Source organism: Nodosilinea sp. FACHB-131 (genome assembly GCF_014695395.1).
Taxonomy (GTDB): Bacteria; Cyanobacteriota; Cyanobacteriia; order Phormidesmidales; family Phormidesmidaceae; genus Nodosilinea.
The window spans coordinates 1-57,671 of sequence record NZ_JACJOF010000023.1 but is presented as its reverse complement, the minus strand read 5'-3'; the positions used below and the strand labels follow the sequence as shown (position 1 = coordinate 57,671).

Below are 57,671 nucleotides of genomic sequence, written 5' to 3'. Positions count from 1 at the left end.
CCCACCCTGACCCGGGTGATTTTGGTCTACAAAAACCGCATTGCCATGGCTTCCACGCTACAAGCGGTGCTGTCGGCGGTGTTTTTAGAGGAGCCTGAGCCAGCGACCCCAATTTTGCGTGAGCTAGGGGCAGAGCCTCCCGAAGCCGACCAGCCACTGCAACCGCTGCCGGGTATAGACACTCCCACCGGAGCCCCCGCTGAGGAGGGCCTGCTAGAGGAGGCTCCACCGGGGGGGTGACCGTCTAGGGGCGATCTAAAAACTGCGCCAGCAGCTCTTTGGCGGGCTCTACCATTGCCCAGGTGCCATCGGCTTGGCGGCGCAGGGTAGCAAAGGCCACGGTGTTGCCACTGCCGATGGGCTCGCCCTGGGACAGGTCGCCCAACTTCACCTGGCGCAGCCCGCAGAGGCGAAACAGGTAGGCGGGCACATCTGGACTCGACAAAATGATGCACTGGTTGGCGTTACCCTCGGCGGGCTGCACCTGACCATCAAACGGCATGAACACTCGATTGCCCTTGAGGTCGACCGTGATGTCGCCCAGGCCGCTCTGCACTGAATATCCCGCTAGGCGATCGCCGGGCTGCAGCGCCCACTTTTGGTGCAGGGTGATGTTGCGCGGGCCGGGGTCGGGGTTGGAACCGGAGCAGGCCGCAGACAGCAGCACGAGGGCCAGGGTCATCCCCTGCCACGGCCTCCACTCCAATTGATGGCCGCCGTCTATCCCCGTCCTTAGCTCTGTATTAGCGCCCATTGCTCGCCAGTCATAAATACACATGAACTTTAGTTCATTTATACTGAATATGCCATTGTTTTTTGGGTACAGGCCGGGGTGTAGCCCAATCGCGTCTAGAGCAGGCCAAGGCGCTAGGATATTAGGGCCGTTTGGAGGCCCACCGTGTTTTTCAGCGTTGTTACCCCTACCTACAATCGCCAGCCCATTCTGGAGAAGTGTCTGCGTGCCTTAGAAGAGCAGAGGTTTGACCCAGCGCTGATCACAGACTATGAGCTAGTCGTCGTAGATGATGGCTCCACCGATGGCACCATTGAGTGGCTGCAAGTCAATGCCGCCGAGTTTCCCCATGTGCGGCTGGTGGAGCGCCATCACCAGGGAGCGGCGGCCGCCCGCAACTACGGGGTACAGGTGGCCCAGGGGGACACCATTGTCTTTGTCGATAGCGATGTAGTTATGCCGCCGGGCAGTCTCCAGGCCCATGCCCAGGCCCTAACGGATGCTTACCAGCAATTGGGGAACGATCGCGTATTCACCGCCGGTCGCCTGGTGAACACCAGCAACTTTGAACAGCCCACTGCCGAACCCGTCAAGGTGACGGATTTCTCCAACGCCTTTTTTGATACGGCCAACCTGGCGATCGCCAGGCACTGGCTGCTGACTGCTGGTCTGTTCGACACCGAGTTTAGCCAGTACGGCTGGGAGGATTTAGAGCTGGGGGTGCGGCTCAAAAACCTGGGCGTCACCATGGTCAAAGTGCCTGAAGCCGTGGGCTACCACTACCACCCCCCCTTCTCCCTCGATCAAATTCCTAAGATGATCGACCAGGAAACTCAGCGGGGTCGCATGGGAGCAATCTTCTATAAAAAGCACCCCACCCGCGAAGTGCGCATGATGATCCAGATGACGCCCCTCCACCAGGTGCTCTGGGGTGTACTCACCGCTGGCGGCCGGTTGAATGAGCGCACCATGGCCCCCCTGTTGCGCTGGCTGATTGCCCAGGGCAAGCCTCGGGTGGCTCTGGAACTGGCGCGGGTGTTTCTCAACTGGTATACGGTGCAGGGGGTATATGCCGCCTATAGCGAACTTCAGCAGCAGGGATAGAGGGTGTACGGTTCAAGGTATAGGGTTTAGGGTCCGTATCTAGCCTCATGTCCTAAACCCTATACCCTAAATCTTTTACCCTCTACATCAACCACATTTCAGCAGCACTGGCGATCGCCATAGCCAGCATTCCAACCGCCAGGTATTGAAGCAGGGGCGGCCGAGTTTGTCGCTGACGCTCAGTGGAGCGCAGAGCACCGTAGATGTGGGGTGCTCCGATCAGAAAGAAGAACAGTTGGAGGATGTCGACCTTCCGCCGCTCCAGCGTGAAATTGGATTGGGGGTGCATCAAAAATTCTCCTTTGAGGTTGGCACTAAACGTTGGTCCGTCGTGACCAGCAAACAATGTAACACAACGTTAAAAAAACTTGTGTTGCGTCACAATGTGATCTTTTAAGCTTTCACCCTATGGGTAGGTCTTTACTAAAGGAGCGATCACAGAAGAGCGAAAAATGAAAAAAATTACCTTTTGGGCTTGAATTTTGGCGTTTTGGGCTGTTTAACCCAGATTTCACTGGCCATGTCAAAATTTTGTAGGCAGCTTTGAGCAGACTCGACGCTTCCTCACCACAGATCGGTCAGGGGCTCGTGGGTCGGAGGCAAGGATGGGTCGGGGGCGTAGCTCCAAAGTTCGAGCAGCAGCTTGGCTAGGGCTTGGCTCAACCAGTCATTGCCCTCGGGGCTGAGGTGAATGTGGTCGAAGTAGAGCGGTTCGTGGGCCGTCTGCCGAAACAAGGGCAGACCGTCGAGGTAGGGAATGCCCTCGCTCTGGGCAAAGGTGGTAAGGCGCTGGCGGGCCACCAATTCATAGTCGCGGGGGCCGTCGGGGTCAAGCTCTCGGCACAGGGGAGTCATAGCGATCGCCAACCGCCCGCCCGCAGCCTGCACCACCTGGTTGAGCTGGCGCAGGGCCTCTAAGTTGACCCCCACGCGATCGCCAGCCTGGTCATGCAGCGCTTGGAGCGCCGGGCTGGAAGTATAGCCGCGCCGACGCTGGGCCACCTCCCACAAGGCCAGGGGCGGACGGCGGGTGGGGTAGGCGGGGTTGCGACCCAGCTCGTAGCTGTTGGGGGCGATCGCAAACAGATCGTCAGTGTTGAGTACCACCAGCACCAGCTGGGCCTCAAAGGTGCCAAACCGCAGCAGGTAGCCCAGCTCGTTGCGCGGTCCCCAGGAGTTGGCCGAGGCGTTGAGCACCTCCACCGTTTCTACCCCTGGTGGATTGAGGTCGACTAACGCCTGCTGCACCTTGACCGACAGTAGCTGGCTCTGATCGGTCCACCAGCCGCCGTTGACGATCGAGTCGCCCACCATCAGCACCCGCAGGGTATCGATCGGTCGCTGGGCCGCCACCGCTGGCCCCCGCATGGAATATTGATTAATCTCAACGCGGTTACCCCGCCGTCGTAGGCTCTGGTTAGGGGCGAGGCGGTAGCCGGTGCGAGCATCGGCCACGTAGAGGGGCGGGTTGCCGAGGCCATAGCGCACCCGCAGCAGCAGCTCGACGATCGCGATCGCCACCACCCCGACTCCCAACCCCCAGAGCAAAATTTTGACCAAGGTCGCCCCTATTGCAGCACCACATTTTAGTCACATTCCCCAGAGTTGTGGCAGGGGATGGGGTGACATCTCCGAGTGGGGGTGGGTATAGGGTATAGGGTGCAAGGTATAGGGTCCTTGTACCTTGTACCCTATACCCTGCACCCTCATTGGACTTAACAGCGCAGACCAAACTACGCCAAACCGTCAACTATCAATGCTGCTCCTGCAATTCCCTGGAGCGTTGAATCAGGGGGGCCACCGGTTCAGCTTGGAGTTGGTGAGTAATGCGCTCTCGGGCCAGGGCGCGGTATTCCCAGAAGTGCTCACCAGCGGCGCACAGGCCTAGATACATGTTCAGCAGCTGCGGTTTGCGCGTCACAATTGTCCAGAGCTGACGCCAAAACTGGCCCCGCAGCTCGGGGCGGCGCAGGCCCTGGTGCCAAACTACTTGGGCTACCAGCCGCAGTCCCCGTCCGAGGGGAAACTGCATGGTCTGCCCTCGTCCCTGCACAGTGCGAATCTTGAGGCACTGCTCCATAGATCGCCGGAGGTAGTTGCTGGGCTCGTAGAGCGTCCAAAAGCCTTCGACATATTCGCGGGCAATGTCAGTCACGGGGCGGGTGGGCACAAAGTTCATCAGCGTGTTCTGGTCGCCGGTGGAGTTGTCGGTGCTGTCCATCAGGCGCTCCTCTTTTTTCAGCCGCTCCCAGAGGGCGGTGTTGGGCAGCGCTTGCAGCAGCCCCAGCATGGGTTGGGGAATGCTGGTCTCTTCGATAAAGGCCTGAATGCGATCGCCCGCCCCAGCCCGCTCGCCGTCGAACCCGAGAATAAACCCGGCGTAGATCAGCAGCCCTGCTTCGTTGATTTTGGCGCAGGCTTCCACCAGCGGATTGCGGGTATTTTGCACCTTGCGCGTGGTGGCCAGGCTGTCTTGGTCGGGGGTTTCGATGCCCAAAAACACGGCGTAGAATCCTGCGTCGCGCATCAGCTGGAGCATTTCGTCATCCTCAGCCAGGTTGACCGAGGCCTCGGTCATAAACGTAAACGGGTAGTTGTGCTCCTGCATCCAGGGGATCAGCTCCCGCAGAAACAGCTTGACGTTGCGCTGGTTGCCAATGAAGTTGTCGTCGACAATAAACAGCGAGCCGCGCCAGCCCAGGTCGTAGAGTTCTTGCAGTTCGGCCAGGGCTTGGTGAGGCGCTTTGGTGCGCGGTTTGCGGCCATAGAGCGAAATAATGTCGCAAAACTCGCAGTTAAACGGGCACCCGCGCGAAAACTGCATCGCCATCATAAAGTACTGATCCCGCTCGAGCAGGTCGTAGCGGGGCATGGGGCTGTGGGTGACATCGGGCTTGTCGATGGATCGAAAAACGCCTTCGGTTTCGCCGCGCTCCAGCGCCTCTAGAAACAGGGGCACGGTCATTTCCCCCTCGTCGAGCACGAGAAAATCGGCTCCAAAGGCCAGGGCGTCCTGAGGCACCGAGGTGGGGTAAGGGCCGCCCACCGCCACGGGTTTACCCAAGCGCCTGGCCGTTTGAATCAGCCCCTGAAAGTCGGGCTTTTGCACCAGCATGGCGGAGAGAATGACGATGTCGCACCAGGCCCAGTCGGCCTCAGATTCGGCGGTGACGTTGCGGTCGTAAAAACGAATCTCCCACTCGGTAGGCAATAGCGCTGCCACCGTGATGATCCCCAGGGGAGGCAGAACAGCCTTGAGCCCAGCGATCGCCATAAAGCGATCGTAGGACCAAAACGATTGGGGAAATTTAGGGTAAAGAAGTAGTGCTTTCATAAATCCCGTCGGTAATTTGAGTTGACTCTGAATCCGTGGGAATATTTTTTATCTAGCCAAAATAGTGGCTAAAGCGACAAAACCAGCCATTGCCCACCGCAATGACCGTTCAGATACAAAGTACTCAGTATTCCAAAAACTACTTGGTCAGTTCACCCCTCTAGGGAGAGAGCTAGTCAGTTTTTAAGGCAAAATTAACGCTTGCAGCTGGGCGATCGGTTCAAACTCACTAGCATGAATGGCTGAGCAAAATTTTAGAGGTATAGCTGAATCAAGGCATGAATCTGTAAACGTGCTAAACCTCACAGACCCCCTTATTCGGGCCTTGCGCAGATGGACCAAAGTACATAATCCAGAAGATTTGCAAACTCTAGTTCACTCCAGAACTGAATCTGGAGGAGCAGGTTTTAACTGTATAAACCGATAACAAGAGAAGACTTAAAATGAAAAGCCCATTACGACAATTTAGCTGGGCTGCTGCAAAGACTGGGGCAATAGGAGTCGAGAATTTTAGATAGGCCGAACAATTTTTTGAAAAATTGAGTAGCCAATAGGTAGGCCAGATTCTGGGGTCAGTATAGGCCTACCTTTCGTCAATTGAAAGCGAAAAGTAAACTATTAGTTACATTTCTCAATCTTGAACAACCTTTAGCGATCGCCCGACAGCGGTGCCGAATGCGCCCAGATGCACCTGCTCTTTGCCCCTGGGGAGGCAGTTCTGCAACCTATTCCACCAGCTCGCGGAACCAGTTGTCGCTCCAGAGTTCGTCGAAGGCAGGCTCGGTGCGGGCTTCTTCGCGGTAGTCGGGGTCGAGGCGCACCGCCTGCTGGAGCGCCTCCATGGCGTTGTCGAACTGGCGCTGGAGGGCATAGCACAGGGCCTTGTGGTAGTGGGCTTTGGGGTAGTCGGGGTCGAGGGCGATCGCCCGGTCAAAGCTCTTGATTGCATCCTCGTCGCGACCCAGCTTTACCAGCGCCAGCCCTCGGTTATCCCAGCCCTTGGGGGCATCGGGGTTGAAGCGGGTGGCTTTGTCAAAGCTCGCTAGGGCGTCGTCGTAGCGCTCTAGCTCAATCAGCGAGAGGCCCCGGTTGAGCCAGGCGATCGCATCGTTGGCCTGGTACTCAACCGCCTTATCAAAGGAATTAAACGCTTCCTCGTGCTGCTGCAAAATGCCGTAGGACACCCCCCGGTTGACCCAGGCCTCATGGTATTCGGGGTGAATCTCCAGGGCTTTGTCAAAGGCGGCGATCGCATCTTCGCGGCGCTTGAGGCGACTGAGCACCATGCCCCGGTTGAGCCAGGACTTGGCATCGTCGGGGGTGATTTCGGTGAGCTGGTCAAACACCGTTAGGGCGTCTTCGTGGCGGCGCAGCTCGCGAAGGATCAGGCCTTTCTGCATCAGGGTGACGGTGTGCTTGGGCTCTAGCTCCAGAGCATGGTCAAGGGAATCGATCGCCCCCTCTAGCTGATCTAGCGCTTGCTGGGCCGTGGCTCGGTTGAGCCACACCTGGGTGTTGACCGGCTGAATGTCGAGGGCTTTGTCGTACTCGGCCACCGCCAGGGCATAGTCGCCGTCCGCCAGGTAGCGATCGCCCCGGCCAATATATTCATCGGCGGTGAGAAACAGCTGAGGCCGGTTGGTCTCCAGCCGACCGATTTTATCGGTGATCATCTCAAACTGCTGCCTCGCCTCGCTCATAAACGAGTCGGCCAGGTACTGAGGTGACACCTCGCCCAAGCGGCGCATAATATCGTCTTTCTGGTGCTGGGCTTCAGCCTGGATGGCTTCCAGCCGCACCCGATAGCTCTGCTGCAAGTCGCCTAAACGACCCAGGGTGACCTCGCGCCCGGCCTCAATATCGGCCTCCAGTCGGGCAAAGCGCTCCGCCATTTCGGCCATCAGCCCGTCGAGCTGGGTGCGGGCCGCCGCCTCACGCTCGGCGGTGGTGCTGCCGAGGGTGGCCAAATCTTCGCTGAGGCGGGCATCGAAGGTGTCGATTTTGTCGAGGACGCGATCGCGGCGGGTGAAGATGGTGCCGCGCACCTGATTGAGCTGCTCGGTAAAGGCCGCTTCCATAGCCCGCAGCCCATCGAGCACCTGGAGCTGCTGCTCTCCCGCCGCCTCTTGCAACACCCGCACCTGCTGGCGAAAGGTGTTGGCGGTGCCTTCCACATCGGCCAGCAGGGTGGAACGCTGAATTTCGGCCTCGGTGGCCATCTGGCTGAGCTGACCCTGCAACGTTTGGGCCGTGCGCTGAAAGTCGTCGAGGGTGTTTTGCTGGCGAGCATCGACCTCGGCCCGGGTAGCCGTAAAGCGTTCCAGGGCCTCATCCGCTGCCCGGCGCAGGTCGCCCAGCAGCATGTCCTGCTGCTTCTCAATATCGAGTTTTAGGCCACCAAACTGAGCCAAAAACTCGTCGGCCTGACGGCGCAGATCGGCCAAGATGCGGCTGCGCTGGCCGTCTACTTCGCTGCGCAGGTTGGCAAACCGCTGGGTAAACTCGTCGATAGAGCGCTGAATGGTTTGCAGCGCCAGGTCGCGTTCGCCTAGGGCGCTGACCTGCAGATCGCCCAGCTGGCGGCTGATCTCTTCGGTCTGGGTTTGCAGACGGGTGAGACTGCCCTGGCGCAGCGACTCTAGGGCTTCGGCAATGGAGGCGGTTTGGCGCTCGACCTGGTCGCTGGCTTGGGTGGTGAGCTGTTGGCGCAAATCGGCTAGGGCCACCATGACGCGATCGCGCTCTTCCTGCATCGCCAGCGTTATCGTGCCCATCTGGTCGGCAAAGCTGGTCTCGGCGTTGCCGATCTTTTGCAGCACCGCATCCTGATGCACTTCTACGTCACTGCGCAATCGGTTCACGTCGCGCAAAAAGCCGGTCTGGTTTTCTTCCAGAGTGCGAAACACCACGTCACGCTGGAGCTGGGTATCTTTGCGCAGGGTGGTGATCTCGTCATCGGCGGTTGCCCGCAGCCCGGTCAAGTGCCCGACAAAGTTGGCCTCGGTCGACTCTAGCTTCACCTGCAAATCGCTCAGGGTCGACTGCCAGTCGTTGATCGTGCGGGCTTTGAACTCCGCCAGGTCATCCACCAGCCGGTTGAGCACCTGCTTTTTGGTCACCGCCTCTTCCTGGAAGCGATCGGTGCGGCTATTGAGTTCGGTGGCCCGCTCTTTGGCTTGGGTCAAAATGTAGTCGAGGTCACGGGTGGCGGTTTGAATCTTGGTTTCTAAATCGGTGATGTCGTTGATCTGGTTGCGCACAACGACAGAGACTTCTTGAATCACCGATCGCCGCATCAACCAGAGCATTACCACGCCAACGCTGAGCAGCAGCAGCAGGGTGCCCAGCATGACAAAGAATAGAGTGGTGGCGCGGCGAAAGGCCAGATCGGCCTCGGTGCTCAGGCGCTCTAGCTCGGCGGTGGTTGAAGCTTGGGCCAGCAGCACAGATTCCTGGGACTGGACGGCTTGAGGCCCGGCCTGTTGAGAATCCTGCGCGATCGCAGGCCGCACCACCCCGCCGCTGATCAACATCAGCGCCAGCAGCAATAGGGGTCGGGGAACATCGGCCAGGGAACGCATGGGCTGCCTCATCAGGACTGTCCTAATGGAATAGGACTAGGATACCTGATACTTCAAAGGGTTAGGGCAGGGGCCGGCAACATTTGGCTGGGGGTTTACCGGCCTTTAGCGGCCCTTCTAGCGGCCATAGTTGTAGCCGTTGGGCAGAATTGTTGTGCCGTCGCAGTAGCTCTCGACCAGGTCGGCCCCCGTCGCCCGGAACAGGTTGCACCGGCTGAGGTTGGCCCCGCTGAGACTGGCCCCGCTGAGACTGGCTCCGCTGAGACTGGCCCCCTCCAAATTGGCGGCGCTGAGATCGGCCCCGCGCAGATCGGCCCCGCTGAGGTTGGCCCCCTCCAGGTTGGCTTCCCGCAGATTGGCCCCGCGCAGATCGGCGCGGCCCAGGTCGGCTCCGGTTAGCAGGGCGGCTTGCAGGTCAGCCCCGTAGAGGTTGACGTCGCCCAAATGGGCTTTTATCAGGCTTGCGCCCCCCAGCTTCGCCCCGCTGAGGTTGCTGTAGGGAATATAGCTCTTGTCTAGGCAGCTACCCTGCAAATCGATCTGACGCAAATCTACCTCGAACAGTTCAGCCCCGGTCAAATCAATCGCCTTAAAGCATCGCTGACCGTTTTGATATGCCGCCAGCAGGGCATCTTTTGTAAGTCGATCCATCGCTGTTGCTGAAATCAGGGCGCAAGCCTGAGTATTTGTGCTCAACTAAACGTCATCTGCCAATGTACGCGTTTACGTTTCGCAACATGGGCGCGTTAAGCTTCTCTTCAGGTTTTTGATGCCACGGTTAATCGGGAGCCAGGCTTGCCCTTTAATCTTTCCCACGGCAGGCCGATTCACGCAATCACCAGCACCAGACCATGCACCTGCTACCCGCAGGCAAGACGCTCGACAGGGAGAGCCGGCGGGGGAACGCTCCCCATGCTTTTCCTGTAGGCTACACTGATCACACCCGTCCGGCGCGGCCCGCGATGGCCCTTTGGGTCGGACTTTGATCATCGCACCCTCCCTTCCGGCCATGCCCGACGCTCTGGTTTCCATCGCCCAGCACTACCACAGCCGTACTAAGTACGACCCCGATACCCTCAAGTCGAAGGCACAGCCCCTCGACTACAGCCGTCAACCTACTCCCTTTAAGACTTACCGAGTAGGAACCGAGATTGACCTCAAACCCTATATAGATGAGAGCAACCCGCCAGAGCCAGACAGCGAGCGGGTCGACTGGATGCGGCTATCGCGGCTGCTGATCAATGCCTATGGACTGACGGCCAAGTTTCCGACCGCCACGGGGCAGACCTTTTATCTGCGATCGGCCCCCTCAGCGGGGGGGCTGTATCCGGCGGAGATCTATATTATTTCGCGCGGAACTCGGCTGCTGCCAGCAGGGCTCTACAACTACCAGGCCCGCAGCCACAGCCTCTGGCGCTACTGGGATGATCACGGCTGGCAGAATCTACAGCGAGCCTGCTTTTGGCACCCGGCACTGGAGTCGACCCATCTGGCTCTGGTGGTGACAGGGGTATTTTATCGCTCCGCCTGGCGCTACCAAGATCGGGCCTACCGCCGCATTTGCCTCGATGTAGGCCATCTATTGGGCAATCTGGAGCTGGCTTGCGCCCTGGTTGACTATCGCCCCCACCTGGTGGCCAGCTTTGCTGACCAGGCCATGGCTGAGCTGCTCTACATTGACGCTACCCAGGAGGGGGCTTTGGCGGTGCTGCCTCTGGCCGACCTGCTGATGGTGGAGCAAAACCTGCCCTGTGCCCAGGTGGCCTTTGCTACGCCGCCCCAGACCCAGTTCCCATCGGTGCCCGATGGAGAACTGCTGAGTTACTTTCACCAGGCGACCGCCATCGCCCCCACCGCCGACGTGCCCCCGTGGGCGATGCGCCCCACGGGCGACACCCCCCAGCCCGCCGATACCCTCGAAGATAAATACAACTTGCCCTTTGGGTTGCGGGTGCCCACTACCACCGCCTCGATCGACTGGGGACCTCATCTAGAGGAGCTAGAGATAACAGTATTTAAGCGGCGGTCGACTCGGCGCTACACCGGCGGCTCAATTTCCCTAGAGGCGCTAAGGCTGTTGCTCGACTTTACCTACCAGCCCCACCACTATTGCAACCAGGGGTTTGACCCCGATCCCGACTACTGCGATCGCACCCTGGTACACACTTTTGTGGTGGCCTGTGGAGTCGAGGGGCTCGATGATGGCTGCTACTACTACGCCCCCCGCAGCGAAGAGCTGCGCCAGGTGCGCTTCAAAAACTTTCGCCGCGAGCTGCACTACCTCTGTCTGGGGCAAGAGCTGGGCCGCGACGCCGCTGCTGTGGTGTTTCACACCGCCGATTTAGAGGGGGCCGTGGCGGCCTACGGCGATCGCGTCTACCGCTACCTGCACCTCGATGCCGGGCACCTAGGCCAGCGGCTCAATCTAGCGGCCGTCCGGCTGGGGCTAGGGGTGAGCGGCATCGGCGGCTTTTTTGACGACCAGGTCAATGAGGTGCTGGGTATTCCGCCTGACGAAGCGGTGATTTATGTGACTACTCTGGGGCAGCCAGGATAGTCAGGGTAGTCTAAACAGTAGATCGTCACCCCCAGGGTTGATTGTTTCTCTGTTCTGTTGTGGCGTTGTGCTATGGCCCAGCTTCGGTCTCGAACCCCAATGACAGAAGGCCCTTTGCACCAAGAAGCGCCGCCGCGTGACCAAGCGAGTCTGCTGCTGCTGGTGGACGGAGCCGATCGCACCCAGTTCAACCCGCCCGCTGCGATCACCCCGCCTACCTGTACTTTGATCGAGGCTACTACGCTCGCCCAAGCCTTGGATCTGTGGCTCACCGGCAGGGCCGATTGGGTTATTCTGGACCTGGCCTGGGCCGAAGGCAGCGGGCTAGCATTTTTGAGCACCCTAGGCGAATGTCAGCAGCGTCCTCTGCCGGTAATCGTGCTGGTTGGGCCTGGGCAGGAGCACGCTGCCCTAGAGGCGATGAAGCTGGGGGCCGCTGACTATCTCTTGGCAGCAGACTTCACCCCTGAGGCCCTCTGGACCAGACTGGGAAAAGTTGGCCCAGGGGCACAGCGATCGATCGCCGATAGCCCGGATAAAGCTCTTCAGCACTACCAAAATCTAGTCGAAAACTCCCCCGATATTATCGAGCGGTTTGATCGCAATCTGCGCCATCTCTACGTCAGCCCAGCGCTAACCAAAATTTTGGGTGTTGATGCGGCCGTCTGTTTAGGCAAAACCTGTCGTGAGCTTAGTCTTGACGAGGCTATGGTCAACGACTGGGAAGCGGCGGCGGCCGTGGTACTGGCTACCGGAGAAAAACAGACGATTGAATTTACCACCCCGACGTTGGTTGGGCAGCGGCACTTTGAGATGGCGATCGCCCCCGAGTGGTCTGAGCAAGGGCAGATTGAGTCGCTGCTGTGCATTTCGCGTGATATCAGCGATCGAGTGGTGGCCCAGCAGACCCAGCAGCGGCTGCTCACCGCCGCCCAGGCGGCCCAGCGTGATGCCACGGCGGCGCGAGACGGTCTAGCCCGCGTGTTTGACCGCATCAACGACGGTATTATCGCCTTTGACCGCGACTCGCGCTGTGTGTACCTCAACCCCAGCGGTGAGCAAACCCTGAGGCGATCGGCGCTGCAGATCCTCGGCAACCATGTCTGGGACGAGTTCCCTGAGGCAGTGAACACCCCCATCTACGAGGTCTACCACCGCGCCATTGAGCAGCAGCAGCCCGAGTTTTTGGAATACTACTTTCCGCCCTTAGACACCTGGTTTGAGATGCGGCTCTACCCCGACAGCAACGGCACCACGGTCTACTTTACAGACATCAACGATCGCAAAGCCGCCGCCGCCAGCCGCCAAAAAACTGAGCAGCTGCGCTACGAGCTAGCTCTGCTAGAACGCATTCTAGAGTCAATCTTGGCAGGCTATTGGGATATTGATTTTATCGCCAACACCGCCTACATGAGCCCCAGCCTCAAGCTCATGTTGGGCTACGCCGACCACGAATTGTCCAATACCATCGACACCTGGCGGACCCTGATGGTGCCCGAGGATTTACCCTCTACTCTGGACAACTTCAATCAGCATGTTCAGAGCCACGGCGAGGTGCCTTACTACAACGAAGTGCGCTATCGCCACAAAGACGGTTCTATTGTCTGGATGATTTACGCTGGCCAAGTGATTGCCTGGGATGACGCCGGCCATCCCCTACAGATGGTGGGCTGCCACGTCGACATCACTCAGCTCAAGCAGACCGAGGCGCAGCTGAGAAAAAATCAGGTTCACCTCCAGGAAGCTCAGCGCATTGGTAATCTGGGCAGTTGGGAGTTTGACGTGGCCACCGATCGCATCACCTGGTCAGAGCAGGTCTATCGCATTTTTGGCCTCCACCCCGAGGCCAAACTCACCAGTTGTGAAGCCTTGCAGAGCTACTTTCACCCAGACGATCAAACCCGCCACCACCAGACCATAGAGGCTATCATCGCCACCCACCAACCCTTCGACAGCGAGTTTCGCATTGTGCGTGCCGACGGCAGTCCAGGCCATATTCATGTCAAAGGCGAAGCTCTGGTCGACGGCGCCGGCCAACTCACCCACCTGACGGGCACCGTGCAGGATATTAGCGATCGCAAGCAGCACAACGCTGAGATGCAAAACCTGTCGCTGCGCCTCTCTCTGGCCCTTAAATCGGCAGGCATTGGTACCTGGGAGAGGGTCTTGAGTACTGACGAAGTCATCTGGGATCAGTGCCTGGTTGACCTGTATGGCTTTGCTCGCCTGGGGCGGCAGGCCACCTACCAAGACTGGCGGGCTCAGGTCTATGCCGACGACATTGACTGGGTTGAAGCCGCTAACCAGGCTCTCATCGACAGCAACGCCCCCTATGACGTGGAGTTTCGCATCTGGCGGGGCGACGGCAGCCTCGGCTGGATTCGCTCTAGCGCCCTGGCCCAGCGAGATGCCTACGGCCGCCCCGTGAGCATCGTCGGCATTAACTACGACATTACCGACCAAAAACAGTCCGCCGTCGAGCTTGAGGACATCTCAGCTCGGTTAACTCTAGCCCTAGAATCGGGGAGCTTTGGCTGTTGGGACTGGAATGTCGTTACCAATGCCATCAACTGGGATCAGCGCCTGATCGAGCTATATGACTTTGATGAGGAACGGCCTACTACTTACCAAGACTGGCGCAATCGGGTTCACAGCGACGACCTGCAGGCGGTAGAAGCAGCCCTTCAGGCCGCCCTGGCTAATGATGTCGCCTATGACAGTGAGTTTCGCATCTGTCGCAGTGACGGCGAGCTGCGTTGGATTAAGGCCAGCGCATTGGTCTATCGCACCCCCGAGGGGCAGCCCCTGAGCATGGTAGGCATCAACTACGACATCACTGAGAAGAAGCGCGCCGAAACTCAGCTACAAGACCTGTCGCTGCGGCTGTCGTTAGCCCTAGAGTCAGGACGCATTGGCGCTTGGGACTGGGATCTCCACCAGGCGGTTCATTGGGACCAGCGCATGTACGAAATTTGGGGTTTCGAAGACCTGGGTCAGGCTGCCGTTTTCGAGGACTGGGCTAGCCGCGTGCATGGCGACGACTGGCCCGCCGTCGAGGCAACCATTCACCAAGCCCTGAAAGACGGCTTGCCCTATGACATCGAGTTTCGGTTTTACCGCCCCGACGGTGAGCTGCGGTGGGTACGCGCCGCGGCTATGGTGCAGCGATCGCCCGCCGGAGCGGCCCTGGCAATGGTGGGCATCAACTACGACATTACTGATCAGAAGCGGGCCGAAGCCGAGTTGCTGCGCACCACCGCCCAGCTCAGGGCGTCTAACCACGAGCTAGAAGCCTTTGCCTACTCGGTCTCCCACGATTTGCGCGCGCCGCTGCGGGCGATTGATGGGTTTAGCCGCGCCCTGGTCGAAGACTACGGCGACCAGGTTGGGGAAGAGGGGCACGATTATTTCAACCGGATTCGCCACAATGTCGGCCGCATGGGGCAGCTGATTGACGACCTGCTACGGCTGTCGCGGGTGTCGCGTCAGGCCATGACCTACGTGCCCGTTGACCTCAGCGCCCTGGTGCAGGAGCAGATCGATGAGCTGCAACGGGTCGATGCCGATCGCACCGTCACCGTCACCATCGCCCATGGGCTTACGGTGACCGCCGACCCGACGCTGATGCGGGTGGCGATCGCCAACCTGGTGCAAAACGCCTGGAAATTTACGGCCCACCAGGCCAGCGCCCGCATTGACTTTGGGCTCGAAAGGCAGCGGGGTGAGCCCGTCTACTACCTGCGCGACAACGGCGCCGGGTTTGACATGGCCTATGCCGACAAGCTATTTGGCGTGTTTCAGCGTCTGCACAACACCGACGAGTTTCCCGGCACCGGCATTGGCCTAGCGACGGTGCAGCGGGCGATTCACCGCCAGGGGGGGCGGGTTTGGGCCGAGGCCGCCGTCGAGCAGGGGGCCACCTTTTACTTCACCCTGCCCCAGGTGGTCCTAGGGGCTGAGGTGCAGCCATGACGGCGCTGCGCCCCATTCTGCTGGTGGAAGACAACCCCGACGATGAGCGCCTTACCCTGCGCGCCCTGCGCCAGGGCCACCTGGCCAACCCTATAGTAGTCGCCCACAACGGCGAAGAGGCCCTGCGGCAGGTATTTGACTCAGCCCTCTTGCCCTGCGTGGTGCTGCTCGACCTCAAACTGCCCAAGGTCAATGGGCTAGAGGTGCTGCAGCAGATTCGAACCAGCGATCGCACCCGACTGCTGCCGGTCGTCATTCTCACCTCGTCTAGCGAAGACCGGGATATCATTGAAAGCTACAGCCTGGGCGCAAACAGCTACGTCCGCAAGCCTGTAAACATTGACGAGTTTACTGAAGCCGTGCGCCAGCTCGGCCTCTATTGGGCATTGATAAGTGAGCTGCCTCCCACGTTGCCATGACTGTTGCCGAACCCTTACGGGCGCTGATTGTAGAAGATTCCGACGACGATCTGCTGCTGCTGCTGCGAGAGCTGCGGCGGGCGGGGTTTGCCCCCACCTGGGTGCAGGTGCAAACGGCGGCTGACTTCCGTGCGGCGATCGCGTCTGAGGAGTGGGATGTGGTGCTGTCTGACTATCAGCTACCCCAGTTCAACGCCCCTGCGGCCTTGGAGATACTTCAGCAAAGCTCCTGCGACCTGCCGTTTATTGTCATATCGGGCACCGTGGGGGAGGCCACCGCCGTGACTATGATGCGGGCCGGAGCCCACGACTACGTGATGAAAGACAATCTCTCTCGCCTCGCCGAGGCGGTGCGGCGCGAGGTACGTGAGGCCCACAGCCGCCGCGATCGCCGCGCGGCCATGACCGAGTTAGAGCGCACCCGAGAGCTGCTGCACCTGGCCATCGAAGGCTCAGGGATTGGCATTTGGGATTGGCAGGTGCAAACCGGGGAAGTCTGGGTTAGCGATCGCTGTGCGGCGCTGATGGGCTACAGCACTGGCGACCTCGGCCCCGCCCGCATTGATACCTGGCAGCGGTTTGTCCACCCCGATGACTGGGGCCGCAAAAAAGTCGCCCTGCAGCGCCACTTTGAGGGCGACACCCCTGCCTACGACTGTGAGTTTCGGCTGCGCCACCGCCAGGGCCACTGGGTGTGGGTGCTCGACCGGGGCAAAGTCGTCGAATGGGATGACGCCCAGCGCCCCCTGCGCATGAGCGGTACCTATACCGACATTACTGAGCGGCGGCTGGCCGAGGCCGAGCACCGCCGCGTGGCCGATCAAATGCTGTTTAATAGCCTCCACGACGCCCTCACCCAGCTGCCCAACCGCAACTTTTTGATGCAGCGGCTCGAACTGGCCATTCAGCGCTGCCAGCGCGGTAGCCAGCGCCAGTTTGCGGTTCTGTTCCTCGATTTGGACCACTTCAAGGTGATTAACGACAGCCTCGGCCATCTAGCGGGAGATGAAGTGCTGGTGCTGGTGGCTCAGAAGCTGCGATCGCTCATTCGCACCAGCGACCTGGCCGCTCGCCTTGGGGGCGACGAGTTTGTGCTGCTGCTCGAAGACCTCGACACCCTGCACGAGCCCGTGCGCATTGCCGAACGGCTGCTGCAAGAGTTGCAAGTGCCCCTGACGGTAGGCGGGCACAACGTCTTTCTCAACGCCAGCATCGGCATTGTCATGGGGGTGGGCGACTCCCACACCCCCTCCGACTCCCTCCGCGACGCCGATATTGCCATGTACCGAGCTAAGGCCCAAGGGCGAGGCCGCTACGTGGTGTTTAACGAGTCGATGCACCTGCAAGCCCTACAGCGGCTCCAGCTCGAGCAGGAGCTGCGCGACGCCATTGATCGCGATCAGCTAGTGCTCTACTACCAGCCCATCTTTCACCTCAAAACCAAGCAGATCTCAGGGTTTGAGGCTCTGGTGCGGTGGCAGCACCCCGATCGCGGCTTCATTTCCCCCGACAGTTTTATCCCGATTGCTGAAGAGACCGGGCTGATTGTCCCCCTCGATCGCTGGGTCTTGGGTCAGGCCACCCAGCAGCTGGCGATTTGGCACCAGCGCTACCCCCACCGGGCCGATCTGACGGTGAGCATCAACTTTTCGGTCAAAGACCTACTGCGTACCGATCTGCTCAGTGACCTGACTCGCATTTTGGGACAGACCGGGCTTCAGGGCCACCACCTCAACCTCGAAATCACTGAAAGCACCCTGATCGAAGACATTCAGGCCATGGTAACGATTTTGCAGCAGCTCAAACACCACGGCTTTACCGTCACCATCGACGACTTTGGCACCGGCTATTCATCCCTCAGCTACCTGCACCAGCTCCCTGTCGACGCCCTCAAGATCGATCGATCCTTTGTCATGGCCATGGAGGCCAACCGCCGCAACTCTGACATCGTGGAGACCATTATTACGCTGAGCAATCGCCTGGGAATGGCCGCGATCGCCGAGGGTGTCGAAACTGAGGCCCAGCTCTGCCACCTGCAACACCTGAGCTGCGAGCTAGGCCAGGGCTACTGGTTTGCCAAACCCCTGCCCGCCGAAGAGGCCGAAACCCTGCTGATGCCAACCCCCGCTAGCACTGCGGCTCCACACTAGCCCGAGCCTGCTCTCCGCCCTACTCCGGAAAGAAAAAGTCGGTGGGCTCTTCGTCCTCTTCGGCGGCAATGTAGCTGCGGTAGTACTCCTCTAGCTCTGCTGCCCCAATCGAGCGTTCGGAGGGGTTCTCAAAGAATGTCTTCACCTTCAGGTAGCGCCGCAGCCCCTCGGCTCCGGCATCATGCTGGGTAGCCGCCTTAAAGTCGTCGGGGAAGGTGTCGCTAATCTGTAGCCACGCCTCTTCTAAAACATCCTCTACGTCTTCGTTGGGGGCGCTCTCAATTAATGCCTCTAGCCCATCGAGAATGTCAATTAGCTTGAGAATTTCTGGAATTTTCTCCGAATCAGACATTGAGCCGTGCATGGATAGCGCTAAACAACCGCGAATGCTTAGGAAAATCTTAGTGGAGTATGGGCCCAATTGATCGGTCCTGGGCGAGAGAATCTACCTGTCAGCAGACAGATTCTCCCACCCTAGGGTACTGCCGTCACTAGGGGCTTTCCTCAAGGCATGGTCATGCCGCGCTGGGGCTCTAGGGCGGCACGCCACTCGCGCAGGCGCAGCTGGGCTTGGGCGTAGGCTTCGGTTTGAGCAGGCACGGCCTCGGCCAGGGTGATCGCCCGGCTGGGGTTAGTCACGGCTTCGGTTTCAGCTAGGCGCAAGATGTCCCAGCTCCAGCGGGTGAGGGCCTGGGTCGATTCGGCCCGCTGGGGACTGCTTTCGGGCACCTGCTGGGCCAGCCGGATTGCATCGACCAGGGCCCCCACGGTACCCAGCTGAGCCGACTGGTAGGCCTGCTGCAATAGCTGCTGCCCCTGGAGCTGACTCCGCCAGGTTTGAATGTTGGCCTGAGCATCGCTGTGCAGGGCGCGACCTGAGCCAATGCGCGAGGCTACCGCTACGGCTTCGGCTAATCGGCCCTGGGCGGCGAGCTGGCGGGCCTGGGCCAGCAAAGGACCGTCTTCGGCCCGCTGGAGGTCGGCCCGCCATTGGCTAATCTCTTCCTGAGCTTCGTCGTAGAGGGCGCGGCCAGAGCCAATCTGGCGAGCGGTGGCGATCGCCCCAGCTAGATCTCCTACCTGGGCCTGCTGCTGGGCCTGGCTGAGAATGGGCCGATCTTCGCTGGTTTCGATCTGACTTCGCCAGCGGCTAATTTGATCCTCAGCGTCATCCCAGGCAGGGTTGGCGCTGGACACTTTTTGGGCTTCAATAATGGCGGCCTGGAGGTCGGCGATGGTGCCGGGGGTTGCCACCTGTCGGGCCCACTCTAGCTGCGATCGCCCATCCACTTCTTCCTGCCAGCGGCGCATCAGGCCTTGGGCCTTGTTGTAGAGGGGGCGATCGGCCCCAATGCTCTGAAGGCGCACAATCGCTCCCTCCAACCCGCTGATGCCGCCCTGCCACGACAGCTGGCTAGCGTCAATCAGGGTGCGCATATCGGCAATCTCGGCCCCCATACTCAGCGACGCCGGAATGGCTTCGAGCATCTGCCCTGCTGCCTCGGCGTCGCGCCGCTCTAGGGCAGATTCAGCCATATCCAACAGGTCGCGCCCAAACTGGCGAATCACCGTCTGCGCTTCAGCATAAACTGGGCTCTTGCTATCGATGCCCTGGGCGATCGCTAGGGCCTCCTGCATGGCTTTGACCGTGCGCTGCCGAGCCAGCTCTTTGGCCTTGCCGAGCTTGTTGAGATCTTCCCGGGCGGCGGTGATTTTATCGGTCAGCTCGTCGTACTTGGTGGTTTGCCAGTGGGTATTGTCTACGTCCAGCAGCTGAATGGCCTTGGCGAAAGCATCTTGAAAAGCCAGCGCCTTGAGGTCGGCCTCAGCGGCCTGGTAGATAGTTTCGGCGTCTTTCCAGATTTGGTTCCAGTCGCTGACCTGCTGGCTGACAAGCTGGGCCGCAGCGGTGTGGTTAGGAATGCGCTGGGCGATCGCGATCGCCTCAGCCAAATCGCCCGCCTGAAACGTGGTCTCGGCCAGCGCCAGAATCTCTTCAGACCAGTCTTCAATGCGTAGGTCGATCTCGCCTCGTAGGGGGTGATCGGCGGGCAAAGACTCTAGCAGGGCGATCGCTTCTAAATAGCCCTCCACCGTGGCCTGCTCGGCGTAGGCTTCGGCGCACTGCAATCGGGTCGTTGCCGAGGCCGTAGGCCAAAAAATCGCCCGGCAGTTGGGTAGGTTAGGAATCCGAAATAGGCTGATGGCCGACATTGCCCCCACCCCGGACACCAGTACCAGTACACCCACCGACCAGACTGGCCAGGTTTTTGCCAGCCGCTGCACTAGGGCGCGACGCGGCCGCGACTGCACAGGGGCGACAGCCGCACCGTCATCGGTTCGCTGCCGCAGTTCAGCCAGGGGATCGTAGCGGGGCGACCCTGGGTCACGGACGGGGAGGCCCGGGGGCAGCGGCACAGGTCGAGAAGACCCATGGGTTGGCCCTGGATAAATCGGTCGCTCAGAGGTGTCTTGGTCCGAAGCCATACCCGCTTCCTGAGAGTGGCTCACTGCTAGCCAAGGGGACGATAAACCCGCCCAGCTAGAGGCGCAGTGAAAGTCAGCCCTAGTATAGCCATGTCTTGAATAAACGCAATGCCTAGCCGCCCACCTGGTCTTTGTACTCGTCGGCGGTGAGGGCGTCATCGAGATCGTCGAGGTCGGTAGCTCTAATTTTAACCAGCCAGCCGTCGCCATAGGGGTCATCGCCAATCTGCTCAGGGGCCTCGATCAGCGCTTCGTTGCGCTCTAGCACCTCACCAGAAACCGGCGATTTAAGTTCTTCCACCGCCTTGACCGACTCCACCGTGCCAAATTTTTCGCCCTTTTCCAGGCTGTCGCCGATTTCAGGCAGCTCTAAGAAGACAATGTCCCCCATCTGGTCGAGCGCAAAGGCGGTGATCCCCACGGTGACAATGCCCTCGTCGTCATCGGTGCGGGCATATTCGTGGCTGTCGAGATATTTCAGGGTTTCAGGATATTCAAATGCCATAGCGTAACCTCATATCGCCCCAGGAAGAGTAGTTTGTAGCGCAGCTACCGTGCAGAGTTGATAGAATCCAGTGTCAGTGTGCCACGAGACGGCGGTTTTGGCGCAGGGAATGACGGATGAGTGGATGGGTAGATAAGGGAGGTAGGGGAGATGCTTGACTTCTCCATCTTCCTCATCCCCCTCACCTTCCCCACTCCTCACTTCGCCCGATAAAACGGCCGCTTCACCACCGTCGCCCCTTGGGGTTCACCGCGCACCTCGACCTCAAGGACCTGGCCTACCTTGGCCAGGGGAGCGGCGACGTAGGCTAGGGCAATGGGGATATTCAGCGTTGGGGCCAGGGTGCCGCTGGTGATGGTGCCGACGCGATCGCCCTGGTAGAGCACTGGGTAATCGTGGCGGGCGATATGGCGACCCGTCATCGCCAAGCCCACCAGACGACGGCTGACGCCCTCGGCCCGCTGCTGCTCAAGCACCGATCGCCCGATAAAATCTCCCTTTTCATCCAGATGCACCAGCCAGCCCAAGCCCGCCTCTGGGGGGCTGGTGGTGTCGTCGATGTCCTGGCCGTAGAGGGCCATGGCGGCCTCTAGGCGCAAGGTATCGCGCGCTCCGAGGCCGCAGGGGGCAGCACCGGCCTCTGTCAGGGTTTGCCACAGGGCTAGGGCAGTGTCGGGGTCGGTCATGATTTCAAAGCCGTCTTCACCGGTATAGCCGGTGCGGGCGACCCAGGCCATCTGCCCCAACAAAGCCGTGTCTCGATGAGCAAAGCGGCCTAGCGCGTTCAGCTCAAGGCTCGTATGGGGCTGGAGCAAGGCGGCGGCGGCGGGCCCCTGGATGGAGATTAGGGCGCGATCGCGCGATTCATCCACCAGCTCTATCCCTGTACCCGCCAAATGCTCTAGCAGCCAGGTTTTATCCTTGTCGGTGGTGGCAGCATTGACAATCAGCGCTACAGTCTCCAAACCCGTTCCTGAGCCAACGGGCGATGACTTCAGGTAGACGATCAGATCGTCGATAATGCCGCCCTCGGGGTTGAGCAGCACGGTGTACTGGGCCTGGCCCTGGGTAAGTCGCCCCAGGTTAGAGGGCACTAAGGTTTGTAAGGCAGCAATTACGCCCGGCCCTCGCAGCTCAAACTTGCCCATATGAGAGATGTCGAATAGCCCAGCCCGCTGCCGTACTGCCTGGTGCTCTTGCTTGATGCCGCTAAACTGCACAGGCATAGACCAGCCAGCAAACTCAGTCATGCGCGCCTTTTGCTCGACGCAGGCAGAATAAAGAGGCGTTTGCAATAATGTCATGGGGGGAATTCTAGGGGCATCCAGTAGTGTACTGAGAAAATCCCTGACTGATTAGGGCTTTATACCCTTGCCGCCCCAGAGTCTTTTGGTAAAGGTATGAAGGTCTGTGGTTACACAATGTTGCCGTGCCGTTTTGCGCAGTGGTGGCATGGCATTAGCGGTAAGCCCAACTACCTACCGCAGGTGTAACGCCTGTTCCCTTAATTGTGTTTCCCATGATTGCTCTTATGCCCCACGGGTCGTGTTTCCTGTGGGATCTCCAGCTGACGTCTCTGCATGTGGTTAGTGACTTAGCAGTAGCAATAGCCTACTTTTCGATTCCGCTGCTGCTGCTGTTGAACCGACAGCACATCGACACCCAGATTCGGCCGGTGCTGCTGCTCTTTGCGGCCTTTATCTTTAGCTGTGGCATTGGCCACTGCCTGCGTGTGTGGAACATCTGGCACACCAACTACTGGCTCGAAGGCGCGTGGACCTGGATTACTGCCATGATTAGCCTGTACACTGCCTGGGAACTCAAAGGGTTGGTGCCACAGCTGCTCAACACCCACAAGGACCTGGTCACCATTCGGGCGCTGGTAGAGCAAGATCCCCTCACCGGCATTGCCAACCGTCGGGGGCTAGAGGCTGCCCTAACGGCCCTAGTCTATCAGCCGGGGGCAACGGGCCACACTCTCATGCTGCTCGACCTCGACGGGTTCAAAGACATTAACGACACCTACGGCCACAGCGTGGGCGACCAGCTGCTTCAGGCCGTCGGGCAGGTGCTCAGTCGCCAGATTCGCACCACTGACCTGGCTGCCCGCATCGGCGGTGACGAGTTTGCCCTGCTCATGGTGGGTTGTCTGCCCGAAGAAGCCTTAGATAAGGCCGAGGTCATTCGCCAAGAGATTTTGCAGATCACTATGCCCCAGCTCCAGCCTCCCAGCCGTTGCCCACTGGTCTCGGTCAGCATTGGCATCAGCGGCTTTACCTCCGACCAGGGCGTTACCCAGAGCTATCAACTGGCCGACGCGGCCCTCTACGCCGCTAAGTACAACGGCAAAAACCAGATTAAGGTAGCCTCTCCCGTGGTTGCATAGATTTGCCCTAATTTCTGATAAACCCACCCAGGTCGGGCCGGTAACGAGCCACAAACCCACCCTGGGCGTCGTATACGGCCACCTGACGGTCAACTTGGTGACTGGCGGTAATAATCTGCTCAATCAGCTTTTGGGAGTTGGAGTTGAGCTGATTGGTAAAGGCAAAGGTGCCGTCCGCCGCCGGTGGGGTAATGGCCTGGCGCAGGGGCTCGGCGTACTGGCTAGAGAGCACCACGCGAATCTGGCTGGCATCTTCACGCACCGTGCAGGGAGTGGCGGAAAACTCGCAGAGCTGGGCTAGGTTGGTGGTTAACGTTTGCAGCGCCACGGCGGTGCGAAGGCGATTTTGGGCGTTGGCCAAGGCCGGCTGGTAGGTTTCCAGCAGCACCCCGCCCTCCGCCGCCAAGATGGTGTCAGCGGGAATTTGCCGAGCGCTGGCCACCGCCTGACGCCACTGGGTCACCGCTAGGGTCCACTGGCCCTTGGCCTCGGCAGCTGCGGCGCTGCGGGCAGCCTGCACCGCCTGGTGATAGTTTTGGGCACCGGCCTCCTCCAGGGTAGAGCGGCTGCTGGCGCGGTTGAGCTGCCCCTGGTAATCCTTAATCTGAGCCTGGGCTTCGTCATAGACCACGGTGCCCTGGGGAATCAGCGACAGTCCGTTGATCGCAGCCTGCCACTCCTTGGCGGCCAGTTGCCAACCTGCCAGGGAGTTGGCGGTTTCCATGCGTTGACGAGCCAGGTCGCCAGTTTGAATAGCGGTGTTAAAGTTGGCCTCGGCCTCCTCTTCGGCCACGATGCGGCGGCCAATGGCGCTGTAGTTAGCCCGATATTCGCGCAGCTTTTGCTGGCTGTAGTCAAAGGCTGGGCTGTCGACAGAAACGGTGCTGAGCCGGTCGATCGCCTGCTGCCAGAGCAGGTGCACCTTAACCCATCGCTCCACGGGGTGGGGCGGCGATTGACTCAGGTTAGCCGCCTCATTGGCCAACGCCTGGGCGCGAACAATGGCGTTGAGGAAGACAATGTTGCCCTCGTAGCGCGCCAGGTCGCCCTGGGCTGTGTCGTAGTAGGCCGACCAGGTGGGAATGGGGGTGAGCATATCGATCGCCGTTTGGAGGTCGGCCTGGGCCGTGGCCAGGTCATCGCCGGTCGGATTGCCGATCAGAGTAGCTTGGGCCAGCTCATAGTATTCGGTGGCCTCAGCGAGGCGATCGCAGCTCCCGACTACACAGGGGCGCGATAGGGCGTAGGCAAAGGCCCCGCTGCCCACCAAAATTAGCCCTGCTAGGCCATAGCTCCAGTAGTCCCGCAGCGATCGCAGCCCGTGGCGAGCCCAACTCCGGCTGCGCTGTCCCCACCCTGGCCCTGCGGGGGGCTGCACCGCCGCATCGGGCAGCGCTAGGGCCGCATCACTAAATCCAATTCCAGGGGAATCCGTTCTGGCGTTGGCCTCGGCAGCACTGACGTTGGGGTCAACGGCTTCAACCTCAGACAACTCAAAGGCCCCGAGATCGTCGGGACGACCACCGGCAGCATCAATCTCAATATCATCCGCCTCAACCTCAACAGCCGTATCGATCGCAGCGGGGGCAGCGGTTGCCGGAAAAATCGCCTGTACCGCATCCCGGGGGTGCCAGGTGAACGTGTGCATCGCATAGGGCTGAGCGACCGACTTGAGTTTGAGATAAACCCGCACCGCTAGAGCATCGACCGCCGCCCAGTCGGCATCCGGCAACCCCACCGTTGGCACCAGCTCCCGAAACGCCGACTCCAGATCCTTCAGTAAAGCCCTAGGTGCATTCGCCTCCGGGGCCTTGTGCTCCGCCAGCAGCAGCAGCCGCCCCGCCCGCTCTGAACAGTCGAGGGTTAGCCCAGGGTAGAGTTTCGTCTCTTTGAGGTAGATGGCAAAGGCCCGCTGCAGCGGTTCAAAGCCCGTGTGGGTGGAGGGTGATAGTGAGGTCATGGCGTACCGATGGATATTGCCCCAAGCCGTAGTGCTCCAAAGCGTGAACGACCAGACTGAACAACCCAGGCGGAGAACCCCAGGTTGTTTAAAGTGCTCCCAAGCCTAGGCTTAACCCTGAGTTGTACTGTTGCGGCTGCTCCCAACGCCCAGTCTGTGGCCTAGCCCAAGGACTAACCCGAGTGGGGCAGGGACTTCCTTAGTGAGTATGCTAGTGCAAGGTTGATATTCTGGGACAAGATATCTGGGGTGATAGATCGCGGTGCTGATTCTAATTGTGGAAGACGAAGCCGAAATTGCCCGCCTGATTCGGCTTTACCTCGAAAAAGAGGGTTTTACCTGTGAAGTCTGCGACGACGGCGAAACTGCCCTGCGCTACCAGCAGACTCTCCAGCCCGATCTGATGATTCTCGACGTCATGCTGCCCAAGCTCGACGGTCTGGAGGTGTGCGCCCGCGTGCGCCAGGGGCCAGGGGCCAAAGACCCCTACATTCTCATGCTCACAGCCCGGGGCGAAGAAATTGACCGCATCATTGGTCTGTCTACTGGAGCCGATGACTATCTAGTCAAGCCCTTTAGCCCCAGGGAACTGGTGGCCCGGGTGCGAGCCCTGCTGCGCCGCAGCCTGCGTCACAGTCAGGAGGCCCCCGCTCAGACCTACCGCACGGCTCACTTTAGCCTCGACCTCGACCAGCGCACCGCTCATCGCCAGCTTGACTCTGGCGACTTAGAACTGCTCGATCTCACCCCTCTAGAATTTGACCTGCTGTCCACCTTTATGAGCTACCCCGGCCGGGTCTGGAGCCGCCACCACCTGATCGAAAAACTCTGGGGCGAAGACTTCTTTGGCGACGAGCGCGTCGTCGATACCCACATCGCCCGCCTGCGCAAAAAGGTTGAACCCGACTCGTCGCAGCCCACCTTTGTCAAAACTGTGACCGGTGTGGGCTATCGGTTTGAGGATGAGGCAGGGTAGGACTGTAGAGGGGTTGAGGTACAGGGTTTAAGGTTCAAGGCGTCGCCGTAAACCCTGTACCTTGTACCTTGAACCCTACTCCACTTCCCCATGTCCCTCTGGCAGCTAGACCAAATTCGCATTGTCCTGGTCGAGCCGGCGGGGCCTTTAAACGTGGGTGCTACGGCGCGGGTCATGAAGAATATGGGGCTGCGCCATCTGGTGTTGGTCAATCCCCAATGCGATCCGGCTGCGGAGGAGGCCCAGCGCATGGCAGTGCACGGTGGCGATGTGCTGGCAGCGGCGACTACGGTGTTGAGCCTGCCTGAGGCGATCGCGGGGTGTGAGCGGGCGATCGCTACCACCGGTCGCCTGCACCGTCAAGACCAGCCCCTAGAGCTGCCGGAGACCGCTCTGCCCTGGCTGCTGCCCCCTACGCCAGCCGAGAGTTTTGCCGCCGCCCTGATTTTTGGCCCCGAAGACCGGGGGCTGAGCAATGACGAACTGATCTATGCCCAGCGCTGGGTGCGCATTCCGGCCAGCGACAGTTACCCGTCGTTAAATCTGGCCCAGGCAGTGGCGGTCTGTGCCTACTTGCTCCATCGGGTGGCAATGGCTGAGGCGCTAGGGGCAGCGTTTCCGGCCGTGGAGGTGGCGGCGACGACGGGGCATTTGGCCCCTCTGGAGCAGATAGAGGGCTTTTATCAAGATTTGGAAATCGTTTTGCTGAAAATCGGTTATCTTTACCCCCATACCGCCGCAAGCCGCATGGCTAAACTGCGGCGATTGCTGCATCGAGCCGGTCCCGATCGCCAAGAATTGGCTATGCTTAGGGGCGTTTTGCGGCAGATCAACTGGGCAGCCAGCCAGGCTCCCACAAACGACTAATCCTCGATCGCAGCGACAGACGGGTGAACGGGCACACAGGGCAAAAGGCACAGGGCGAAAGACAATGGCACAGTACGACGATCCTCGCAATCCATTTTCGGCAGGCCGTCCTCAGGCGGGCTCGCCCTGGGGAGAGTCAAACCCCAGGCCTAGCCCTGGTCGCGACGAGCTTCAGCTGCCGGGCGAAGCCGACCCCGGCGGCTGGGGCAATGACGGGCAGCAGCGCCCGTCGCCCGAGGCCCGCCGCCGCAACCAGTGGCGGCAGCACCAGCAGCTCGCCCCCGACTTCGGCCCAACTCCGGTGGAGCCCGACGAGCCGGTCATTCGCCCTACCCCCCGCAACGCTTCGTTGCCAACCTTCCGCCGGGGCCCAGCCCAGCCCAGCAGCCCCAAGCCCGCTGCGCCCAAGGGGCGGATCTTTGAGCCTCGCCCGGCTCGCGTGGTTCAGGCGGCTCCGCCGAGCCCGCCTCGACCTGGTGCCCCGCCGCTGCAAATGCATCCCCACAGCATTCACCCCAGCACCTTGAATCCCAACGGTGCGATCGCTCCAGCGGGAGGGCAGACCGTCGCCAGAGCCCTGCCCCCCAACGTCACCCCCCTACGTCCTCAGTCTCGACGCGCGGCGATCGCTCCCACTGCCCCTCCAACCCAGCGGGTTGGCCTATCGGCCCCCGGTGTGCTGGAAGAGGCGGCTAACCCCGGCGGTGCAGGCGACAGTTCGATGCCGCCCCGACGATCGCGGGCGGCGACGGCCCGGCGACGGCTGGCCAATCCTCCCCTGCCGCTGCTCTATCTGATTCGCCTGATTATTTTGGGGGTGGGGGTAGCGGCGATCGCCGGCACCCTGCTATCGGTGCTCAGTCCCAGCAACGTGGCTGCCCCTGGGGAAGCTACCCCCGCCGCCGCCCAGGCCAAGCCCGGTCGCGCCGCTGGTGGTTCTCTGGTGCAGGGCACCGCTGCCACCGTGGCCGATCTGCGCCTGACCGGCGAAATTTCTCATCTCAAGGGCGAGCTTGAGCAGCTGTCCACCCTGACTCCGGGCCTCACCCCAGTCAGCTTTGCTGTCGATCTCGATTCGGGCCAGTATATCGACTTGGGCGGAGCCGAACCCGTTGCCTCGGCCAGCACCATTAAGGTGCCAATTTTGGTGGCTTTTTTGCAGCAGGTCGACGCGGGCACTCTAGCCCTCAACCAATCCATGGCCCTGCAAGAGGAGTACATGGCGAACGGCTCAGGCACCCTGCGCGGTGAAGCGGTGGGCACCGAATACACCGCCCTAGATATCGCCACCCGCATGATTGTGACTAGCGACAATACCGCTACCAACATGATGATTGCCGCCCTGGGAGGCATTGAGGCGCTCAACCAGACCTTTACCGCCTGGGGGCTAGAGCACACCGTGCTGCGCAATGCTCTGCCTGACCTAGACGGCACCAACACCACCAGCGCCAAAGACCTGACCCTGCTGATGGCCCTGATTGACCAGGGGGGGCTGCTGACGCCCAGGTCGCGCGATCGCCTCTTCAGCATCATGCAGCGCACCGAGAATGAAAGCCTGATTCCCTCCGGCATTCGCGATGGCTCACTGCTAGCCAACAAAACCGGCGATATCGAGGCCATGCTGGGCGATGTCGCCCTAGTCGATGTGCCCAACGGCAAGCGCTACGCCCTAGCCGTACTGGTGCAGCGCCCCTCCAACGACGGCCGCGCCAGCGAGCTCATCCGCCGCATGACCGAAACCATCCACGCCGAAATGGCCCAGCCTGTGGCCCCCGTTGGCGGCAGCGGCGCCACCCCCGCCCCGCTCAGCCCCCCAGGAGAATTTGAGACTGAACCTCTACCAGAGGCGTTTGAGACTCAACCTCCCCAGGAATATGAGGATCCCTATTCCCCAGCTCCGGTGGATTTGGCCCCACCCGATCGGGCACCGGCGCGGGATGAAATTCCGCCTGGTTAGGGATTGGGTGAGGGGTGGGGGAGATGAGGAAGATGGAGGAGATGGGGAGAAAAGTTCTGAACGCTTAGTTTTAAGTTTTGAATGTTTTGTGTACAACCAAAACTTAAACTTCAAAATTCAGAACTTAAAACTCTCCTCTCTATCTCCCTCATCCTCCCTATCTCCCCCATCCCCTCATTCTCAATACAAAAACCGCTCGTGGCGAATCACGTCTTCGCCTTCGAGCTGGTCGTAGCTACCGCCGTTCACCTGGTACACCGCTAGGGCCTGATCGCTAACGTGGTATTGCTGGTTGCCGTCGATGGCAATGTAGGTACCTTGGCTATCGCGCACGTCGGCGGTGGTGAGGGTTTTGTTGTTGGTTTTGTTGGTGCCGATGTAGCTCAGCCCCTGGGGGGTTTGGCACAGGTGAATATTAAATGACTTCGTTTCAAAAAACGCCTCCGGTCGGTTGTCTCCGCAGGGGCCAGTGGTGATTTCTTCAGCGGTGGGAGACGGCGCAGCGACCTGGGCGCTGGTGTCGATAAAGTCGCCCCGTACCCAGCCCTCGGCTTCGGACTGAGCAAACTTGACGTAGTACCAGCTCAGGCCCCCTTCGCCCTCGGCCAGGCGCAGCAGCGTCACCACGTCGCCGCCAAGGCCATAGCCTCGCGAGTCAGATTGGGTGGTGGGCTGCGATCGCAAATTCACTTGTGACCCCTCCCCCTGGGTCACCAGCTGAGCGGTGCGAATAGGGTCAATGGGTGTCGATCGATAGCCACCGTCCTCCGTTAGTGCCGCCGCCTCGGTTGCAGCCGTGGGCGTGCTCTTGACCCCACTAGAAACTGCGTCAGAGACCTCAGCACCCCGGTTGCAGCCACCCAGTAGAACGAGTAGCAGCAGTCCTAGACCCAGTTTGGCGTTTCCCGAACCCAACCCCATGCGCGACCTCTCGACCAAATGTCGCCGCTAATGGTAGCGCAATCAGGGGCAGTGGGGAGAAGGGGAAGAGTTTTGAGTTTTAAGTGCTTAGTTTTGAATTCAAAACTCAAAGCTCAAAATTCAAAACTGCCTCCTAAGCGTCCCACTTCACCTTGAAGAGGCGAAACAGCTCATAGTCCTTGGTGGAAACGACCCTTGCGCCCTCGGCTTTGACTAGGGCGGGCCAGCGATCGAGGGCTTCTAGATGCACCTCGGCCCCCAGGTAGGTCTCAAGAATGGCCCAGGGTTCGGCTAGCTCGGCTTCGGGGTTGATGGCGTCGAACAAAAACCAGCCGCCGGGCTTGAGGACCTTTTTTACCTGTTGCAGCACCGTGGCCCAATAGTCAGCAGGATAATAGCAGCTGACACCCGTGGCGATCGCCATGTCGAAGGTCTGGGGCTCATACTCCAGCCGGTGAGCGGCGCCTTGGGTGACACCCTTGAACAGCTTTGAGTTGAGCTGGGGGCCGCGAGCAGTCAGCGCCGCGCAGGCCACGGAGCTAATCTCGTGGCCCTGAAACAGGGCATCCCACTCGCGCCAGGGGTAGATCAAAAAGCTGATGCCGCAGCCGATATCTAGGCAGCGATCGCGCTTGCGGGGCTTCACCGACTCCCAAAAGGGCGTCGAAATACGCGGCGTCAGCGTACCGGCAATCCAGTCCTGGAATACCGCCATTTCTTCTACCTCGGGGGGCAGATCAAAGGCCTTGCCGCCAAACTCGTGGTCGTAGCGCCGGGCCACAGCCTGCACCTGGGCACCCCAGGGAGAAGGGTCGGCGGCGGGCAGGCGACTCATCCCTTCGCCTTTCATCCTTTCAACGCTCGGCTAAAGTTTTGCCGGTACGACTTGTTGAGGGCCAAGAACAGCGGCCACAGCAGGGTGAACTTAACCCTGCCGTCGGTGAAGTTGGTGCGGTTGAACCCTGTCCAAAACTTAAAGGCCCCACCGCCGTAGATAACGGCCAACAAAAGCGCGATCAATGTACCCATAGTCACTGCTCCTTTCTACCCGGTTCACCTATGCTTCTACAATACCAACGTTGCTTCCGGTTGCCCGCCATTGCCCCAATTTTCCAAACGTTTGCTCCCCAAGGCGCGGCGGGAGGAAACGGTTATGGCGAGTCGAAACAGATTTGACCCGGATGGAACATAGCTCTATATACATTTACTCCAATCTATCTTTAAGCGGATCAATGCCGGAGTAATGTTATAGATATCCCTGTCGATGGTTGTGTTCGGTATTTGTTGAGAGCCCTAGCTAGAGCCGGGGCAACCCCCATCAGGAATGTTTACGCAGCAAGGAGACTCTATGCGCGCAGTGCTAATGGCCGGTGGTTCAGGAACCCGTTTGCGGCCTCTAACCTGTGACTTGCCCAAACCCATGGTGCCGATCCTCAACCGCCCGATCGCCGAACACATTGTCAATCTGCTCAAGCGCCACGGCATCGATGAGGTGATTGCTACCCTCTTTTACTTGCCCGATGTGATGCGCAATTACTTTAGCGACGGCCGCGATTTTGGCGTGCAGATGACCTACGCCGTCGAAGAAGACCAGCCCCTAGGCACGGCGGGCTGCGTCAAGAATATCGCTGACCTGCTCACCGACACGTTTGTGGTGATTAGCGGCGACAGTGTTACCGACTTTGACCTCACAGCGGCGATCGCATTTCACCGGCAGAAGGGCGCCAAGGCCACCCTGGTGCTAACTCGAGTGCCCAACCCGATCGAATTTGGCGTGGTGATTACCGATGAAGAGGGGCGCATCAAGCGGTTCCTAGAAAAGCCCTCCGCCAGCGAAATTTTTTCTGACACAGTCAATACCGGCACCTACATTCTCGAACCCGAGGTGCTCGACTATCTGCCCGACAACGAAGAATCTGACTTCTCTAAAGATCTGTTTCCCCTGCTGTTGGATAAGGGGGAACCCATGTACGGCTACGTGGCCAGCGGCTACTGGTGTGATGTCGGCCACCTGGAGGCCTACCGAGAGGCTCAGTACGATGCCCTACACCGCAAAGTGGTGGTCAATTATGCATACCCTGAGACATCTCCCGGCGTGTGGATCGGCGACAATACCCAGATAGATCCAACGGTTCAGATTCAGCCGCCGGTGATGATCGGCAATAACTGCCGCATCGGTGCCCGCACGGTGCTCGAACCAGGCACCGTAATTGGTGACAACGTCACCATTGGCTGCGATGCCGACCTCAAGCGACCGATCGTGTGGAATGGCGCGATTGTGGGCGATGAAGTGCACCTGCGGGCCTGCACCATCGCCCGAGGGGCGCGGGTTGACCGTCGCTCCCACGTGCTGGAGGGAGCGGTGATCGGTCCCCTGTCTTCGGTGGGCGAAGAGGCGCAAATTAGCCCTGGCGTGCGAGTCTGGCCGAGCAAGCAAATCGAGTCAGGTGCAACGTTGAACATCAACTTGATCTGGGGCAACACGGCGCAGCGCAATCTGTTTGGCCAGCGGGGAGTGGCCGGGCTGGCGAATATTGACATCACCCCTGAGTTTGCGGTCAAGCTGGGGGCGGCCTACGGGTCGACCCTCAAGCCTGGCTCCCAAGTCACGGTCTCGCGCGATCAGCGCAGCATTTCGCGTATGGTGTCGCGATCGCTGATCGCGGGCCTGATGTCTGTTGGCATCAACATTCAAAATCTGGAGGCGACGGCCATTCCGGTGGCCCGCAGCATGCTGGCGGCGATGGGCGTCGCTGGGGGAATTCACGTGCGGCTACACCCCGATCGCCCCGACTACGTGCTGATCGAATTTTTTGACGAGAAAGGCATCGATATCCCCAAGAGCAAAGAGAAGAAAATCGAGGGCGCCTACTTTAAGGAAGATTTGCGGCGATCGCCCGTTCACGAAATCGGCACCGTCGCCAATCCCACCGATGTGGTCTCTACCTACACCACCGCCTTTGAGAAGCATCTCAACGTCCAAGCCGTGACCAACAGCCAGGCCAAGGTGGTGATCGACTATCTCTACGCCGTGGCCGGGGCGGTGCTGCCGCAGATTCTCGGCAAGTTTGACTGCGACGCGGTGGTGCTCAACGCCAGCCTGCGCCAGGTAGCCCTCTCCAACGACGAGCGTGAGGTGATGCTCAGCCAGCTCGGGCAGGTGGTGCAGGCGCTGCGGGCCACCTTTGGGGCCCAGGTGTCGGCCAATGGCGAACAGTTGATTCTCGTTGATGAGGTGGGCACCCGCATTCGCGGTGAGGTGCTGACCTCGCTGATGGCCCACATGATGCTGACCACCAACCCTCGCGGCACGATTGTGGTGCCGGTGCACACGTCGGGGGCGATCGAGCACATCGCCCGCCGCCACGACGGTCGAGTGATACGCACCAAGGCCAACCCCACCGCTTTAATGGAAGCCTGCCAGAGCAATCCCAACGTGGTGCTAGGCGGCAGCGGCGAAATGGGCTTTATCTTCCCCGAGCTGCACCCCGGCTTTGACGCGATGTTCTGTATTGCCAAACTGATTGAGATTTTGAGCCTACAGCAGCGATCGCTTGGGCAGATCTGGTCAGACCTGCCCCGCATGGCTTACCGCATGCAAACCCTGCGCTGCCCCTGGACCGTCAAAGGTGCCCTGATGCGCTATTTGGTAGAAGATAACCCGCCCGAGCGTCTAGAGCTGATCGACGGCGTTAAAATCTTAGGTGACAACCCCGACGACTGGGTGCTGGTGCTGCCCGACGCGGGCGAGCCCCTGGTACATATCTACGGCAACAGCCAGAGCCGCGAGTGGCTCGACTGCACCCTGGCCAAATACCAGCAGCACGTCCAAACTTTCATTGAAAAAGAACAGGGGATCAAGGAGCCCATGCCGCTATGAACAATTGCCTGCTAATGGCCGAAATCGTGCAGTCGCCCCAGCTGCGCTACACCTCCGACAATCAAACTCCCGTGGCCGAGTTTGTGGTGCAGTTTCCAGGGTTAAAAGAGGGCGACCCCTCCTCACAAATGAAGGTCGTTGGCTGGGGCAACCTAGCCCAGGACATTCAGGCCCAGTACCAGGCGGGCCAGCGAGTGCTGTTAGAGGGCCGTCTGGCGATGAACGTGGTCGATAGCCCCCAAGGGTACAAAGAAAAGCAGGTTGAAATGACCGTGCAGCGCATCTACGCCGTGGGCGAGCTCAATACCATGCCCATGGCCCCCCCGGCCGCCGTAGCGGTGCCTGTGGCCACGCCCAGTCCGGCGGCTTCTCGTCCGGCAGCCGCTCGTCCGGCAGCCCCGGCGGCTCCAGCAACCCCGCCGCCTTCTACGCCTGCCCCCAGCTACGACGACATTCCTTTTTAAGGAACATAAAAGGGAAAATGTAATGTTAGATAGTGAAGGCAAAAGCTCAAAGCACTGATGCACAATCAGTTGAGAGTTTAAAAAGTCGTCTACAGAGTGTAAAGCTGTAGGCGACTTTTTTTGGCAAGAATCGCGCGCGTTCTTTTTCTATACTGATAGCTTGACCAGCGTGGCCTTGACCTTGAAGAACGAATTGGAACAGCGCAAGGGTTTTCTAAAGCTAAGATTTGGGATTCTCTAGTTGAGAAACTAGGAGATGCGATCGCCTAGCGGTGGCTGTTCTAATCAGCTTGCTGCCTATGAATGAAGAGTACGAGATAAAGCGGGTAGCTCAGTAGGAATCGTTGTTTTAGATTGCTACTATAAACCCTTCTCCGAACGCGCTTACAGTTCTAATCGGCCTCTAGCCATTATGCCAACCCGTGGCCTCGCCCTCGGCAAATTTGCCCCTCTCCACAAAGGCCATCAGTTCTTAATTGAGACGGCCTTAGCAGAGATGGATGACGTGATTGTCATGGTCTATGATTGCCCAGAAGCCACCGCTGTACCGCTTTCTCTGAGGGCTAGCTGGATTCGTCAGCTATATCCAACTGTTAAAGTCATTGAAGCCTGGGACGGGCCGACTGAGGTAGGTGATACCCCTGAAATTAAGCAGGCCCATGAAACCTACATTTTGCAGCAGCTTCAGGGTGTCTGCATAACTCACTTCTACTCTAGAGAGTTTTATGGAGAGCACATGAGCCAGGCTTTGGGAGCCGTGAACCGCCTTGTAGACTGGACACCTCAATCAACTTGGACAAGCCGCACTACGGTTCCTATCTCAGCCACCCAAGCCCGTTCTGATCCTTACCAACACCGCCAGTTCCTAGACCCTCTGGTCTACCGAGACTTAATCACCCACGTCGTCTTTCTAGGAGCACCCTCCACTGGTAAAACCACCCTAGCTAAAGCTCTAGCCCGTCACTATAAAACCGTTTGGATGCCAGAGTATGGCAGGGAATACTGGGAAACCTATCAAGTAGAGCGGCGACTGTCTCTAAAGCAGCTTGAGGAGATTGCCACGGGTCACCTGGAGCGAGAAGAAAGGCTGCTCTCCGAAGCCAACCGCTACCTCTTCACCGATACCAACGCCCTCACTACTTACCGTTTCTCGCTCTATTACCACGGCACCACCTCGCCTCATTTGGCTCATCTTGCGGATCGCTGTGCCTCGCGCTACGACCTAGTATTTCTGTGTGAGACAGATGTTTCCTACGACGATACTTGGGATCGCTCTGGGGAAGGCAATAGAGCTATCTTTCAAAAGCAGATCGTCAGTGATTTAGTAGTGCGTAAAATTCCATTTTTTAGGGTGAGAGGTGACTTAAAAGCTCGGATAGGATATGTGGAACGGATACTCGCTCACTTCGAGAAGTACCACAATCTCCTAGAACAGTTTCAGGTTGCCAATGGCTGATTTTCTCAGCATCAATACTATCGCTCTCACCATCCTCGGCTATCCGCTGAGTTACATCGAGCTGATTGGAACCATTCTCTATCTATGGTCGGTGTGGCTGATTGCGCACAAGTGTCTACTCACTTGGCCCATAGGCATCATCAGCGTCCTGCTCTACATGAGTTTGTTCTACCAAATTCAGCTCTACTCTGATGCTTTAGAACAGGTCTATTACCTGGTAGCCAGTGTCTATGGCTGGTGGTGGTGGAGCCGGAAAGACCCAGTCCAGGATGTCGCAGACGGGTTTTTCTTTAGCCCCCGCCGCTACGGATTACTAACGTTGGGCATAACGCTGGGTGTGGGTTCGGCCCTAGGTGGGTTTATGGGGCAAATTCATACTTGGTTGCCTCAGTGGGTCCCAGAAGCAGCTTCCTTTCCTATCCTCGATGCGGTCACAACCGTGATGAGCTTTACCGCTATGGCATTGATGGCTCTTAAACGGATAGAAAGCTGGCTCTACTGGATTGTGGTCGATGTCATCGCTATTGGGTTGTACTACGTTAAAGAGGTACGGTTTCTCTCGCTTCTTTACGTCATTTTGCTAGGGATAGCGATTAATGGTCTGGTGTCCTGGCATCAAGCGTATGTAGCCTCGAAAGCGCCTGGTTCATCTGTGGGTTGAAGAAACCTCCTTCGCGATCGCTGGTAAGACGACGGCTTTATGTGGCCATGATCAAGGCGCAGGATTAGCTATAACTGGTGGCTAGGGATAGTTTTTCAGGCATCAGAAAAAGCCAATACGCTTGAGACAATTAAAAGCGGAAACTAATCTTTAATCTCAAAACACTCAAACAAGCTGGCTCTCACTAAAGCTGAGGATAAGTGGCAGTTAGGTATTGAGTTTGAGCTGAAGGAAACTGTTTAGAAAGTCTAGCCAAGTTGCTAAACCTGCCGAAAAAATGCACACCTCTACCAAAAGTCATATACAATTCTGGAGAGACTAAAATGCCTGAGAATAGGCATTTGGATATAATTCTTTCGCTTCTTAGAAAATAAACGGAATATGGCGCTAGTGGCTGATTAAAACACCTCGTTTGATTGATTTTATGGCTCGATAGAGTGAATAAGATACGTTAAGCAGATTGAGCACATTTTTGGTATAAGCGAGGAACGTGGCGTGAGTAATCACTCTGTTTTGGACTGGATTTCGGTCTTGGGACCAATTCTTTTATCCTGGCCTCTAGCCATTACGGTTGCTCTGCTATTTTTTTACAAGCCTCTTTATAACCTGCTCGATAAATTCTCAAGCAATAATATCCAAAAAGCAAAAATTGGCCCTTTTGAAATTGAAGAGGCTGAACAGAACTATGTTGAGTCCCTCAAGCTTCTACTAACCAGTCTTGTTTCTGAACAGGAGCTGAGCCACTTGAAACAGCTCAATACAGAGGACAATTCTGTACCCTATGAGAACACCGCCGATTTGATTGTAGAGTTGAAAAGGTTGACTACCCTCAATTTTATTGCCGCCAAGTCACACCTAGACCAGCTTCCCAAAGAGGGAGACTTAAAGCACCATATCGAACTCACTCCCAAAGGCAAACAATACCTACGTCTGCGAGACAATCTATTGGCTGATCAGCCGGTCAGTGCTGAACAGAAAGAGTAATCAGGTAAGCTTATTGATCGCTGTAGAAGCTATGTGAAAGCTTGGAGGCAAGGTTTTGAACAGAACTAGCTTAGCGTTGAAACTTTTAGTGAATGGCTGTAGCGTTAGCTTCAAGCCGAGGTAGAAACTCACGAATTAGGCCAGCGGTAACTCCTGGCAGCTCCAGTTGAGGGGTAAACCCAACATCATTGAGCTGATAGAAAATTTGAATGGCTTGGGGATTCATCTCCATCAGACGGCGTCCTATTTCTGGGCCAGTAAATTCAGATCCCCTTCCCCAAATAATCGCGGTGGGAATAGTGAGTTGACTGATGTACTTAGATAAGTCAAAGCATAAATCTCCTCGCACAAAGGAAAGAGCCGCATACTCAGCATTATTTTGCTGCGCTGATTCTAGATATGCCTCAACAATTTCTGGATAAATTCGCTCTGGTTGAGCAAACTGACGTTGCTCTAGATAACTCCGAATACCAAAACTGTTGGCAACTCCTGTGTTGTAAAGTAGCTGGCTCAGTACCGGCAAGCTAGCAAGTTGAGCAAACTGGGCAAATCCACTGCGACGATAATCTTGCCCAAACTCAGCTAACCCAGCTAATGTTGTGACAATCAGCGACTTAAATAGATCAGGTCGGTTAATAGCTGCACGAACTGTGAAGGCCGCTGTTAGTGCAGAGGCGATGACAGTAGTAGGGCCACTGCAAGTCTTTTCCATAAAGTCGGTGATGATAGCAATGTAATCTTCGGCTTGATAGTCGCGAGCCGGGTGATCTGACCGACCCCAGCCAATTAAATCAGGGGCTAACACTCGGTAGTCCGCCGCAAAAGCTGGGTAAACCTTAGACCATTCGTAGGCCGAAGAACCGCCCCCTAAGCCATGTAAAAAGACTAGCGTTTCTTTTTCATCTACTATATTTGAGTCTGTCCAAGGCTCTCCTTCAGCCGTGTAGTAAACCATGCGGCCATACTGGGTTGTGATGGATCGACTAGTAAAACCGGGTGGAACAAACATGAATTATCCTTTTGGCTTGGCAATGTCTACTTCTGAATTAGTTGATTAGCTTAGACATTAAGGATTTTGATTGTGGTTGCTATCAACCGATAGTAATATTTTTATTCATTGAGGGCATATTTTTCTTTTTCTCTAAATTTCTCCTAATAGCGAGTTAAGGTGTTCTAGGATAAAAATAATCTGACCATTCATTTACTGTTGAGTCCGTGAAATTTGGAAGGCTTTTTCTATGCTTACCACTGATAATTTAGAACGAATGACTGCGATTCAAGGCGATATTACCCGCCAGAAAGTTGATGCGATCGCCAATGCGGCCAATGAGTCTTTGCTAGGCGGCGGCGGTGTCGATGGAGCCATTCATCGAGCGGCGGGGCCTAAGCTGTTGGCTGAGTGTCGCCAGCTAGGTGGTTGCTTAACCGGGCAGGCCAAACTTACCCGAGGTTATAACCTCCCGGCACAGTGGGTGATTCACACTGTGGGGCCAGTGTGGCATGGTGGGCAGCATCATGAGGATGAACTATTGGCTAACTGCTATAAAAACAGCCTAGCCTTAGCGGTTGAGTATGAAATTCGCACCTTAGCATTTCCAGCCATTAGCACCGGGATCTATGGCTTTCCGCTAGAGCGGGCGACTCGAATTGCGATCGCAACCGTGAAAGCAGCTCTAGATCAATCACCTGTGGTTGAGCAGGTCAGATTTGTATGTTTTGGCGACGAAGCTTATCAGGTTTATCAGTCGGTGCTGGCTAGTGGTTCTGAAAATTACTGATAAGTTTGGCCCTAGGTGTTTTTAATGCCTTGCTCTATTCAGGTTATAGGTACTGAGGGGGCACTATGACCATCACAGCAGAGGACAGAATCAAAGTCATTATTCTTTAGGTCATTAACTATGACGACTCGTGTTGTCTCCTTTTGGCTCAATCCTCAAGCACTTTGCTTTCAGTCTGAGCAAGAGCTGCTCCCTGTAGCTGATGCAGTAGTCATCGGGGGTAGAATCACGGGCATCAGCACAGCCTACTGGTTGAGTCATTTAGGGCTACGTCCTGTTGTATTAGAGCGAGGGGAACTGTCTTGCGGAGCAACAGGTCGCAACGGTGGGCATTTTGTCTTTGGCACAAATCAAAGCTTTAAGGATTCTGTTGAAGCTCATGGTCTAGATGAAACCCTTGCTCTTTGGGACTTTACACGGCAGAGCGCTCAACTTTTGCAGGACTTAACGAACCAGCACAATATCGACTGCGATCTTCGATTTAATCAGCTAGTTTCCTTAGCTATGACTCCTGCGGAGGCCCAGTCACTTCAGGAAAGCTGTGAACTCATGATGTCTCATGGCGTGGCTGTGAAGTATTGGGATAAGAAAGAGGTTGAGCACAATACTCAATGTTCAAACTTTTCGGCAGCAGCTTTAGATCCTCATCATGCTCAACTGTGGCCTGCCAAATTGGTTATAGGTCTTGCCAAAGCCGCTCAACAGCAACAGGCTCACATTCAGACGAAGGTAGAGGTTCAGGCTGTCACCCGGCAGGCAGAAGGGTTTACCATCACGACCAATTAAGGACAGATTCAGGCCAAGGTCGTAGTCTATGCCACTAATGCCCTGACCTATCATCTGCTTCCAACGCCTAAGGGAGTCATCGTGCCCGTTCGGGGTCAGGTAATTGCCACAGCTCCAACATCCCAATTATTCGATTTTGACTGGTATTTGAGCAATGACACTGGATACGCTATTCAGCGTCAGGATGGACGAATCATCTTTGGTGGCATGCGGTGGAAGTCGCCAACCAAAGAAATTGGCATTGAGGATGACTCTACGTTAGAACCCTTAGTGGGCGAGGGCCTTAAAACCTTTCTGAGAGACACGTTTCCATCTCTCAGAGATGTCGCCATTGAGTACGAGTGGACAGGCATCATGGCCTTTACTATCGATGAGAACCCTTTGATCGGAGAGCTACCAGGCCGACCGGGGGAGTATATCTCAGCCGGGTATACAGGGCATGGAATGCCTGTTGCTATTGCCGCAGGGAAGACGATCGCTGAACAAATTGCAGGTTCAGCTCAAACAACTATCCCCAAGCCATTTCGGCCAGAACGATTTTCACTGGGCTGACAGTCTTTCGCAGCAGCTACAGAGCAAGGGGTATATCAGCGCTGCAAGACCTTAAGCACTGATATACCCCTGAGTCGAGGTTCTAGACAGTCGCTTACAGAGTGTAAAGCTGTAGACAACTTTTTTCGGTAGGAACTTTGTGCATACTTTTTTATAAAATTAAATCTCAAAAACGTTACGAGTTAAAGTTGAATAAAGGCACTTGTCAAAAATAAATTTTTGTTATGCCCTAAGGTTGTTCCCTGTGAGCATTAAGACCATTCTTCATTCTGTGGTAATTAATTGCCAATCTTATTAGATGGAGATGGCTTGACAGTTTTTAGCCCCAATAAATTCGTCCTGTCCTGACTGCAACCTACTAGCGACCAATGCACTTGTGCGTGAGGGGAAAGAGTTGTTCTTGTTGTATAACTGGGCACACTTAACGAGTCAACCCAACAGAGCGCTTTTCCGGAACTTCTGTTCACGTAACAGCGGCCCCAAGAGTATGTCTACAGAACGTTTCTATGCTGACTTACCCGCAATAACTAACCTGCTCGATGCGATTGATGCCAACAATCTGCTTTCAGTACCGAGTGACTGGTACATCATCATCGCGGATGTTAGGGGTTCTACGGAGGCCATTGAAGCCGGTCGCTATAAGGAAGTCAATCTCTTAGGCGCTTCCTCGATTGCAGCAGTGCTCAATGCCGTCAAACCGCTAGAGATTCCCTATGTATTTGGCGGAGATGGGGCTTCTCTTCTAGTTCCCTCTACCGTGTTAGAAAAAGTAAAGTCGCCTTTGCTGGCCCTGCAACAGCTGGCTCAAAGAGAATTTAACCTTGAGCTTCGGGTAGGCATCGTGCCGGTGACAACGGCTAGCCAAGCAGGATTTGAGGTGAAGCTGGCCAAGCTCAAGGTAGCGGAGCAGTATCACCAGGCTGTGTTTGTCGGTGGGGGATTGAACCACGCAACAGAATTGGTGAAATCTTCTGAAACGGCTGGTCGCTATCAAATCAGTGATGTCGAGATTTCCCCAGCGAATCTGGCAGGGTTGGAGTGCCGCTGGCAGGATATTGCCAGCAGGCATGGGGAAACGGTAACGCTGCTGGTGCTAGCCACCGTCCATAGCCCAGCAGTAAACAACGCTCTGTACCACGACGTGCTTGAGAAGATCCAGGAGATCTATGGCACTGAAGATGACTTTCACCCAGTTGGGCTGCAAAATCTCAATCTGTCTTTAAGAACTGAGAAATTGCTCCCCCAAGCTAAGCTGCGGGCGCAGCCCTCCAACTGGCTATCTCGCTGGCGCTATATTTGGAACCTTAAAATGGATAACATTTTGGGTTCGATCTATATGGGGTTGAACCTTAAAGTTGGCGGTGTCGACTGGGGCGCGTATAAACAGGTGGTACAGGCTGCCAGCGATTACAAAAAATTTGATGACATGTTGCGGATGATTATCTCAGGCGATACCCACCAGCGAGAAAAGCTGACCGATTACCTCGAGACTCAATCGCGCGAAGGCAATCTCGTCTACGGCATACACGTTTCAGATCGAGCTTTGATGACCTGTCTGGTGTTCGAGCGTAGTGGGCATGAAGTTCACTTTGTCGATGGGGCTGACGGTGGCTACACTCTAGCAGCTAAGCCGCTTAAGGAAAAGCTAAAGCGCAAAGCCGCTAACTGGCAAGCCTATACCCGCCTATTAGGGCTTCGCGAAAAGCTATCTAGCCAAGAAAATTCAAACCTCGGTTCTCAGGAAAAGGGTGAGGCAGCCTGTGTTGATTAGTCCGTGATTACATACAGTGCCTTGGTATTTTTCGTGGAGATGAATTGATATTGTTGAAGAGGGAAAGCTTGATCTAGTAGCTCTTTTTTTCTTGGAGATAGCCGAGCATCATCAGATCTCGCACAGGGGTAAGGGGATAAAAAAAGGGCGTGAAACCAATACTTCACAAGACTAATATTAATTCTTGACCACGCCCAAGAGCTAATTTGTCAACACATCATCCCCGCCGATAGCGCTGGGCATAGTCGGGAATTGTGACCTCTGGCGAGCACTGGGGGTCGGTAACGGCAGCGGCAGCGGTGACCGCCAAGGGAATTTCCCCTGCCCAAACTGGCAAAGCATAGTCGGCAGCGGCATCGAGGGGTGGGCCGCTGCGCATTTTAACTGAGGCCTCGGCAATGGGCAGGGCCAGCACTAGGGTGCCCGTCAGCTCTGGGGCAGTGGGAGGGCGCACTTCATCCCAACGGCCAGGCACAACGTGGTCGGTAAAGGCTTTGAGCGCCGCCAGCTTTTCGTCGGCATTATCCACCCGGGTGGCGGTGCCAAACAGCACCACTGAGCGGTAGTTCATCGAGTGGTGAAACGCTGAACGGGCCATTACCAACCCGTCGAGCAGGGTAACGGTGAGGCAGACCTCCACCCCCTGATCCAGCGTGGTCAATAAGCGGCTGGCCGGGGAGCCGTGGATGTAGACTTGCTCGCCCATGCGACCGTAGGCGGTGGGGATGACAAAGGGTTGCCCCTGGGCGACAAAGCCCAGGTGGCAGACCAGCCCTTCGTCGAGAATGGCGTGGACCTGGGGGCGATCGTAGCTGGCCCGCTGAGGGAGGCGCTTGACTTGGGTGCGGGGGGTGGGGGAGAGGGATTCTGGGGACATGGGATTTGGGTAAAGGGTATAGGGTGCAAGGTGGAAGGTAGGAGGGATGAGCTAGAGGGCAGCGGGTAAGTGGGCAATGAGGTCGACGGCGGTGGGGTGGGTTTGTAGGGCGGTGACGACGAGAGGGTGGGGTTGGGTGTAAATGGTGGGGTAGTCAACTTCGCCGAAGTGGGGGCGGATGGGGAAGGCGAGTTGTTCGCGATCGCCGTTAAACTCAGCCTGCACCCCAGGCTTGTTGCCCCGCGCATCGAGTCGCACCCAACGGTTTAGCTCACTCAGGTAGACGGCGTTGAGGCCGTGCAGAGTGTGATGGCTGGGCTGAGCATCGTCAAACACAAGACGCTGGTAGCAAAACCCGGTGGGGATGCCGCAGTGGCGCAGCAGGGCTGCCAGCAGATGGGCCTTGGCAAAGCAGAAGCCGTGGCCCTGGGCCAGCACCTCGGAGGCGGTGCAGGTGACGAGTTCGGCCTGGATGTCGTAGGTGTGGGCGATCGCATCGCGCACCCACTCGTAGACAATCTTGACTTGCTCCGTAGGTGAAGTAGTCGCTGCGGTCAGCGATCGCGACAGGGTGGCAATGGCCGGGTGCTCACTGTCTACTAATGCCGATGGCGCTCGATAGTCGGCAAGGGAGACTGACTCGGGAATCAGAGCAATCGGTAAAGTAATTGACATCTAACCCTCCTGGGATACGAGATTGAGTTCCATCAGGTTGCTCTCGTCAAAGCCCAGCTTTTGGTAGAGCGATCGCGCCTTGGGGGCCGCGTTGAGCACAACTTTGGTGCAACCAATGCCTCGGAGATAGTCCACCATCAGCCGGGTCAGCCGGGTGGCCACACCCTGATTGCGATAGGCAGGCTCCACATAGACGCCCCAGACGTAGCCGTACTGGCGATGGGTGGGCGACAAAATTGGGGGATACAGCCCGGCAAAGCGCTGACCACTGACTGAGCCCACAATTGCATCCTCAGCTATAGCCACAAAAGCCTGGTAGTCGAGGTTATGCCGGGCTGTTTGAACAAAATCTAAGGAGATATCTAACCAGTTGGGTTGAATATTGTTCTCAGAAACCCCCAGATCGCGCCACATACGGTAAAAATGCTCAGCAACCACCGCATCTTCTGTAGTATTGCTAGCTCGAATAGTAACAGGGCTCGGCAGTGACATAGGGTCGTGAATAGTTAGAAGTTTTGTTGCTTTGAAAGGTCAGTTTAAAGTTTCATACACAGGTCTGAAAATAGTACCCAAAAAGTTTTTCTCAGCTTTTTGGGGTGTCAGATAGGATTGCTTGGGACACAAATCATACCAGCGACAATGTGTAGTGATAAAACGCTTCATCTCGACGGTAGCCCCGCGATTCATAAAGGGACTGAGCCGGGGTATTAGAGGCTTGCGTCGCTAGAGTAATGCGGGCGGCCTCAGTTGTCTTCGCGAATTCTGCTGCTGCATGAAGCAGCAAACCCGCTATTCCCCTATTTCTGTAGGTTTCCTCTACAAACAAGTCGTTTAAAACCCAAACACGCTTCATAGATACGGAAGAAAATGTGGGATAAAGCTGCATAAACCCAACGATTTTATCTTCATGGCAGGCTACGAATATAGTTGAGCTGTTTTCCTGAAGACGCTTGCTGATAAATGTTTTTGCTGCCTCAAAGTCTGGCGGGGCTTGGTAAAAAACTCGATATTGGTCAAATAGTTTTGCCACTGCTTCAAGATGCTCAAACCTAGCTTGAAAAACGTCCATCTTTTCTCTTCTGGGAGCTTTGCTTAGAATAGAAGTGAAATTGGAGATCCACAAGAGCCAATTTCACCTCAACTGACCAGTCCACTTTGTCCCTACCTTGATGGATTTTGCCATTGCCCTCGATCCTCACAGCCCAGATCCTGTCTACCAGCAGATTTACGCCGCCCTGCGAGCCAGGATTCTCAAGGGACGGCTAGCCCCGCGCCAGCGCTTGCCTTCGACCCGCGCCTTGGCTCAAGGTTTGGGTGTATCGCGAGCCACGGTGACCCAAAGCTATGACCAATTGCTTAGCGAGGGCTATCTGCAAACGGTAACGGGTTCTGGCACCTACGTCTGCGATCAGCTACCCGACGACCTGCTGCAATCGCCTCCCTTAACCGCCATCCCGGTCGGGCCAATTCCTGCTGTGCCGCTGTCGGCTTATGGTCGTCGCTTGGAGCAGATCGACCCTGGCCCTAGCCCTGAACCCGCTGTGCCTCTGAGCTTTCGCTATGGTCGACCGGCCCTCGATCGCTTTCCGTTGGGGCTGTGGCGGCAGCTGTTGTCGCGCCACTGTCGCCGCACGGAATGGCTCGACTATGCCACCGATCCGATGGGGTATGGGCCGCTGCGAGAGGCGATCGCCGCCTATCTAGCTCAGGCCCGCGCCGTGCATTGCCATCCTGACCAAATTTTGATTACCAATGGCACCCAGCAGGCGCTTTCTCTTGCCACGCGCCTGCTGCTGTCGGCCGGCGATACGGTGGCTTTAGAAGAACCCAGCTACCTTAGCGCCCGCCGTGTTTTGGCCAGCCAGGGGGCAACATTGCACCCGATTCCGGTAGATGCAGCGGGTATGGATGTGGCGGCACTGGCGGCTACGCCCGGCCCAATTCGTCTGGTGTATGTCACCCCATCGCACCAGTTTCCGACTGGGGCGGTGCTGTCTCTGCCGCGCCGGCTGGCCCTGCTGGCCTGGGCAGAGCAGAGCGGCAGCCTGATTTTTGAAGACGACTACGACAGCGAATACCGCTATGGGGGCCGCCCGATTCCGGCGCTGCAAGGATTGGGGGATGGGCAGTCGGTGCTGTACGTGGGCACGTTTTCTAAGGTGCTGTTTCCGTCGCTGCGGGTGGGCTATATGGTGCTGCCTCCAGCCCTAGTAGCGGTGTTTAGCCGGGCCAAATGGCTAGCCGATCGCCAGGGGCCAACCCTGGAGCAGGCGGTGCTGGCCGACTTCATCACCGAGGGCCACCTGGAGCGCCATATTCGCCGCATGCGGGGCATCTATGACCGGCGACGGCAGACATTGGTTGCTACTCTGAGCGAGCACTGGGGCGATCGCGCCACGCTGCTGGGCGAAAACGCTGGGCTGCACGTAATGGTGCGCTTCGCGACTAACATCTCTGATGACCTGCTGATGGCAAAAGCCGCCGAGGTGGGCGTCGGGCTAATCTCCGCCAGCCCTCAGTACCTCGGTTCTAGCCCAGGGCACGAGTTTATCTTTAGCTACACCGAACTGGAGGAGGACGCGATCGCCCTGGGGCTCGAACGCCTGGCTGCTCTGAACCTGATCTAGCCTCTGACCTACTCCTCATAGATCATCTTGCGGCCCATGCCGCCATCGATCACGATATTCTGCCCCGTGATGAAACCGGCTTTATCTGACAGCAAAAAGTAGGCCATTTCCGCAATGTCTTGGGCTTGACCCACGCGCCCTACGGGGTGCTGAGAGTGGTCAGTCGGGCTGAGGTGCGACTCTTGAGGGGGATGTTTCAGAGCGCTGACATCGATCCAGCCAGGGCTAATGCAGTTGACGCGAACGGCTGGACCAAGACTCATGGCCAGGGCGTGGGTCAGCGCTACAATGCCCCCCTTAGAGGCGGCATAGGCTTCGGAATCGGGTTCAGACTGGAGGGCGCGAACCGAAGCGATGTTGACGATCGCACCTTGAGCTATACGCAGATGACGGACGGCATGCTTAACCATCAGAAAGTACCCTGTCAGGTTGGTGCCGATCCAGTGATTCCAGTCTGCTAACGTTAGGTCTTCGATCGGGCCGCTGTAGGGGTTGGCAATGCCAGCGTTGTTGATTAGCCCGTCGAGCCGGCCAAAGTAATCGAGGGCCGCCGCGATAGAGCGCTCCACATCACGCTCCTGACACACATTGCAGGGCAAAAAGATAAACGACTCTTGAAACTGGGACAGAGTGTCTTGGAGGGCAGCACCAGCGGCTGTATTCATATCGACAATTGCAACCCGCCAACCCTGGGTAAGCAGGAGTTGGGTGATACCCAAGCCAATTCCTTGGGCACCTCCAGTGACGAGAGCTACGGGGGTCTGGGTGGCCTGGCTCATTGGTGCACCTCAGAGTTGGGGGAAAAGAGTTGGGGGGAAAAGAGTTGGGGGGAAAAGAGTTGGGGGGGGAAAGAGTTGGGGGGGGAAAGAGTTGGGGGGGGAAAGAGTTGGGGGGGGAAAGAGTTGGGGGGGGAAAGAGTTGGGGGGGGAAAGAGTTGGGCACCTGCGGTGCCCAGATCTACGGGGGTCTGAGCGGTCTGATTCATTGGTGCACCTCAGGTGGGTGGGATGAAACCACTGGGCAATCTAGGGTGTCCTTCTGCCCAGATAGTGGCCTTTACCATAACAAACCCTATGCGCCGGAAAACCGCTCTAATGGTTCTTTTTATTGCGACAGTCCTGTTGATCATTGGTGCTATGGCCGGGTTTGTGCCCGCAATCATGACGTTGTTGATGCGTGAGGACCCTAATGTCCTCGCAAGCCCTGCCGCAGTGACTTTGGTTCTCAGCGTTGTCAGCTTTCCTGTTGTTTGCCTGGTAGCAGTGGCGCTGAGCTGGCTGGTGTTTTTGCTGCCGGTGTTCGCCAATTTGCCCTATCGCTACCTGTTGGCCTGCGGGTCCACTGCCCTACCCCTGATCAACCTATCCACGGCGGCGGCTACCCTGGCCTGGATCTTCTATGTTAACGACGGCACGTCTTGGTGAAGTCTGAGTCAGGACAGCTCAAAACACCGAAGCCTATCAGTCAGTGCCCAGCTGCAAGCTGTAGAGGTTGGCGTAGATGCCCTGCCGGGTCATTAGCTCAGCGTGGGTGCCCTGCTCGACAATGTCGCCCTGCTGAATCACCAGCACCTGGTCGGCTTGGGTGACAGTGCTGAGGCGGTGGGCAATCACAAAGCTGGTGCGATTGTGCAGGAGGCGAGCGATCGCCTCCTGCACCAGCCCCTCGGTGCGCGTATCAATGCTGCTGGTGGCCTCATCGAGCAGCAGAATGCGCGGGTCAATCAACACCGCGCGGGCAATGCTCACCAGCTGCCGCTGCCCCTGGCTGAGAGGTGCGCCGCGTTCCCCCAAGCGGGTGCTGTAGCCCTGGGGCAGCGACGTAATGAATTCATGCACATTTGCCGCCTGGGCCGCCGCTTCAATATCGGCCTGGCTGGCGTGGGGAACCCCAAAGGCAATATTTTCGGCTACGGTGCCGCTAAACAATAAATTGTCTTGCAGCACAATGCCAATCTGGCGGCGCAGGCTGGCCTGGGTGACGGCGCGCACATCTACCCCGTCGATGCGCACCGCCCCCTCCGACACATCGTAGAACCGCGTGATTAGGTTAATAATCGTGGTCTTACCCGCCCCGGTTGGACCCACCAGAGCAACCATCTGGCCAGGCTGGGCGCAAAGGTTAATTCCCTTCAGCACCCGCTGGTTGGGGGTATAGCCAAAGCCCACCGCCTCAAACCGCACCTCGCCTTTAATCGGCGGCATCTCGGTGGCGTTGAGGGCATCTTGCAGGGTGGCTGGCTCGTCGAGCAGCAGAAAGATGCGATCGAGCCCCGCCAGCGCCGACTGGGCCTGGGTATAGAACTGGCTCAAAATCTGAATCGGGCGAAAAAACTGCTGCACGTAGAGCACAAAGGCCGTCACGGTGCCCACCGTCATCACCCCCGTCACCGCTAGATAGCCGCCATAGGCCGTCACCCCCGCCGTAGCCAGGGTATTGAGCAGGTCGATGGAGGGCAAAAACGCTGCCGTCACCGCCACCGCCTGCACATTGGCCTTGCGGTTGGCCGCATTGAGGCTGTCGAACTCCTCAATGTTGAGCTGGGTGCGGTTAAACGCCTGGGCCTCTTTGACGCTGCCGATGTCTTCTTCCAGCTTGGCCGACAGATCGCCGATGGTCTGCCGGGTAACGCTAAACCTGCCCCTGGCCCAGCGCGAGAAAAACCCCGTGGTAAAAATCATCAGCGGCACCACCAGATTGCTCAGCAGCCCCAGCTGCAAGTTAATTGAGAGCATGGCGATGATGATGCCCACCAGGCTAAAAGTCTGGCCCAGCACCTGGGGAATGGTGAGACCAAAGGCCTGGTTGACGGTGTTGACATCGTTGAGCAGGCGACTCATCAGGTCGCCCGCCTCGCTGCGATCAAAAAAGCTCACCGGCAAACTCTGGATTTTGTCGAAAATATCCTGCCGCAGCTGACCCAGCAGCCGCTGCACGATCGCTCCCATCCGCCAGATCTGCCCCCGAATTGCCCACACCCCAACGAGGTAAATCACCGTCAAGGCCACCAGCATCCACAGCAGCCCCGGCAAGTTGCCCTGCAAAATCAGGTTGTCGATCGACCAACCAATCAGCAGCGGCCCCAGCGACTGGGTCGTGGCCCCAAGGGCGACCAGCAGCAGTGCGATCGGCAGGTCTTGCCGGTAGGGCGCAAAATACTGCAAAAACCGCCTCACCGTCGAGAGCTTGGGCTTGGGTTCTGCTGGAGCCGCGAGATGGGCAGAAGACATTGGAGAGCACCGGCTTGCTAAGACGAAGTGTAACCCAATGCCAGACGAGGGCAGTCTGTCCAACGACTTCAAATATCTAAAGCGATTCAAACAGGGTTGCGCAAAGAGGCTTCAATGCAGCCGAATATTGTGGGTTACGATTAGCTCAAAAATTTCCCTGCTGCGCCCTATAGCTTCTCCTTATGTCTTCTCAGCGGCGGCTGATGCTGTTGCCGGCTCCACAGTTTGAGCAGCTGCGGTTTGCCCTCAATCCGCCGTGAGAACTTAACCAAGGTAGAGAATGGTGAATAGTGAGCGGTTCTTTAATCAATTTTTAGAGGTGAACGGCGATGAAAGCCTATGAGTTTGCAGGGGAGGTGACGGCCGATGGGCAGCTTAAATTGCCAGAGTCGGCCTTGGCGCAGTTAGTAGGACATCACGCGGTTCGAGTCATTGTGTTAGTGCAAGACTTACCCGAAGTGGAGGAAGAAGCCGAATGGAGTGCTATGGTAGCTGAGCAGTTTTTGGCAGGCTACAGCGAAGCCGATGCTATCTATGACACGTTGTAGCTATGTCCACCTATCAGTCGGATGATATGCCAGCACACAAAGCCATAATCACAGAGAGGCAAATTCGCAGGCTTTGTCAGGCGATCGCCGACCAATTTAGGCCGGAGAAAATCATCTTGTTTGGCTCCTATGCCTATGGCAGCCCCAGATCAGACTCAGATGTTGATCTGCTGATCGTTGTACCCCACAAGATTCGCAATACTGAGATGGCAATGACCATATGGCGGGCAATTCAGCCAAATTTCCCGGTTGATTTAATTGTCCGCTCACCCGATGAATTGGTTTGGCGTTATCAGGAGTATGATCCGCTTATTCGTACCGCCGTAGATCAGGGAACTGTTCTATATGAGCAAAGTGGTCCAGGAGTGGATTCGCAAAGCTGATAGCGATTGGAGAACCGCTAACCTGATTTGGCAGTCTCCAGAGCCGAACTATGATGCAGTCTGTTTTCATACGCAGCAGTGTGTGGAGAAGATGATGAAAGCACTCTTAATCGCGCGCGAAAAGGTTCCCCCTTATACCCACAATCTGGTCAGTTTGGATGAGTCTCTATGAGAGGTCTATGCAGAGTGGATAGCCGAGCCTGAGGATTTGCAACTGTTGACTCTAGGAGCCACAGCGTACCGTTATCCTGGTGATGATGCAACAGCAGAAGATGCAGACACCTGTTTGAGAATTGCGGATCAGCTACGTGCTCACGCGCTAACCCTGCTCGGTTAAATAAGCGATCTCTCAACTGTCGCTGAGGGCTTTACCTGAGACTCCAAAATTGCGCCGTAGAGCGAGCTATGGGCCATCAAATATTCATGAGTACCTTGAGCCATCAGTCGTCCCTTATCCATCAGCAGAATGCGATCGGCGGTGCGCACGGTGCTGATCCGCTGGGCTACCACAAAGGCGGTGCAGGTGCGGCGGCGCATCAGGTCGTCGAGGGCCGCTTGAATTTGAGCGGCGGTTTGAGCATCGACGGCGGAAGTGCTGTCGTCGAGAATCAGCACCTTGTAGTCGGTCAGCAGGGTGCGGGCGATCGCAATTCTTTGCTTCTGCCCCCCCGAGAGCCCTACCCCGCGCTCGCCCACCAGCGTGTCGTAGCCCTCAGGCAGGGTCATGACAAAGTCGTGAATCTGGGCGGCTTTGGCCGCTTCGACCACCTCGCTCAGGGTGGCTCCGGCCTTGGCGTAGGTGATGTTAGAAAAAATGGTGCCCGAGAACAGGGTGGTCTCTTGAAAGACGGTGCTGATGTGCGATCGCAGGCTCTCCAGGGTAAAGTCGCGCACATCGCGGCCGTCAATGCGCACCGCCCCAGCCGTGACATCGTAGAAACGAGGAATCAGGTTGGTGACAGTACTTTTGCCCGAGCCAGTCATGCCCAAAATGGCAATCAGCTCGTTGGGCTTGGTCTCAAAGGAAATGCCGTTGAGGGCCGGGGTGGCGGCACCGGGATAGCGAAACGATACATTCTCAAAGGTGATGCGGCCACCGCAGGTGGTGAAAGGAATGGCGTGGGGGCGATCGCGAATTTCGACTGCGGCATCGAGCACCTCGTAGACCCGCTCAGCGGAGGAAGAGGCTCCAGCGATCGCCGGAGCAGCAAAGCCAATCAGCAAAATTGGCTGCAAAATCAGCAGCAGGTAGGCGTTAAACGCCACCAGTTCCCCCACCGAAAAGCGCTGGTCAATTACCGCCACGCCGCCGTAGCCGACCACCACCACAATCACCAGGTTGCTCGCCAAAAAGATGAACGGGAACGTGTTGCGAATCGCCCGGATCGTCTTCATGTTGGCGGCCACCAGCTCGTTGTTGAGCTGGGAGTAGCGATCGTGCTCGGCTTCCTCCCGCACAAAAGCTTTGACCACCCGCACCCCCAGCAGATTCTCCTGCAAAACCGCGTTGAGGTCGCTGAGCTGCTCCTGCACCTGGCGAAACAGCAGGTTGTTTTGGTTAAAGAATCGTGCCATCAGCCACCCCGCGATCGGCACCACCGTCAGGCTAATCAGCGCCAGTTGCCAGTTCATGATCAGGAGAATGGCGGCGATCGCCACCAGCGTCACCACTCCGCTAATCACCTGCACCAGGCTGGTGCTGAGAAACGTGCGCACCTGCTCGATGTCGCTGGTGACGCGGGTGAGCAGCTGCGAAGTTTGGGCCTGATCGTGGTAGCTAAAGCTGAGGGTTTGAATCTTGCTAAAGATGCGGTTGCGCAGGTCATAGACCACGCTCTGCGACATTGCCTCGGCGCAGAAGCTCTGGCCAAAGTTAAACAACCCCCGAGCCAGGGCCGCTGCCACCAGCCCCGCCCCGCTTTGCAGCACCACCGTCAAATTATTTTTGGCGATGCCGTCATCAATGGCCCAGCGAAACAACTGCGGCGTCGCCGCGTAGGCGGCCACCAGCAGCAGGGCGCTGACTAACGCTCCTAAGGTGAGCCAAAGGTGAGCGCGCAGACTGCTCAATACTCGCAGCAGAGGCTGTTGCGAAGAGACGTCTTGGGGCTGAGACTGAACCAATCACCTGCTCCTAATTACATCTCAGCATTCTAGACGGTCTTTTAGGCTGCCCGGCGAGTATTGGCGTGTTGGTCTTTATAGGTCATTTTGTGATGGAGAGATAGGGGGATGAGGACGATAGGGGAGATGAGGGAATTCAGCGCAAATAATCAACATACCTTCCCTACCTTCCCAATCCTCCCCATCTTCCTTACTTTCCCCATCCCCTCAACAAACCGTCGCCAACTCCTCCACCGCCGCCACGCCAAAGGTCGCATTCAGGCCCAAAGCAATCTGACCAAAGATTTGGCTTAAGGGGGCATCGGGCAGCTTCATCGGCAGGGGCACGCCCGCATCGCCCTGCTCACAAATGCGGGGGTCGATGGGCACCTGACCCCACAGCGGCACCGAGAGTTCGGTAGCAATTTGCGCCCCGCCGCCGCTGCCGAAGATTGGTGTCGGTTCGCCGCAGTGGCCGCAGAGCAGGTAGCTCATGTTTTCGACGAGACCCAGCACGGGCACCCCCACCTGGCGAAACATGTGCACACTACGGCGCACGTCGGAGACGGCCACCTGCTGCGGTGTTGTCACCATCACCACGCCGCAGATCGGGCTTTCTTGAACGATGGTGATCTGGGCATCGCCGGTGCCAGGGGGGAGGTCGATTAGTAGGTAGTCCAGCTCACCCCAATCCACCTCGTGGAGAAACTGAGTGAGAATTTTGTGCATCACCGGGCCACGCCAAGCCAGAGGGTGATCGCCTTTGGCCAGCAGCCCGACCGACATGAGCTTGATGCCGTGGGCCTTTAGCGGCACAAACCGCTGACCATTGGGGGTATCGATGACGCGGACTTCCGAATGGCCCAGGCCTAGCATTTGGGGAACGTTGGGACCGTAGATGTCGGCATCGAGTAACCCCACCTTGGCCCCGGTTTTGGCTAGAGCCGCCGCCAGGTTCACAGCCGTAGTCGATTTACCGACGCCACCCTTGCCGCTTGACACCGCCAGGGTGGTGCGCACCCCAGGGATGGTGCAGAGCTGGGCATAGGCCTTCTTGCACCAGGGCAATTGCCCCAGAGTTTTCTGCACTTGCTCTTGTAAGTCGAGCTGGTGACGGCCCACGTAGAGTCGCAGGTAGACGTAGTCGTCCACCACTTGCAGATTGCGCACCATGCCCAGGCTGACCAAGTCGTTGCCCAGAGTAGGCTCGTGCAGGGTTTTGAGCTGGGCAATGACCTCGGCTTTGCGGGCGATCGCCTCGGCACTTGGAGCTACCTCAGCGGGGGCCTCAGCAGCGTGATGAAACGGGGAGGAATGGCTAGACATTAGAGGTTTCTGGCTGAGACTTCTGGATCGCGTCAATGGCCCGTCGGGAAAAAATCCGCACGTCCATGTCGGGGTCATTGAGGGTCTGTTGCAGGGCGGGCAGAGCGTTGGTGTCGGCCAGTTTGCCCAGGGCGGTGGCCGCATCGCGCCGCACGTCGGAGTACTCGTCGGCCAGGGACTTAATTAGCACCGGGAGAGCCTGTACATCCGGGGTCTTTTGCAGGGCACGGGCGGTGAACTTGCGCACCTGCCATTCAGGGTCATCCATGGCTTTGACCAAGGACTCAACGGCTGTCGGATCAGCCAAAATATCGAGCGACTGGGCTGCATTTCGTCGTACCTGCCAGTCCGGGTCACTCGTCAGCAATTCGCACAGCAGCGGCACCACTTCAGCATCGCTGAGGTGGCCCAGGGTGAGTGCCGTTGCCCGCCGCACCGACTCCACCGGATCTTTCGCCAGCGCCAGGGCTGGTTCGCAGCGCACCACCTGGTTCAGGTAGCGCAGGGTGATTACCGCTGCCTCCCGCAGGTCCGGGTTCTCCGACTCAAAGAAGGGCATGATATACGGCAGCGCCTGGGCATCGTGAATTTTGCGCAGCAGTACCAGCACGTTGAGCTGCGCGTGGACATTGCCCACCTGCAACACATCCAGCAGCTTCATCAGGTCGTTGGTCGAAACCAGCTCTTTGAGGGCTGACAGCGCCTCGCTGCGCACATTTTCGTGGGGCGAACTCAAGCACTCGATCAGCGGGTTGATGGCGATCGGGTTGGCAAATTCCCACAGGGTGGTGATGGCGATCTCTTGCACCGTGGGGTTTTCGTCAGAGAGCGCTTCGATTAGCGGCGCGATCGCATCTTCGTCGCCCAAGTGTTGCAGGGTTTTGACGGCGACTAGGCGGTTGTCGAGATCGGGCGATCGCAGCAGCTCAACCCACTGGGCAACTTCGGGGTCCATATCGGTGGTGTGCATGGGGAAGGGTTCCAAAATGACGGCAGAGGGAAGGGGAGTGGGTGGGTGCATGAGTGAGAGGTGGATAAGTCATGGCGTAGGGTGCATTTGCGGAGCAATGCACCTAACTCACCGAAAGTCCTCACCTTTACCGCAATAAAAACGGAATCTGTACCGTAATCGCTCCCGTGGGGCATTCCTTTTCGCAGGGCAGGCAGAACCAGCACTCGTCGTACTTCATGTAGGCTTTGCCGGTCTCAGGGTTTTTCACCAGCACGTCTAGAGGGCAGACCTCGATGCAGGCGTTGCACTTTTCGAGGCATTTCGATTCGTCGACAATTACGGGTACGTCAACGCGTTGGGTCGTTAGGGCCATGGGGATTCTAAAAAGTAGGGATATAGAGTGGTCAGATTTGTTGCCCTCTCCCTAGTCCTGTCCCAGAGCAAGAGGGAACAAGAACACGGCTCGGCTCCCCTCTCCTCTCGGGAGAGGGGCTGGGGGTGAGGGGTTAAGTGAGGCAATAGTCAGAGAATGGTGGGCAGTGCCCGTCCACCCTACCGGACGGCAACGTCGTAGACTTCCTCAAGCAGATCGACATCGACGATGTAGGGTTCTACCGGGCGCTTAAACATCTCCATATGGCCGGTTTCGCCCTTCTTCAGGTTGACGTGGCAGAACCACTCCTCGTTGTTCTTTTCGGGGTAGTCGAGGCGGTAGTGGTAGAGGCCCCAGCGGGTCTCTTTGCGGAACAGGGAGGCACGAGCCGCCATCTCGGCGCAGTCGCGGATGAAGTGCACTTCCATGCAGCGCATCAGCTCGTGGGGGTCGCGGGCTCCCATCAGTCCGAGGGTGTCTTCGTAGGCAACAAACTTTTGCAGGCCAATGTCCATGTTGTTGGGCGACTTGGGCGGCTGCAGGTAGTCGTTGACCAGGCGGCGCAGCTTGTACTCAACCTGGGTGTGGGGCACGCCGTCGGGCTGCTGCAGCGGGGCGTAAATGCGGGCCTGCTCAGCGGCGAGAAATTCGGCGTCAGGTTCGACATGCTCCAGATCGCGCACGTAGTCCATAGCGTTTTCGCCCGCAATGCGGCCGTAGACGAAGGCGCCAATCATGTAGTTGTGGGGCACGCTGGCCATATCGCCCGCCGCGTAGAGGCCGGGGACTGTGGTCTCGGCCCGCTCATTCACCCAGACGCCTGAAGCACTGTGACCGCTGCACAAGCCAATTTCAGAAATGTTCATCTCGACGCCGTGGGTACGGTAGCTTTCGCCCCGGCCCTCGTGGAAGCGACCCCGACTGGGCCGTTCGTTGTCCCACAGAATGGTCTCGATTTCATTGATGGTGTCGTCGTCGAGGTGGTACATCTTCAGGTGCACCGGCCCTTTGCCCGAGTGCAGCTCTTTGTAGACCTCCAGCATCATCTGGCCGCTCCAGTAGTCGCAGTTGATGAAGCGGTGGCCTTCGGCGTTGGCGGTATAGGCCCCGAATGGACTGGCCACGTAGGCGCAGGCGGGACCGTTGTAGTCTTTGATCAGCGGGTTGATTTGGAAGCACTCGATGTTGGTGAGCTCGGCCCCGGCGTGGTAGGCCATGGAGTAGCCGTCACCCGCGTTGGTGGGGTTTTCGTAGGTGCCATAGAGGTAGCCCGAGGCGGGTAAACCTAAGCGACCGCAGGCCCCGGTGCACAGCACAACAGCCTTAGCTTGAATCACTACGATATTGCCGTTGCGCACGTCGAGACCTACTGCCCCAGTGACGCGACCGTTTTGCACCATGACGCGGGTAGCCATCACCCGGTTGGTAACGTTGACCTTGTGGCGCTTGACTTGGCGAGCAAGAATTTTCTTTAGGTCTTTGCCCTCGGGCATGGGCAGCACGTACTTACCGACCCGATGCACTTGCTTGAGGTCGTAGTTACCCTCGTGGTCTTTTTGAAACTTGACGCCCCAGCTCTCCAGTTCTTGAATCACCTCAAAGCCCAGCCGCCCGGTTTCGTAGACGGCTTTTTGATTGACGATGCCGTCGTTGGCGATGGTGATTTCGCGCACGTACTGCTCAGGGGTAGAGTTGCCGGGGATGACGGCGGTGTTGACCCCATCCATGCCCATGGCGATCGCCCCACTGCGGCGAATGTTGGCTTTCTCTAAAATCAGCACGTCGGCTTCGGGGTTGGCCTGCTTCGCCTTAATGCCTGCCATCGTGCCAGCGGTGCCCCCGCCGACAACTAGAAAATCAGTTTTAAGATACTGAATGTTCACTTAATCACGTCCTTGGCTTAAACGGCAGTGAAATTAAAAACCAAACCCAAGTTCAGCAGTGGAATTTTGTCTATAGGAAAACTACAGATCCGAAGCTGAACTTGATGGGTTGCACTTAGCCATACTTAGATAACAGCGATTAACCCTTGGCTTCTCGGCCTTTGATCGGTAGTTTAGAGGAGGCCTCCAGAGTGAATCAATGGGATTTGTAGCGGCGGCTACGATTCACCCATCACAGCCTTTTATGCACCCATCAAAAAAATGAATGAGATTTACTCGACGGCTCTGTTGAATAGAAATAGGTAGAACTCTAGAGGTAATGATGGATTTGTTAGGGTGATAGTGAAGCTACGCAACGATGCCGATGCCTTCCTGCCCTAACTGCACTTCTAAACGAACGGTCAAGAATGGCCATATTCATACTGGCAAGCAACGGTACCTATGGCGCACCTG

48 protein-coding genes and 1 pseudogene (1 of these 49 running past the window's edge) are annotated in these 57,671 nt (G+C 57.6%); 23 read left to right on the top strand and 26 right to left on the bottom strand.

From position 1 onward, the window contains the following. Window positions 1-240, top strand: the 3' end of a protein-coding gene (locus H6F75_RS14100) for a UPF0182 family protein (protein WP_190753110.1). The gene continues 2,895 nt to the left of window position 1, outside the view; only the last 240 of its 3,135 coding nucleotides appear in the window; its start codon lies beyond the left edge, outside the window; its stop codon occupies window positions 238-240. Between the two features lie 4 nt (window positions 241-244). On the opposite strand, the gene H6F75_RS14095 is transcribed toward H6F75_RS14100, so the two are convergent. Further along, window positions 245-754 (bottom strand): hypothetical protein, encoded by a 510-nt coding sequence (locus H6F75_RS14095; RefSeq protein WP_242020014.1) that lies wholly within the window; start codon window positions 752-754, stop codon window positions 245-247. A gap of 144 nt (window positions 755-898) precedes the next feature. Between H6F75_RS14095 and H6F75_RS14090 the strand changes: the two genes are divergently transcribed. Then, the gene (locus tag H6F75_RS14090) at window positions 899-1,837 is read left to right on the top strand and encodes a glycosyltransferase (RefSeq protein ID WP_190753109.1); all 939 of its coding nucleotides are present in this window, start codon (window positions 899-901) and stop codon (window positions 1,835-1,837) included. An 82-nt stretch (window positions 1,838-1,919) separates the two neighbouring features. Here the strand turns inward: H6F75_RS14090 and H6F75_RS14085 are convergent, their stop codons facing one another. The 5 genes from H6F75_RS14085 to H6F75_RS14065 all read right to left on the bottom strand — a co-directional run bounded on the left by H6F75_RS14085 (window position 1,920) and on the right by H6F75_RS14065 (window position 9,403). Next, window positions 1,920-2,126, bottom strand: a complete 207-nt coding sequence (locus H6F75_RS14085; RefSeq protein WP_190753108.1) for a hypothetical protein — start codon at window positions 2,124-2,126, stop codon at window positions 1,920-1,922. A 275-nt stretch (window positions 2,127-2,401) separates the two neighbouring features. Continuing rightward, a complete protein-coding gene (locus H6F75_RS14080) occupies window positions 2,402-3,397 on the bottom strand; it encodes a GDSL-type esterase/lipase family protein (protein WP_242020012.1) in 996 nt (331 codons plus the stop codon). 193 nt (window positions 3,398-3,590) lie between these two features. After that, complete coding sequence (locus H6F75_RS14075) at window positions 3,591-5,171, bottom strand: B12-binding domain-containing radical SAM protein (RefSeq protein WP_190753107.1); 1,581 nt, start codon at window positions 5,169-5,171, stop codon at window positions 3,591-3,593. Window positions 5,172-5,896: 725 nt separating this feature from the next. Continuing rightward, window positions 5,897-8,764: a tetratricopeptide repeat protein gene (locus tag H6F75_RS14070; RefSeq protein ID WP_190753106.1), complete on the bottom strand. Its 2,868-nt coding sequence runs from the start codon at window positions 8,762-8,764 to the stop codon at window positions 5,897-5,899. A gap of 105 nt (window positions 8,765-8,869) precedes the next feature. After that, the gene (locus tag H6F75_RS14065; RefSeq protein WP_190753105.1) at window positions 8,870-9,403 is read right to left on the bottom strand and encodes a pentapeptide repeat-containing protein; all 534 of its coding nucleotides are present in this window, start codon (window positions 9,401-9,403) and stop codon (window positions 8,870-8,872) included. Window positions 9,404-9,761: 358 nt separating this feature from the next. Between H6F75_RS14065 and H6F75_RS14060 the strand changes: the two genes are divergently transcribed. From H6F75_RS14060 to H6F75_RS14045, 4 genes are all read left to right on the top strand, one after another. Beyond that, window positions 9,762-11,309, top strand: coding sequence for a SagB/ThcOx family dehydrogenase (locus tag H6F75_RS14060; RefSeq protein WP_190753104.1), 1,548 nt, complete (start codon window positions 9,762-9,764; stop codon window positions 11,307-11,309). Between the two features lie 99 nt (window positions 11,310-11,408). Continuing rightward, the gene (locus tag H6F75_RS14055) at window positions 11,409-15,281 is read left to right on the top strand and encodes a PAS domain-containing protein (RefSeq protein ID WP_190753103.1); all 3,873 of its coding nucleotides are present in this window, start codon (window positions 11,409-11,411) and stop codon (window positions 15,279-15,281) included. Beyond that, the gene (locus H6F75_RS14050; protein WP_190753102.1) at window positions 15,278-15,700 is read left to right on the top strand and encodes a response regulator; all 423 of its coding nucleotides are present in this window, start codon (window positions 15,278-15,280) and stop codon (window positions 15,698-15,700) included. The genes H6F75_RS14055 and H6F75_RS14050 overlap by 4 nt, the downstream gene beginning before the upstream one ends. Further along, a complete protein-coding gene (locus H6F75_RS14045; protein WP_190753101.1) occupies window positions 15,697-17,850 on the top strand; it encodes an EAL domain-containing protein in 2,154 nt (717 codons plus the stop codon). The genes H6F75_RS14050 and H6F75_RS14045 overlap by 4 nt, the downstream gene beginning before the upstream one ends. A gap of 19 nt (window positions 17,851-17,869) precedes the next feature. Here the strand turns inward: H6F75_RS14045 and H6F75_RS14040 are convergent, their stop codons facing one another. From H6F75_RS14040 to gcvT, 4 genes are all read right to left on the bottom strand, one after another. Beyond that, complete coding sequence (locus H6F75_RS14040) at window positions 17,870-18,202, bottom strand: hypothetical protein (RefSeq protein ID WP_073609342.1); 333 nt, start codon at window positions 18,200-18,202, stop codon at window positions 17,870-17,872. A gap of 152 nt (window positions 18,203-18,354) precedes the next feature. Next, on the bottom strand, window positions 18,355-20,337 hold the full coding sequence (locus H6F75_RS14035; protein WP_190753100.1) for a chromosome segregation ATPase: 1,983 nt from the start codon (window positions 20,335-20,337) through the stop codon (window positions 18,355-18,357). 112 nt (window positions 20,338-20,449) lie between these two features. Further along, a complete protein-coding gene (gene gcvH / locus H6F75_RS14030) occupies window positions 20,450-20,842 on the bottom strand; it encodes a glycine cleavage system protein GcvH (RefSeq protein WP_190753099.1) in 393 nt (130 codons plus the stop codon). Between the two features lie 197 nt (window positions 20,843-21,039). Then, the gene (gene gcvT, locus H6F75_RS14025) at window positions 21,040-22,146 is read right to left on the bottom strand and encodes a glycine cleavage system aminomethyltransferase GcvT (RefSeq protein ID WP_190753098.1); all 1,107 of its coding nucleotides are present in this window, start codon (window positions 22,144-22,146) and stop codon (window positions 21,040-21,042) included. Between the two features lie 215 nt (window positions 22,147-22,361). Here gcvT and H6F75_RS14020 point away from each other — a divergent pair, with 215 nt between their 5' ends. Next, window positions 22,362-23,228 carry a GGDEF domain-containing protein gene (locus H6F75_RS14020; protein ID WP_190694387.1) on the top strand — a complete coding sequence of 289 codons (867 nt, stop codon included), beginning with the start codon at window positions 22,362-22,364 and terminating at the stop codon, window positions 23,226-23,228. Between the two features lie 7 nt (window positions 23,229-23,235). Here H6F75_RS14020 and H6F75_RS14015 read toward each other — a convergent pair whose 3' ends face one another. After that, window positions 23,236-25,188, bottom strand: coding sequence for a hypothetical protein (locus tag H6F75_RS14015; protein WP_190753097.1), 1,953 nt, complete (start codon window positions 25,186-25,188; stop codon window positions 23,236-23,238). A 262-nt stretch (window positions 25,189-25,450) separates the two neighbouring features. Between H6F75_RS14015 and H6F75_RS14010 the strand changes: the two genes are divergently transcribed. The 3 genes from H6F75_RS14010 (at window position 25,451) to H6F75_RS14000 (ending at window position 28,988) form a co-directional block, all read left to right on the top strand. After that, window positions 25,451-26,164, top strand: coding sequence for a response regulator (locus H6F75_RS14010; protein WP_190753096.1), 714 nt, complete (start codon window positions 25,451-25,453; stop codon window positions 26,162-26,164). Between the two features lie 90 nt (window positions 26,165-26,254). Continuing rightward, complete coding sequence (locus H6F75_RS14005; protein WP_190753095.1) at window positions 26,255-27,031, top strand: RNA methyltransferase; 777 nt, start codon at window positions 26,255-26,257, stop codon at window positions 27,029-27,031. 64 nt (window positions 27,032-27,095) lie between these two features. After that, window positions 27,096-28,988: a serine hydrolase gene (locus H6F75_RS14000; protein WP_190753094.1), complete on the top strand. Its 1,893-nt coding sequence runs from the start codon at window positions 27,096-27,098 to the stop codon at window positions 28,986-28,988. Between the two features lie 180 nt (window positions 28,989-29,168). On the opposite strand, the gene H6F75_RS13995 is transcribed toward H6F75_RS14000, so the two are convergent. From H6F75_RS13995 to H6F75_RS13985, 3 genes are all read right to left on the bottom strand, one after another. Further along, complete coding sequence (locus H6F75_RS13995; RefSeq protein ID WP_190753093.1) at window positions 29,169-29,909, bottom strand: SH3 domain-containing protein; 741 nt, start codon at window positions 29,907-29,909, stop codon at window positions 29,169-29,171. A 133-nt stretch (window positions 29,910-30,042) separates the two neighbouring features. Continuing rightward, window positions 30,043-30,744 carry a class I SAM-dependent methyltransferase gene (locus H6F75_RS13990; RefSeq protein ID WP_242020010.1) on the bottom strand — a complete coding sequence of 234 codons (702 nt, stop codon included), beginning with the start codon at window positions 30,742-30,744 and terminating at the stop codon, window positions 30,043-30,045. Between the two features lie 11 nt (window positions 30,745-30,755). Next, entirely contained in the window at window positions 30,756-30,938 is a 183-nt protein-coding gene (locus H6F75_RS13985) for a hypothetical protein (protein ID WP_190524301.1), read from the bottom strand. Between the two features lie 319 nt (window positions 30,939-31,257). Between H6F75_RS13985 and H6F75_RS13980 the strand changes: the two genes are divergently transcribed. The 5 genes from H6F75_RS13980 to H6F75_RS13960 all read left to right on the top strand — a co-directional run bounded on the left by H6F75_RS13980 (window position 31,258) and on the right by H6F75_RS13960 (window position 37,354). Continuing rightward, the gene (locus H6F75_RS13980) at window positions 31,258-33,789 is read left to right on the top strand and encodes a mannose-1-phosphate guanyltransferase (RefSeq protein ID WP_190753091.1); all 2,532 of its coding nucleotides are present in this window, start codon (window positions 31,258-31,260) and stop codon (window positions 33,787-33,789) included. Next, entirely contained in the window at window positions 33,786-34,253 is a 468-nt protein-coding gene (locus tag H6F75_RS13975; protein ID WP_190753090.1) for a single-stranded DNA-binding protein, read from the top strand. The genes H6F75_RS13980 and H6F75_RS13975 overlap by 4 nt, the downstream gene beginning before the upstream one ends. Window positions 34,254-34,665: 412 nt before the next feature. Beyond that, window positions 34,666-35,709: an AAA family ATPase gene (locus H6F75_RS13970; RefSeq protein ID WP_190753089.1), complete on the top strand. Its 1,044-nt coding sequence runs from the start codon at window positions 34,666-34,668 to the stop codon at window positions 35,707-35,709. Next, entirely contained in the window at window positions 35,702-36,370 is a 669-nt protein-coding gene (gene pnuC / locus H6F75_RS13965; protein WP_190753088.1) for a nicotinamide riboside transporter PnuC, read from the top strand. The genes H6F75_RS13970 and pnuC overlap by 8 nt, the downstream gene beginning before the upstream one ends. 495 nt (window positions 36,371-36,865) lie before the next feature. Then, the gene (locus tag H6F75_RS13960; RefSeq protein WP_190753087.1) at window positions 36,866-37,354 is read left to right on the top strand and encodes a hypothetical protein; all 489 of its coding nucleotides are present in this window, start codon (window positions 36,866-36,868) and stop codon (window positions 37,352-37,354) included. Between the two features lie 85 nt (window positions 37,355-37,439). Here H6F75_RS13960 and H6F75_RS13955 read toward each other — a convergent pair whose 3' ends face one another. Further along, entirely contained in the window at window positions 37,440-38,363 is a 924-nt protein-coding gene (locus tag H6F75_RS13955) for an alpha/beta hydrolase (RefSeq protein ID WP_190753086.1), read from the bottom strand. A 229-nt stretch (window positions 38,364-38,592) separates the two neighbouring features. Between H6F75_RS13955 and H6F75_RS13950 the strand changes: the two genes are divergently transcribed. The 3 genes and pseudogenes from H6F75_RS13950 to H6F75_RS13935 all read left to right on the top strand — a co-directional run bounded on the left by H6F75_RS13950 (window position 38,593) and on the right by H6F75_RS13935 (window position 42,241). Next, window positions 38,593-39,132, top strand: a complete 540-nt coding sequence (locus tag H6F75_RS13950) for an O-acetyl-ADP-ribose deacetylase (RefSeq protein ID WP_190753085.1) — start codon at window positions 38,593-38,595, stop codon at window positions 39,130-39,132. Between the two features lie 120 nt (window positions 39,133-39,252). Beyond that, window positions 39,253-40,470 (top strand): annotated as a pseudogene (locus H6F75_RS28140) (FAD-binding oxidoreductase). A 400-nt stretch (window positions 40,471-40,870) separates the two neighbouring features. Continuing rightward, the gene (locus H6F75_RS13935) at window positions 40,871-42,241 is read left to right on the top strand and encodes a DUF3095 domain-containing protein (RefSeq protein ID WP_242020008.1); all 1,371 of its coding nucleotides are present in this window, start codon (window positions 40,871-40,873) and stop codon (window positions 42,239-42,241) included. A gap of 217 nt (window positions 42,242-42,458) precedes the next feature. Here the strand turns inward: H6F75_RS13935 and H6F75_RS13930 are convergent, their stop codons facing one another. From H6F75_RS13930 to H6F75_RS13915, 4 genes are all read right to left on the bottom strand, one after another. Next, window positions 42,459-43,118 carry a pyridoxamine 5'-phosphate oxidase family protein gene (locus H6F75_RS13930; RefSeq protein ID WP_190753083.1) on the bottom strand — a complete coding sequence of 220 codons (660 nt, stop codon included), beginning with the start codon at window positions 43,116-43,118 and terminating at the stop codon, window positions 42,459-42,461. A gap of 51 nt (window positions 43,119-43,169) precedes the next feature. Then, the gene (locus H6F75_RS13925; RefSeq protein ID WP_190753082.1) at window positions 43,170-43,793 is read right to left on the bottom strand and encodes a transglutaminase family protein; all 624 of its coding nucleotides are present in this window, start codon (window positions 43,791-43,793) and stop codon (window positions 43,170-43,172) included. Further along, window positions 43,794-44,285, bottom strand: a complete 492-nt coding sequence (locus H6F75_RS13920; RefSeq protein ID WP_190753081.1) for a GNAT family N-acetyltransferase — start codon at window positions 44,283-44,285, stop codon at window positions 43,794-43,796. A 133-nt stretch (window positions 44,286-44,418) separates the two neighbouring features. Next, window positions 44,419-44,862 (bottom strand): GNAT family N-acetyltransferase, encoded by a 444-nt coding sequence (locus tag H6F75_RS13915; RefSeq protein WP_190753080.1) that lies wholly within the window; start codon window positions 44,860-44,862, stop codon window positions 44,419-44,421. Window positions 44,863-44,962: 100 nt separating this feature from the next. On the opposite strand from H6F75_RS13915, the gene H6F75_RS13910 reads away from it, so the two are divergent. Then, the gene (locus tag H6F75_RS13910; RefSeq protein WP_190753079.1) at window positions 44,963-46,420 is read left to right on the top strand and encodes a PLP-dependent aminotransferase family protein; all 1,458 of its coding nucleotides are present in this window, start codon (window positions 44,963-44,965) and stop codon (window positions 46,418-46,420) included. A gap of 8 nt (window positions 46,421-46,428) precedes the next feature. On the opposite strand, the gene H6F75_RS13905 is transcribed toward H6F75_RS13910, so the two are convergent. Then, on the bottom strand, window positions 46,429-47,199 hold the full coding sequence (locus H6F75_RS13905; RefSeq protein WP_190753078.1) for an SDR family oxidoreductase: 771 nt from the start codon (window positions 47,197-47,199) through the stop codon (window positions 46,429-46,431). A gap of 432 nt (window positions 47,200-47,631) precedes the next feature. Here H6F75_RS13905 and H6F75_RS13900 point away from each other — a divergent pair, with 432 nt between their 5' ends. Continuing rightward, on the top strand, window positions 47,632-47,844 hold the full coding sequence (locus H6F75_RS13900) for a hypothetical protein (RefSeq protein WP_190753077.1): 213 nt from the start codon (window positions 47,632-47,634) through the stop codon (window positions 47,842-47,844). Window positions 47,845-47,880: 36 nt separating this feature from the next. On the opposite strand, the gene H6F75_RS13895 is transcribed toward H6F75_RS13900, so the two are convergent. Beyond that, the gene (locus tag H6F75_RS13895; RefSeq protein WP_190753076.1) at window positions 47,881-49,650 is read right to left on the bottom strand and encodes an ABC transporter ATP-binding protein; all 1,770 of its coding nucleotides are present in this window, start codon (window positions 49,648-49,650) and stop codon (window positions 47,881-47,883) included. Between the two features lie 329 nt (window positions 49,651-49,979). Here H6F75_RS13895 and H6F75_RS13890 point away from each other — a divergent pair, with 329 nt between their 5' ends. From H6F75_RS13890 to H6F75_RS13880, 3 genes are read left to right on the top strand one after another with little or no spacing between them, the layout of a single operon-like run. Next, window positions 49,980-50,198 (top strand): hypothetical protein, encoded by a 219-nt coding sequence (locus H6F75_RS13890; protein WP_190753075.1) that lies wholly within the window; start codon window positions 49,980-49,982, stop codon window positions 50,196-50,198. 2 nt (window positions 50,199-50,200) lie between these two features. Then, window positions 50,201-50,581 carry a nucleotidyltransferase domain-containing protein gene (locus tag H6F75_RS13885; RefSeq protein WP_190753074.1) on the top strand — a complete coding sequence of 127 codons (381 nt, stop codon included), beginning with the start codon at window positions 50,201-50,203 and terminating at the stop codon, window positions 50,579-50,581. Then, window positions 50,544-50,753, top strand: a complete 210-nt coding sequence (locus H6F75_RS13880) for a HEPN domain-containing protein (protein ID WP_190753073.1) — start codon at window positions 50,544-50,546, stop codon at window positions 50,751-50,753. Before H6F75_RS13885 ends, H6F75_RS13880 begins: the two co-directional genes overlap by 38 nt. 161 nt (window positions 50,754-50,914) lie before the next feature. On the opposite strand, the gene H6F75_RS13875 is transcribed toward H6F75_RS13880, so the two are convergent. The 5 genes from H6F75_RS13875 to H6F75_RS13855 form a co-directional block, all read right to left on the bottom strand. Continuing rightward, window positions 50,915-52,705, bottom strand: coding sequence for an ABC transporter ATP-binding protein (locus H6F75_RS13875; protein ID WP_190753072.1), 1,791 nt, complete (start codon window positions 52,703-52,705; stop codon window positions 50,915-50,917). Window positions 52,706-52,912: 207 nt separating this feature from the next. After that, a complete protein-coding gene (locus H6F75_RS13870) occupies window positions 52,913-54,010 on the bottom strand; it encodes an Mrp/NBP35 family ATP-binding protein (protein WP_190753071.1) in 1,098 nt (365 codons plus the stop codon). After that, complete coding sequence (locus tag H6F75_RS13865; RefSeq protein ID WP_190753226.1) at window positions 54,003-54,980, bottom strand: HEAT repeat domain-containing protein; 978 nt, start codon at window positions 54,978-54,980, stop codon at window positions 54,003-54,005. Before H6F75_RS13865 ends, H6F75_RS13870 begins: the two co-directional genes overlap by 8 nt. Before the next feature lie 127 nt (window positions 54,981-55,107). After that, entirely contained in the window at window positions 55,108-55,335 is a 228-nt protein-coding gene (locus H6F75_RS13860; protein WP_017301328.1) for a ferredoxin family protein, read from the bottom strand. A gap of 179 nt (window positions 55,336-55,514) precedes the next feature. After that, window positions 55,515-57,218, bottom strand: coding sequence for a fumarate reductase/succinate dehydrogenase flavoprotein subunit (locus H6F75_RS13855; RefSeq protein ID WP_190753070.1), 1,704 nt, complete (start codon window positions 57,216-57,218; stop codon window positions 55,515-55,517). Window positions 57,219-57,671 lie beyond the last annotated feature (453 nt).

Excerpts from the sequence above, each read along its gene's own strand:
- H6F75_RS14095 (WP_242020014.1), bottom strand. The coding sequence starts at position 754 with ATGGGCGCTAATACAGAGCTAAGGACGGGGATAGACGGCGGCCATCAA.
- H6F75_RS14085 (WP_190753108.1), bottom strand. The coding sequence starts at position 2,126 with ATGCACCCCCAATCCAATTTCACGCTGGAGCGGCGGAAGGTCGACATC.
- H6F75_RS14075 (WP_190753107.1), bottom strand. The coding sequence starts at position 5,171 with ATGAAAGCACTACTTCTTTACCCTAAATTTCCCCAATCGTTTTGGTCC.
- H6F75_RS14070 (WP_190753106.1), bottom strand. The coding sequence starts at position 8,764 with ATGAGGCAGCCCATGCGTTCCCTGGCCGATGTTCCCCGACCCCTATTG.
- H6F75_RS14065 (WP_190753105.1), bottom strand. The coding sequence starts at position 9,403 with ATGGATCGACTTACAAAAGATGCCCTGCTGGCGGCATATCAAAACGGT.
- H6F75_RS14060 (WP_190753104.1), top strand. The coding sequence starts at position 9,762 with ATGCCCGACGCTCTGGTTTCCATCGCCCAGCACTACCACAGCCGTACT.
- H6F75_RS14055 (WP_190753103.1), top strand. The coding sequence starts at position 11,409 with ATGACAGAAGGCCCTTTGCACCAAGAAGCGCCGCCGCGTGACCAAGCG.
- H6F75_RS14050 (WP_190753102.1), top strand. The coding sequence starts at position 15,278 with ATGACGGCGCTGCGCCCCATTCTGCTGGTGGAAGACAACCCCGACGAT.
- H6F75_RS14045 (WP_190753101.1), top strand. The coding sequence starts at position 15,697 with ATGACTGTTGCCGAACCCTTACGGGCGCTGATTGTAGAAGATTCCGAC.
- H6F75_RS14040 (WP_073609342.1), bottom strand. The coding sequence starts at position 18,202 with ATGTCTGATTCGGAGAAAATTCCAGAAATTCTCAAGCTAATTGACATT.
- H6F75_RS14035 (WP_190753100.1), bottom strand. The coding sequence starts at position 20,337 with ATGGCTTCGGACCAAGACACCTCTGAGCGACCGATTTATCCAGGGCCA.
- gcvH (WP_190753099.1), bottom strand. The coding sequence starts at position 20,842 with ATGGCATTTGAATATCCTGAAACCCTGAAATATCTCGACAGCCACGAA.
- gcvT (WP_190753098.1), bottom strand. The coding sequence starts at position 22,146 with ATGACATTATTGCAAACGCCTCTTTATTCTGCCTGCGTCGAGCAAAAG.
- H6F75_RS14020 (WP_190694387.1), top strand. The coding sequence starts at position 22,362 with ATGATTGCTCTTATGCCCCACGGGTCGTGTTTCCTGTGGGATCTCCAG.
- H6F75_RS14015 (WP_190753097.1), bottom strand. The coding sequence starts at position 25,188 with ATGACCTCACTATCACCCTCCACCCACACGGGCTTTGAACCGCTGCAG.
- H6F75_RS14005 (WP_190753095.1), top strand. The coding sequence starts at position 26,255 with ATGTCCCTCTGGCAGCTAGACCAAATTCGCATTGTCCTGGTCGAGCCG.
- H6F75_RS14000 (WP_190753094.1), top strand. The coding sequence starts at position 27,096 with ATGGCACAGTACGACGATCCTCGCAATCCATTTTCGGCAGGCCGTCCT.
- H6F75_RS13995 (WP_190753093.1), bottom strand. The coding sequence starts at position 29,909 with ATGGGGTTGGGTTCGGGAAACGCCAAACTGGGTCTAGGACTGCTGCTA.
- H6F75_RS13990 (WP_242020010.1), bottom strand. The coding sequence starts at position 30,744 with ATGAGTCGCCTGCCCGCCGCCGACCCTTCTCCCTGGGGTGCCCAGGTG.
- H6F75_RS13985 (WP_190524301.1), bottom strand. The coding sequence starts at position 30,938 with ATGGGTACATTGATCGCGCTTTTGTTGGCCGTTATCTACGGCGGTGGG.
- H6F75_RS13980 (WP_190753091.1), top strand. The coding sequence starts at position 31,258 with ATGCGCGCAGTGCTAATGGCCGGTGGTTCAGGAACCCGTTTGCGGCCT.
- H6F75_RS13975 (WP_190753090.1), top strand. The coding sequence starts at position 33,786 with ATGAACAATTGCCTGCTAATGGCCGAAATCGTGCAGTCGCCCCAGCTG.
- H6F75_RS13970 (WP_190753089.1), top strand. The coding sequence starts at position 34,666 with ATGCCAACCCGTGGCCTCGCCCTCGGCAAATTTGCCCCTCTCCACAAA.
- pnuC (WP_190753088.1), top strand. The coding sequence starts at position 35,702 with ATGGCTGATTTTCTCAGCATCAATACTATCGCTCTCACCATCCTCGGC.
- H6F75_RS13955 (WP_190753086.1), bottom strand. The coding sequence starts at position 38,363 with ATGTTTGTTCCACCCGGTTTTACTAGTCGATCCATCACAACCCAGTAT.
- H6F75_RS13950 (WP_190753085.1), top strand. The coding sequence starts at position 38,593 with ATGCTTACCACTGATAATTTAGAACGAATGACTGCGATTCAAGGCGAT.
- H6F75_RS13930 (WP_190753083.1), bottom strand. The coding sequence starts at position 43,118 with ATGTCCCCAGAATCCCTCTCCCCCACCCCCCGCACCCAAGTCAAGCGC.
- H6F75_RS13925 (WP_190753082.1), bottom strand. The coding sequence starts at position 43,793 with ATGTCAATTACTTTACCGATTGCTCTGATTCCCGAGTCAGTCTCCCTT.
- H6F75_RS13920 (WP_190753081.1), bottom strand. The coding sequence starts at position 44,285 with ATGTCACTGCCGAGCCCTGTTACTATTCGAGCTAGCAATACTACAGAA.
- H6F75_RS13915 (WP_190753080.1), bottom strand. The coding sequence starts at position 44,862 with ATGGACGTTTTTCAAGCTAGGTTTGAGCATCTTGAAGCAGTGGCAAAA.
- H6F75_RS13910 (WP_190753079.1), top strand. The coding sequence starts at position 44,963 with ATGGATTTTGCCATTGCCCTCGATCCTCACAGCCCAGATCCTGTCTAC.
- H6F75_RS13905 (WP_190753078.1), bottom strand. The coding sequence starts at position 47,199 with ATGAGCCAGGCCACCCAGACCCCCGTAGCTCTCGTCACTGGAGGTGCC.
- H6F75_RS13895 (WP_190753076.1), bottom strand. The coding sequence starts at position 49,650 with ATGTCTTCTGCCCATCTCGCGGCTCCAGCAGAACCCAAGCCCAAGCTC.
- H6F75_RS13890 (WP_190753075.1), top strand. The coding sequence starts at position 49,980 with ATGAAAGCCTATGAGTTTGCAGGGGAGGTGACGGCCGATGGGCAGCTT.
- H6F75_RS13885 (WP_190753074.1), top strand. The coding sequence starts at position 50,201 with ATGTCCACCTATCAGTCGGATGATATGCCAGCACACAAAGCCATAATC.
- H6F75_RS13880 (WP_190753073.1), top strand. The coding sequence starts at position 50,544 with ATGAGCAAAGTGGTCCAGGAGTGGATTCGCAAAGCTGATAGCGATTGG.
- H6F75_RS13870 (WP_190753071.1), bottom strand. The coding sequence starts at position 54,010 with ATGTCTAGCCATTCCTCCCCGTTTCATCACGCTGCTGAGGCCCCCGCT.
- H6F75_RS13865 (WP_190753226.1), bottom strand. The coding sequence starts at position 54,980 with ATGCACACCACCGATATGGACCCCGAAGTTGCCCAGTGGGTTGAGCTG.
- H6F75_RS13860 (WP_017301328.1), bottom strand. The coding sequence starts at position 55,335 with ATGGCCCTAACGACCCAACGCGTTGACGTACCCGTAATTGTCGACGAA.